This window comes from Burkholderia sp. BCC1999 (genome assembly GCF_905339975.1).
Taxonomy (GTDB): domain Bacteria; phylum Pseudomonadota; class Gammaproteobacteria; order Burkholderiales; family Burkholderiaceae; genus Burkholderia.
Genome location: NZ_CAJPHP010000007.1, coordinates 170,210 through 227,880, shown reverse-complemented (window position 1 = coordinate 227,880; position 57,671 = coordinate 170,210). Strand labels below are relative to the sequence as shown.

Annotated in this window: 44 protein-coding genes (2 of these 44 running past the window's edge); 26 read left to right on the top strand and 18 right to left on the bottom strand. The window is 67.1% G+C overall.

Features of this window, described 5'->3' with window-relative positions; all coding sequences use genetic code 11:
• Nucleotides 1–744, bottom strand: the 5' portion of a protein-coding gene (pdxY, locus tag U5809_RS12350) for a pyridoxal kinase PdxY (protein WP_282507086.1). 117 nt of this gene lie to the left of the window's left edge; only the first 744 of its 861 coding nucleotides appear in the window; it begins with the start codon at nucleotides 742–744; its stop codon lies beyond the left edge, outside the window.
• A gap of 174 nt (nucleotides 745–918) precedes the next feature.
• Here pdxY and U5809_RS12345 point away from each other — a divergent pair, with 174 nt between their 5' ends.
• Entirely contained in the window at nucleotides 919–1,989 is a 1,071-nt protein-coding gene (locus U5809_RS12345) for an alpha/beta hydrolase (RefSeq protein ID WP_322086715.1), read from the top strand.
• A 36-nt stretch (nucleotides 1,990–2,025) separates the two neighbouring features.
• On the opposite strand, the gene U5809_RS12340 is transcribed toward U5809_RS12345, so the two are convergent.
• Entirely contained in the window at nucleotides 2,026–3,024 is a 999-nt protein-coding gene (locus U5809_RS12340; RefSeq protein WP_322086714.1) for an LLM class flavin-dependent oxidoreductase, read from the bottom strand.
• Between the two features lie 639 nt (nucleotides 3,025–3,663).
• Between U5809_RS12340 and hpnI the strand changes: the two genes are divergently transcribed.
• From hpnI to U5809_RS12260, 16 genes are all read left to right on the top strand, one after another.
• Nucleotides 3,664–4,839, top strand: a complete 1,176-nt coding sequence (hpnI, locus tag U5809_RS12335) for a bacteriohopanetetrol glucosamine biosynthesis glycosyltransferase HpnI (protein ID WP_322086713.1) — start codon at nucleotides 3,664–3,666, stop codon at nucleotides 4,837–4,839.
• A 134-nt stretch (nucleotides 4,840–4,973) separates the two neighbouring features.
• On the top strand, nucleotides 4,974–6,416 hold the full coding sequence (hpnJ, locus tag U5809_RS12330; RefSeq protein ID WP_322086712.1) for a hopanoid biosynthesis associated radical SAM protein HpnJ: 1,443 nt from the start codon (nucleotides 4,974–4,976) through the stop codon (nucleotides 6,414–6,416).
• A 3-nt stretch (nucleotides 6,417–6,419) separates the two neighbouring features.
• Nucleotides 6,420–7,304: a hopanoid biosynthesis-associated protein HpnK gene (gene hpnK / locus U5809_RS12325; RefSeq protein ID WP_322086711.1), complete on the top strand. Its 885-nt coding sequence runs from the start codon at nucleotides 6,420–6,422 to the stop codon at nucleotides 7,302–7,304.
• Nucleotides 7,301–8,344, top strand: coding sequence for an HpnL family protein (locus U5809_RS12320; protein ID WP_322086710.1), 1,044 nt, complete (start codon nucleotides 7,301–7,303; stop codon nucleotides 8,342–8,344). The genes hpnK and U5809_RS12320 overlap by 4 nt, the downstream gene beginning before the upstream one ends.
• Nucleotides 8,345–8,431: 87 nt before the next feature.
• Nucleotides 8,432–8,989, top strand: a complete 558-nt coding sequence (locus U5809_RS12315) for a lipoprotein (RefSeq protein WP_034186545.1) — start codon at nucleotides 8,432–8,434, stop codon at nucleotides 8,987–8,989.
• A gap of 274 nt (nucleotides 8,990–9,263) precedes the next feature.
• The gene (locus tag U5809_RS12310; RefSeq protein ID WP_322086709.1) at nucleotides 9,264–9,953 is read left to right on the top strand and encodes a histidine ABC transporter permease HisQ; all 690 of its coding nucleotides are present in this window, start codon (nucleotides 9,264–9,266) and stop codon (nucleotides 9,951–9,953) included.
• Nucleotides 9,950–10,663, top strand: coding sequence for an ABC transporter permease (locus tag U5809_RS12305; RefSeq protein ID WP_322086708.1), 714 nt, complete (start codon nucleotides 9,950–9,952; stop codon nucleotides 10,661–10,663). Before U5809_RS12310 ends, U5809_RS12305 begins: the two co-directional genes overlap by 4 nt.
• A 20-nt stretch (nucleotides 10,664–10,683) precedes the next feature.
• Nucleotides 10,684–11,478 (top strand): ABC transporter ATP-binding protein, encoded by a 795-nt coding sequence (locus tag U5809_RS12300; RefSeq protein ID WP_322086707.1) that lies wholly within the window; start codon nucleotides 10,684–10,686, stop codon nucleotides 11,476–11,478.
• Nucleotides 11,479–11,500: 22 nt separating this feature from the next.
• The gene (locus U5809_RS12295) at nucleotides 11,501–12,544 is read left to right on the top strand and encodes a GlxA family transcriptional regulator (RefSeq protein WP_322086706.1); all 1,044 of its coding nucleotides are present in this window, start codon (nucleotides 11,501–11,503) and stop codon (nucleotides 12,542–12,544) included.
• Between the two features lie 1,040 nt (nucleotides 12,545–13,584).
• The gene (locus tag U5809_RS12290) at nucleotides 13,585–14,817 is read left to right on the top strand and encodes an aspartate aminotransferase family protein (protein WP_322086705.1); all 1,233 of its coding nucleotides are present in this window, start codon (nucleotides 13,585–13,587) and stop codon (nucleotides 14,815–14,817) included.
• 30 nt (nucleotides 14,818–14,847) lie between these two features.
• The gene (gene aruF / locus U5809_RS12285) at nucleotides 14,848–15,900 is read left to right on the top strand and encodes an arginine/ornithine succinyltransferase subunit alpha (protein WP_282507094.1); all 1,053 of its coding nucleotides are present in this window, start codon (nucleotides 14,848–14,850) and stop codon (nucleotides 15,898–15,900) included.
• The gene (gene astA, locus U5809_RS12280; RefSeq protein WP_322086704.1) at nucleotides 15,897–16,943 is read left to right on the top strand and encodes an arginine N-succinyltransferase; all 1,047 of its coding nucleotides are present in this window, start codon (nucleotides 15,897–15,899) and stop codon (nucleotides 16,941–16,943) included. Before aruF ends, astA begins: the two co-directional genes overlap by 4 nt.
• Nucleotides 16,944–16,950: 7 nt before the next feature.
• On the top strand, nucleotides 16,951–18,414 hold the full coding sequence (gene astD, locus U5809_RS12275; protein ID WP_322086703.1) for a succinylglutamate-semialdehyde dehydrogenase: 1,464 nt from the start codon (nucleotides 16,951–16,953) through the stop codon (nucleotides 18,412–18,414).
• Nucleotides 18,415–18,428: 14 nt separating this feature from the next.
• The gene (gene astB, locus U5809_RS12270) at nucleotides 18,429–19,769 is read left to right on the top strand and encodes an N-succinylarginine dihydrolase (protein WP_322086702.1); all 1,341 of its coding nucleotides are present in this window, start codon (nucleotides 18,429–18,431) and stop codon (nucleotides 19,767–19,769) included.
• 7 nt (nucleotides 19,770–19,776) lie between these two features.
• A complete protein-coding gene (astE, locus tag U5809_RS12265) occupies nucleotides 19,777–20,820 on the top strand; it encodes a succinylglutamate desuccinylase (RefSeq protein ID WP_322086784.1) in 1,044 nt (347 codons plus the stop codon).
• 277 nt (nucleotides 20,821–21,097) lie between these two features.
• Nucleotides 21,098–21,892, top strand: coding sequence for an ABC transporter substrate-binding protein (locus tag U5809_RS12260; RefSeq protein WP_111017476.1), 795 nt, complete (start codon nucleotides 21,098–21,100; stop codon nucleotides 21,890–21,892).
• Between the two features lie 92 nt (nucleotides 21,893–21,984).
• On the opposite strand, the gene U5809_RS12255 is transcribed toward U5809_RS12260, so the two are convergent.
• Both U5809_RS12255 and cdpA read right to left on the bottom strand, forming a co-directional pair.
• On the bottom strand, nucleotides 21,985–23,475 hold the full coding sequence (locus tag U5809_RS12255) for an HDOD domain-containing protein (RefSeq protein WP_322086701.1): 1,491 nt from the start codon (nucleotides 23,473–23,475) through the stop codon (nucleotides 21,985–21,987).
• 24 nt (nucleotides 23,476–23,499) lie between these two features.
• Nucleotides 23,500–25,242 carry a cyclic di-GMP phosphodiesterase CdpA gene (gene cdpA, locus U5809_RS12250; protein ID WP_322086783.1) on the bottom strand — a complete coding sequence of 581 codons (1,743 nt, stop codon included), beginning with the start codon at nucleotides 25,240–25,242 and terminating at the stop codon, nucleotides 23,500–23,502.
• Between the two features lie 278 nt (nucleotides 25,243–25,520).
• Here cdpA and U5809_RS12245 point away from each other — a divergent pair, with 278 nt between their 5' ends.
• Nucleotides 25,521–26,069 carry a peroxiredoxin gene (locus U5809_RS12245; protein WP_176046887.1) on the top strand — a complete coding sequence of 183 codons (549 nt, stop codon included), beginning with the start codon at nucleotides 25,521–25,523 and terminating at the stop codon, nucleotides 26,067–26,069.
• A gap of 87 nt (nucleotides 26,070–26,156) precedes the next feature.
• Here the strand turns inward: U5809_RS12245 and U5809_RS12240 are convergent, their stop codons facing one another.
• Nucleotides 26,157–26,786 (bottom strand): SDR family oxidoreductase, encoded by a 630-nt coding sequence (locus tag U5809_RS12240; RefSeq protein ID WP_322086700.1) that lies wholly within the window; start codon nucleotides 26,784–26,786, stop codon nucleotides 26,157–26,159.
• 308 nt (nucleotides 26,787–27,094) lie between these two features.
• Here U5809_RS12240 and U5809_RS12235 point away from each other — a divergent pair, with 308 nt between their 5' ends.
• On the top strand, nucleotides 27,095–28,543 hold the full coding sequence (locus U5809_RS12235) for an NYN domain-containing protein (RefSeq protein WP_322086699.1): 1,449 nt from the start codon (nucleotides 27,095–27,097) through the stop codon (nucleotides 28,541–28,543).
• Nucleotides 28,544–28,616: 73 nt separating this feature from the next.
• Here the strand turns inward: U5809_RS12235 and U5809_RS12230 are convergent, their stop codons facing one another.
• The 8 genes from U5809_RS12230 to U5809_RS12195 form a co-directional block, all read right to left on the bottom strand.
• Nucleotides 28,617–29,000 carry a VOC family protein gene (locus U5809_RS12230; protein ID WP_322086698.1) on the bottom strand — a complete coding sequence of 128 codons (384 nt, stop codon included), beginning with the start codon at nucleotides 28,998–29,000 and terminating at the stop codon, nucleotides 28,617–28,619.
• A 106-nt stretch (nucleotides 29,001–29,106) separates the two neighbouring features.
• Nucleotides 29,107–32,415 carry an efflux RND transporter permease subunit gene (locus U5809_RS12225; protein WP_282507102.1) on the bottom strand — a complete coding sequence of 1,103 codons (3,309 nt, stop codon included), beginning with the start codon at nucleotides 32,413–32,415 and terminating at the stop codon, nucleotides 29,107–29,109.
• An 83-nt stretch (nucleotides 32,416–32,498) separates the two neighbouring features.
• Nucleotides 32,499–35,612, bottom strand: a complete 3,114-nt coding sequence (locus U5809_RS12220) for an MdtB/MuxB family multidrug efflux RND transporter permease subunit (protein ID WP_322086697.1) — start codon at nucleotides 35,610–35,612, stop codon at nucleotides 32,499–32,501.
• 15 nt (nucleotides 35,613–35,627) lie between these two features.
• Nucleotides 35,628–36,998 (bottom strand): MdtA/MuxA family multidrug efflux RND transporter periplasmic adaptor subunit, encoded by a 1,371-nt coding sequence (locus U5809_RS12215; RefSeq protein ID WP_322086696.1) that lies wholly within the window; start codon nucleotides 36,996–36,998, stop codon nucleotides 35,628–35,630.
• A 253-nt stretch (nucleotides 36,999–37,251) separates the two neighbouring features.
• On the bottom strand, nucleotides 37,252–38,076 hold the full coding sequence (locus U5809_RS12210) for an IclR family transcriptional regulator (protein WP_282507105.1): 825 nt from the start codon (nucleotides 38,074–38,076) through the stop codon (nucleotides 37,252–37,254).
• A gap of 601 nt (nucleotides 38,077–38,677) precedes the next feature.
• Nucleotides 38,678–40,642: a PhoX family protein gene (locus U5809_RS12205; protein ID WP_322086695.1), complete on the bottom strand. Its 1,965-nt coding sequence runs from the start codon at nucleotides 40,640–40,642 to the stop codon at nucleotides 38,678–38,680.
• Nucleotides 40,643–40,800: 158 nt separating this feature from the next.
• Complete coding sequence (locus tag U5809_RS12200; RefSeq protein WP_322086694.1) at nucleotides 40,801–41,994, bottom strand: ammonium transporter; 1,194 nt, start codon at nucleotides 41,992–41,994, stop codon at nucleotides 40,801–40,803.
• A 264-nt stretch (nucleotides 41,995–42,258) separates the two neighbouring features.
• Nucleotides 42,259–42,594: a hypothetical protein gene (locus U5809_RS12195; RefSeq protein ID WP_322086693.1), complete on the bottom strand. Its 336-nt coding sequence runs from the start codon at nucleotides 42,592–42,594 to the stop codon at nucleotides 42,259–42,261.
• A 193-nt stretch (nucleotides 42,595–42,787) separates the two neighbouring features.
• Here U5809_RS12195 and U5809_RS12190 point away from each other — a divergent pair, with 193 nt between their 5' ends.
• The 4 genes from U5809_RS12190 (at nucleotide 42,788) to U5809_RS12175 (ending at nucleotide 45,254) form a co-directional block, all read left to right on the top strand.
• Entirely contained in the window at nucleotides 42,788–43,216 is a 429-nt protein-coding gene (locus U5809_RS12190; protein WP_322086692.1) for a hypothetical protein, read from the top strand.
• Between the two features lie 90 nt (nucleotides 43,217–43,306).
• Nucleotides 43,307–43,762 carry an Rrf2 family transcriptional regulator gene (locus tag U5809_RS12185; RefSeq protein ID WP_176046904.1) on the top strand — a complete coding sequence of 152 codons (456 nt, stop codon included), beginning with the start codon at nucleotides 43,307–43,309 and terminating at the stop codon, nucleotides 43,760–43,762.
• A gap of 133 nt (nucleotides 43,763–43,895) precedes the next feature.
• Nucleotides 43,896–44,537 (top strand): NAD(P)-dependent oxidoreductase, encoded by a 642-nt coding sequence (locus tag U5809_RS12180; protein ID WP_322086691.1) that lies wholly within the window; start codon nucleotides 43,896–43,898, stop codon nucleotides 44,535–44,537.
• Between the two features lie 246 nt (nucleotides 44,538–44,783).
• Complete coding sequence (locus U5809_RS12175; protein WP_006484401.1) at nucleotides 44,784–45,254, top strand: Lrp/AsnC family transcriptional regulator; 471 nt, start codon at nucleotides 44,784–44,786, stop codon at nucleotides 45,252–45,254.
• A 59-nt stretch (nucleotides 45,255–45,313) separates the two neighbouring features.
• On the opposite strand, the gene U5809_RS12170 is transcribed toward U5809_RS12175, so the two are convergent.
• Genes U5809_RS12170 through U5809_RS12160 form a run of 3 tightly spaced genes read right to left on the bottom strand, consistent with a single transcriptional unit; the run spans nucleotide 45,314 to nucleotide 48,813 of the window.
• Nucleotides 45,314–46,087 carry an ABC transporter ATP-binding protein gene (locus U5809_RS12170; protein ID WP_322086690.1) on the bottom strand — a complete coding sequence of 258 codons (774 nt, stop codon included), beginning with the start codon at nucleotides 46,085–46,087 and terminating at the stop codon, nucleotides 45,314–45,316.
• 4 nt (nucleotides 46,088–46,091) lie between these two features.
• Complete coding sequence (locus tag U5809_RS12165; RefSeq protein ID WP_415877941.1) at nucleotides 46,092–47,780, bottom strand: ABC transporter permease; 1,689 nt, start codon at nucleotides 47,778–47,780, stop codon at nucleotides 46,092–46,094.
• Nucleotides 47,770–48,813: a Fe(3+) ABC transporter substrate-binding protein gene (locus U5809_RS12160; RefSeq protein WP_322086689.1), complete on the bottom strand. Its 1,044-nt coding sequence runs from the start codon at nucleotides 48,811–48,813 to the stop codon at nucleotides 47,770–47,772. Before U5809_RS12160 ends, U5809_RS12165 begins: the two co-directional genes overlap by 11 nt.
• A gap of 206 nt (nucleotides 48,814–49,019) precedes the next feature.
• Here U5809_RS12160 and U5809_RS12155 point away from each other — a divergent pair, with 206 nt between their 5' ends.
• Nucleotides 49,020–49,181 (top strand): hypothetical protein, encoded by a 162-nt coding sequence (locus U5809_RS12155; RefSeq protein ID WP_009688068.1) that lies wholly within the window; start codon nucleotides 49,020–49,022, stop codon nucleotides 49,179–49,181.
• Between the two features lie 148 nt (nucleotides 49,182–49,329).
• Here U5809_RS12155 and U5809_RS12150 read toward each other — a convergent pair whose 3' ends face one another.
• A complete protein-coding gene (locus U5809_RS12150; protein ID WP_322086688.1) occupies nucleotides 49,330–50,697 on the bottom strand; it encodes an amino acid permease in 1,368 nt (455 codons plus the stop codon).
• Between the two features lie 291 nt (nucleotides 50,698–50,988).
• Nucleotides 50,989–53,280 (bottom strand): FUSC family protein, encoded by a 2,292-nt coding sequence (locus U5809_RS12145; RefSeq protein WP_322086687.1) that lies wholly within the window; start codon nucleotides 53,278–53,280, stop codon nucleotides 50,989–50,991.
• Between the two features lie 181 nt (nucleotides 53,281–53,461).
• Here U5809_RS12145 and recC point away from each other — a divergent pair, with 181 nt between their 5' ends.
• Both recC and recB read left to right on the top strand, forming a co-directional pair.
• Nucleotides 53,462–56,800 carry an exodeoxyribonuclease V subunit gamma gene (gene recC / locus U5809_RS12140; RefSeq protein WP_322086686.1) on the top strand — a complete coding sequence of 1,113 codons (3,339 nt, stop codon included), beginning with the start codon at nucleotides 53,462–53,464 and terminating at the stop codon, nucleotides 56,798–56,800.
• Nucleotides 56,797–57,671 carry the start of an exodeoxyribonuclease V subunit beta gene (gene recB / locus U5809_RS12135; RefSeq protein ID WP_322086685.1) on the top strand. The gene runs 2,830 nt beyond the window's last position, so 875 of the gene's 3,705 nt are visible here — the first part of the coding sequence; its start codon is at nucleotides 56,797–56,799; the stop codon falls past the right edge of the window. Before recC ends, recB begins: the two co-directional genes overlap by 4 nt.

Below are 57,671 nucleotides of genomic sequence, written 5' to 3'. Positions count from 1 at the left end.
CACGGCCGCGAGCGTGTGCTCGAACGCGGCGCGCACGGAGTCGCCGCGCAGCCGGCATGCGACGAAGATCGCACTGGTCAGGTCGCCGACGCCGACCGGATGGCGCGGAAATGCGTACAGCGGGCGCTGGCCGATCCACGCTTCGGTTTCGGTGACGGCGAGCATGTTGAAGCGGTCGGCCGGACTGTTGCGGTCGTGCAGGTGCTTGACGAGGATGATCTGCGGGCCGCGACGGATCAGCGCGCGGCACGCGTCGACGGCTTCGGCGACGGTCTCGATGCGCCGCCCGGCGAGCTTCTGCAGTTCGGTGTGGTTTGGCGACATGCCGTCGGCGAGCGCCGGCATTTCCTGCACGATGAATTCCTCGACGCCGGGCTCGGGCCGGATGCCACCCGTCTGGCCCATCGCGGGATCGCAGAAGTACCACGCGTCGGGATTCATCGCCTTCACCGAGCGGACGATCTCGACGGCCGCGCGTGCCTGCGGCGGCGAACCGAGGAAGCCGGACAGCACGGCGTCGCAGCGCTTGAGTGCGCCGATCGCGGCGATCCCGTCCACGAGCTGTTCCATCTTCGCGGCATCGATCGCGCTGCCGGCCCAATGGCCGTACTGCATGTGATTCGACAACTGGACGGTGTTGAGCGGCCAGACGTTGACGCCCAGGCGCTGCATCGGGAACACGGCCGCACTGTTGCCGGCATGGCCGTAGATGACGTGCGACTGAATGCTGAGGACGTTTTTCATGGGAATCGCCTGCACGCGTTTCAGGGTCACGTCACACGATACCCGAGTTCGTCGCACGCGCGGAAGTCGCGCCGCACCGGAGTGTTGCGCGCCGTCGTCAGCGCGACCGCGTAGAATCGCGGGGCGCGAGGCGGCCCGGCTTGCCCGCGTGCGTCTCCAATCACCGTGATCGCCATGCTTTCGATTTGCAAGAAGTTGTTGTCCGTTGCGCGCGCTGCCGTGCTCGGCGCGGCCGCCGCCGCCGTGTGCGCCATGCCTGCCGTGGCTGCGGCCGTCGCCGCGCCACCCGCCGGCAACGACGGGCCCGTGTACGGCCCGCGCCTGGAAGGGTTCACCTATCCGGCGCCCGTGCACCTGTACACGTTCGTGTCGCAGCGCGAAACGCTCGAGATGGCGTTTCTCGACGTGCAGCCCGCGCACCCCAACGGCCGTACCGTCGTGCTGCTGCACGGGAAGAACTTCTGTGCGGCCACCTGGGAGGACACGATCGGCGTGCTGAGCCGCGCGGGCTACCGCGTGATCGCGCCGGACCAGATCGGCTTCTGCAAATCGTCGAAGCCCGAGCGCTATCAATACACGTTCCAGCAACTCGCGCGCAACACCCACGCGCTGCTCGAATCGGTCGGCGTGAAGTCGGCGACGATCGTCGGCCATTCGACCGGCGGGATGCTCGCGATCCGCTATGCGCTGATGTATCCGAAGGCGACCGACCAGCTCGTGCTCGTGAACCCGATCGGCCTCGAGGACTGGAAGGCGCTCGGCGTGCCGCCGCTGTCGGTCGACTACTGGTATGCACGCGAGCAGAAGACGACGGCCGACGGCATTCGCCGCTACGAGCAGGCGACGTATTACGCGGGCAAGTGGTTGCCGTCGTACGAGCGCTGGGTGCAGATGCTGGCCGGCATGTATCGCGGCGCCGGGCGTGACGCGGTCGCGTGGAACTCCGCACTGATCTACGACATGATCCTCACGCAGCCGGTGGTCTACGAACTCGGCGCGATTCGCGTGCCGACGCTGCTGATGATCGGCGACAAGGACACGACGGCGATCGGCAAGGACGTTGCGCCGCCCGACGTGCACGCGAAGCTCGGCCGCTATCCGGAACTCGCGAAGCGCACGCAGGCGGCGATCCCCGGCGCACAGCTCGTCGAATTTCCGGCGCTCGGGCACGCGCCGCAGATCCAGGACCCGGACGCGTTCCACAAGGCGCTGCTCGACGGGCTGGACGCCGTGCACCCGCAGTAACGCGAGGCACGCTGCCGACGGCGCGCGGCCGTGCCGTCAGCGCGCCTCGCTCGCGAGCTCGTCGCGAATTTGCGCGGTCAGTTCGAACGAGCGCAGCCGCGCGGCGTGATCGTAGATCTGCGCGGTGACGATCAACTCGTCGGCGCCGGTTTGCGCGATGCGGTCGCGCAGCTTGTCGCGCACCGTGTCGCGCGAGCCGACCGCCGCGAACGACAGCGAATGCGCGACGGTCGCGAGCTCGAGCTCGTTCGCCTCGAGCACGTCGACGGGCGGCAGCAGCTTGCCCGGCGTGCCGCGCCGCAGGTTGATGAACTGCTGCTGCAGCGACGTGAACAGGCGCCGTGCCTCGTCGTCGGTATCGGCGACGAACACGTTGACGCCGACCATCGCGTGCGGCTTCGGCCACGCGGCCGACGGCCGGTACTGTGCGCGATAGATCTCGAGCGCGCGCATCAGGTAGTCCGGCGCGAAGTGCGACGCGAAGGCGAACGGCAGCCCGAGCATCGCGGCGAGCTGGGCACTGAACAAACTCGAACCCAGCAGCCACACCGGCACGTCGAGCCCGGCGCCGGGCACCGCGCGCACGCGCTGGCCGGGCACCGGCTCCGCGAAGTAGCGCTGCAGCTCGGCGACGTCGTCCGGAAACGAGTCGGCGCTGCCGATCAGGTCGCGGCGCAGCGCGCGCGACGTGGTCTGGTCGGTGCCGGGCGCACGGCCGAGGCCAAGGTCGATGCGCCCCGGATACAGCGATGCCAGCGTGCCGAATTGCTCGGCGATCACGAGCGGCGCGTGGTTCGGCAGCATGATGCCGCCCGAGCCCACGCGGATCGTCCGCGTCGCGCCCGCGACATGACCGATCACGACGGCGGTGGCCGCACTCGCGATACCCGGCATGTTGTGATGCTCGGCCAGCCAGTAGCGCTGGTAGCCCCAGCGTTCCGCGTGCTGCGCGAGATCGACGGTGTTACGGAACGCTTGCGAGGCGTCGGCGCCGGCCGGAATGGGGGCAAGATCGAGTACGGAAAACGGTGTCATCGGGTGGCCTTCGAATAGGGGAGCGCGGTGATGCGCTTACGCAACAAATGCCAAGGATTTTGCCAAAGGGTTCCGGAACGTGCTGGTGACGCCCCGATACCCATGCGCCTTACAGGGGTGCAGGGTCGAATACCTCGATTGTTGCAAAAATCAAACCAATCTCTGATTAATTACCAATCTTTACGGCGATTGGGCGTGAATCCGCATCGACATACAAATTTGCACGAAACGTTTGATTTTCAAGACTGCAATACGCCTGCAAAGTGCTTACGCTAATGTGAACGTGGCTGTGGCGATAAGGTTCGTCGACGACTCAGCTTTGCCGGAATTGCACCAGTCCGTTTCGCGTAGTGCCGAGCGCGGGGTGCCGCAGACTGATAAAATCCGGCGCCTGCCCATGTTGTGCCGATGGTAGCCATTCGAGTCTTCCCGCATCCCGTCCGGGCATTGCGCGGAGCGAAGCCACGCGAAGCCGGGCATGGCCGTACCCGAATAACGGGTCGTGCTTTCCCCCATTACAGACGCTGCTGGAACAAGGAGTCGGGTCGTGCCCGCGTTCGTCGTAGTCGGAATACCGCATCACGTTCAATCACGCTCAAGCGTTCTCCATGGCGTTCAGGTCGCCGGGAGGCGTTGCGCATGACGCCAACCGCAACGCTGCTCGACTGGCTCCTGATCGTGTTCACGCTGGCCGCGGCCGGCTATGCGCTCGTCGCCGCGTTCGCACCGCGGCCGCGTACGCCGCGCACCGCCGCGCGCGACGGTTTCGAGCCGGTCAGCGTGCTCAAGCCGCTGTGCGGCGCGGAGCCGCACCTGTACGAAAACCTCGCGACGTTCTGCGAGCAGCGCCATCCGCGCTACGAGGTGCTGTTCGGCGTCGCGTCGTCGGCCGATCCGGCGATCGCCGTCGTCGAGCGGCTGCGCGCCGACTATCCCGAGTGCGACATCACGCTGGTGATCGACACGCGCGTGCACGGCAAGAACCTGAAGGTCAGCAACCTGATCAATCTCGCCGCGCGCGCGAAATACGGCCGCATCGTGATCGCGGACAGCGATATCGCGGTGCAGCCCGACTATCTGGAGCGCGTGACGGCGCCGCTCGCCGACGTGTCGGTCGGTGTCGTCACGTGCCTGTATCATGCGCGCAGCGTCGGCGGGTTCTGGACGCGGATCGGCGCGCAATTCGTCGACGCATGGTTCGCGCCGTCGGTGCGGATCACGCACCTCGGCCGCTCGAGCCGCTTCGGCTTCGGTGCGACGCTTGCGCTGACGCGTGACACGCTCGACCGGATCGGCGGCTTTTACGCACTGAAGGACGAGCTGGCCGACGATTTCTGGCTGGCCGAATTGCCGCGCCGCCTCGGGCGGCGCACCGTGCTGTCTGAGGTCGAGGTCGCGACCGACGTGATCGAGCCGTCGTTCGGGCCGCTGTGGCACCGCGAGACGCGCTGGCTGCGCACGATCCGTTCGCTGAATCCGGCCGGTTTCGCGTTTCTGTTCATTACGTTTACGGTGCCGTGGCTCGCGATCGGCGCGGCGCTCGCGCTGCGTCTGGACGGCACCTTCGCCGGCACGCTGGCGGGCGGGGCGGCCGTGGTCGGCGCATTCGGGCGGCTGGTGCTGCACGCGCGCGGCGAAGATGGCTGGCGCGCGTTCTGGCGCGACCTGCCGCTCGTCGCGGTGCGCGACACGCTGCTGGCGCTCGAGTGGCTCGCGGCGGCGTTCGGCACGCATGTCGTGTGGCGCGGCGCAAGGATGACGGTCGTCGGCGGTGAACGCGCGACAGCCGCAGTGGAAGCAGTGGACGGCCGCTAGGGCCGTCGATCGAACCCGGCCCGAGGGCCGAGACGCGCTGCACGGCGAAGCCGCGCGGCGCGACATGACAGAGAGGCGGGCGCCGGCACGGCGGCCCGCGGTTTTTTGACTGAATCGTTGCAACGAATCGAACTATGCAGGCTACCGGAGCATTCATGAAAACGCTGTTCTTGCAGGCCCCTTCGTATGACGGCTTCGACGGCGGAGCCGGCTCGCGCTATCAGGCTAAGCGCGAAATCCGTTCCTTCTGGTATCCGACGTGGCTCGCGCAGCCGGCCGCGCTCGTGCCGGGCAGCCGCGTCCTCGATGCGCCGGCCGATGGCCTGTCGGTCGAGGAAACGCTGAAGATCGCCAACGACTACGACCTCGTGATCATCCACACGAGCACGCCGTCGTTCCCGACCGACGCGATGTTCGCGCAGGATCTGAAGAAGATGAAGCCGTCGATGCTGGTCGGCATGGTGGGCGCGAAGGTGATGGTCGATCCGCACAACTCGCTCACGGCGAGCGAGACAATCGACTTCGTGTGCCGCGAGGAATTCGACTACACCTGCAAGGAAATCGCCGAAGGCAAGCCGTTCCCCGAGATCAAGGGCTTGAGCTGGCGCGCGAAGGACGGCTCGATCGAGCACAACGAAGCGCGTCCGATCCTCGAGAACATGGACGAACTGCCGTTCGTCGCGCCCGTCTACAAGCGCGACCTGAAGATCGACAACTACTTCATCGGCTACCTGAACTACCCGTACGTGTCGATCTACACGGGCCGCGGCTGCAAGTCGCGCTGCACGTTCTGCCTGTGGCCGCAGACGGTCAGCGGCCATCGCTACCGCACGCGCTCGGTCGAGAACGTGCTCGCGGAAGCGAAGTGGATTCGCGACAACATGCCGGAAGTGAAGGAACTGATGTTCGACGACGACACCTTTACCGACGACCTGCCGCGCGCCGAAGCCATCGCCATCGGTCTGGGCAAGCTCGGCATCACGTGGTCGTGCAACGCGAAGGCCAACGTGCCGTACAAGTCGCTCAAGATCATGAAGGAAAACGGCCTGCGCCTGCTGCTGGTCGGTTTCGAATCCGGCGACGACCAGATCCTCGTGAACATCAAGAAGGGCGTGCGCACCGATTTCGCGCGCCGCTTCAGCGCGGACTGCAAGAAGCTCGGCATCAAGATCCACGGCACCTTCATTCTCGGCCTGCCGGGCGAGACGCAGGAGACCATCAAGAAGACGATCGAGTACGCGAAGGAAATCAATCCGCACACGATCCAGGTCTCGCTCGCCGCGCCGTATCCGGGCACGACGCTCTACAAGCAGGCCGTGGAAAACGGCTGGATGGAAGAGAACAAGACCATCAACCTGGTGAGCAAGGAAGGCGTGCAGCTCGCGGCGATCGGCTACGCGCACCTGTCGCGCGACGAGATCTATCACCATCTCGAGCAGTTCTACCGCCAGTTCTACTTCCGTCCGTCGAAGATCTGGGAAATCGTGCGCGAGATGCTGACGAGCTGGGACATGATGAAGCGCCGCCTGCGCGAAGGTGTCGAGTTCTTCCGCTTCCTGCGTGCACACGAGGCCTGATTCGTGGCGACGCAGCGGGCGGCGCGGGCGCTGATCTTCACCGCGGACGACTTCGGGCTGCACCCGCGCGTCAACGCGGCGGTCGAGCGCGCGCACCGCGACGGCGTGCTGAACGCCGCCAGCCTGATGGTCGGCGCGAGCGCCGCGCAGGATGCGATCGAACGCGCGCGGCGGTTGCCGTCGCTCGCGGTCGGTCTGCATCTGGTGCTCGCGGACGGGCCGGCCACGCTGCCCGCGCATGAGATTCCCGCGCTCGTCGGCCGCGACGGGCGGTTCGGCGATGCCATGGCGAAGGACGGCTGTCGCTTCTTCTTCCTGCCGCACGTTCGCGCGCAACTGCGCCGCGAGATCCGTGCGCAGTTCGACGCGTTCGCGGCGAGCGGCCTGCCGCTCGACCACGTGAACGCGCACAAGCATTTCCACCTGCATCCGACCGTGCTGTCGATGATCATCGAGATCGGCCGCGACTACGGGCTGCGCGCGGTGCGGCTGCCGTACGAGACGAGCGCGCCCGCGCTGCTCAAGCCGTGGATCGCGCTCGTGCGCGCGCGGCTCGACCGCGCGGGGCTCGCGCACAACGACTACGTGGTCGGGATCGAGCATACGGGCGCGATGGACGAGGCCGTGCTGCTCGACGCGCTGGCCAAGTTGCCGCCGGGCGTCGGCGAGATCTACTGCCATCCGGCCGAGGCCGGCGACGGCCCGATCACGCCGACGATGGCCGCGTACCGCCCGGTCGACGAACTCGATGCGCTGCTGTCGCCGCGCGTCGCGGCCGCGTTGAAGGCGGCGGGCGTCGCGACCGGCGGCTTTGCCGACGTGTTCGGCCAGCCTGCGGCGCGGCGGGGCGCTCAAGCACCGCGCGCACCGGGAGCGCTGCCGTCATGAGCAAGTGGGTCAAATGGCTCGGCTGGCCGATCGGCATCGGCATCCTGCTCGCGCTGGGGCTGCACGAAGGCGTCGGCGACGTGTCGCAGATGCTCGCGCGCGCCGGCTACGCGCTGCTGTGGCTTGTGCCGTTCCATGGGCTGCCGCTGCTGCTCGATGCGTATGCGTGGCACCTGCTGCTCGACAAGCGCTCGTCGCTGCCGTTCCTCTGGTGGATCGCGACCGTGCGCGAGGCCGTGAACCGGCTGCTGCCCGTGGTCGGAATCGGCGGTGAGATCGTCGGCATCCGGCTGGCGCGCTGGCAGGTGCCCGACGCGAGCCGCGTCACCGCGTCGGTGATCGTCGAGGTGCTCGTGACGATCGTCGTCCAGTATGCATTCGCGGCGCTCGGCCTCGTGCTGCTGCTCGCGACGACGGACAACATGGGCGGCGGCACGATCGGCCTCGCGCTGTTGCTGACGCTGCCGTTGCCGGTGCTCGGCGTCGTGCTGATGCGCCGCGGCGGCGTCTTCCATGCGATCGAGCGTTTCGCGGGGCGCCTGCTCGGCGATTCGCACCGGCTGTTGCAGGGCGTCGACGGCAAGCGGCTCGACGCCGACATCGACTCGCTGATGTCGCGCACGGGCCTGCTGTTCAGCGCGTTCTTCTGGCAGCTGGCCGGTTACGTGCTGGGCGCGCTCGAGATCTACTGGGCGCTCGCGCTGCTCGGCCATCCGGTGTCGATCGGCGGCGCGATCGCGATCGAGGCGATGACGCAGGCCGTGCGGCATGCGGCGTTCATGGTGCCGGGCGGGCTCGGCGTGCAGGAGGCGACCGTCGTGCTGCTCGCGCAGATGTTTGGTGTCGACCGCGAGACGGCGCTGTCGCTCGCGGTGGTCAAGCGCGGCCGCGAGGTGTTGTTCGGCTGCCTGGCGCTCGGCTCGTGGCAGCTTGCCGAGCTCGTGCGTACGCGTCGCCGCATCGGCGTGCCGCCGACCGTGCCGCGCGCGCCGCAACCGACGGGCCGCGTGTCCGAAGCCGAGACCGAAACGACGCATTGAACACGAGACGGGCCGCGCGCCCGTCTCGCGCTTTTGGCGTCGCACGGGTATCCTTGCCGCGTGTTTTCTTCACGCGCATTTCTTCCGATGATTTTCCGATTCCGGCTGCTTCCCGTGACGATGCTGGCTGCCGCGCTGGCGCTGACCGGCTGCGACGACAAGCAAGGCGACCTCGACGTGCAACGTATCAGGGACTTCTTCAACGCGATCAAGCCCGCGCCGCTGCTGTTGAAGGGGCTGAAGGTCGGCGAATCGACCGAGGCCGACGTGCGCGGCACGATGGGCAAGCCCGAGATCGTGCGCGAGTTCACCGACGGCTCGAAGCGCTACGAATATCCGCGCGGCCCGATGGGCAACCAGACCTGGTTCGTCGATCTCGATGCGAACGGGCGCTACGCGGGCGCGACGCAGGTGCTGACCGCCGAGAATTTCGCGAAGGTGCGCCCGGGGATGAACGAGGACGAGGTGCGGCGCCTGCTCGGCAAGCCCGGCGACATCGCGCAGTATCCGCTGAAGCCCGAGACGGTCTGGAGCTGGCGCTGGCTCGAGGACGGCGTCAACACCGACGCGTTCTTCAACGTCCATTTCGGCCCGGACGGCCTTGTCTATACGACTTCGCGCTCCGACATCCTGAAGGGACGGTAGGCGCGGCCGGCAGCCTTCGGCGCTATATCGAAAAAGCGACCGGAAAATTGCAAAAAGTCCGCTTCCCTGCGTGTCATCCGACTGTCAGGAAGCGGCTTTTTTCCTTTTGAAACAGCGGCGTAGGACACGGTCGCAAATGATGGGACAGGTTGCTGCGATGCAGCAATCGTACGCAAGGTGATTTGAGGCAATCAATTTCGCTTGCGACTATCCGCGTCAGCCCGGCGCGGGACAGGCAGACGCGTCGGCATTCATTCCAACTCTGGAGACGCGCGTGTTCCTTTACGGCTTTGGTCCTGTCCTCTGGGCCGGCACCGTGCAGACCATCGAGCTGTCGGTGCTGTCGCTCGCCACTGCGGTGGTGCTGGGGCTGATCGGCGCGGTGGCGAAGCTGTCGCCCAACCGGGTATTGCGAGCGATCGCGACCGGTTATACGACGCTGATCCGCTCGGTGCCCGATCTTGTGCTGATGCTGCTGCTGTTCTATAGCATCCAGATCTGGCTGAACCAGTTCACCGACCTCGTCGGCTGGGACCAGATCGACATCGACCCGTTCGTGGCCGGCGTGCTGACGCTCGGCTTCATTTACGGCGCGTACTTCACCGAGACCTTCCGCGGCGCGTTCCTGTCGGTGCCGCGCGGCCAGCTCGAGGCCGGCGCGGCTTACGGGATGAGCGGTGCGCGGGTGTTCGTGCGGATCATGTTTCCTCAGATGATGCGCTTCGCGCTGCCGGGCATCGGCAACAACTGGCAGGTGCTCGTGAAGGCCACCGCGCTGGTGTCGATCATCGGCCTCGCGGACGTCGTGAAGGCCGCGCAGGACGCCGGCAAGAGCACGTTCAACATGTTCTTCTTCATCCTCGTCGCGGCGCTGATTTACCTGGCGATCACGACCATTTCCAACCTCGTGCTGATCCAGCTCGAGAAGCGTTATTCCACGGGCGTGCGGCACGCAGAACTATGATCGAGATCCTCCAGGAATTCGGCAAGGCGTTCTTTTTCTGGGACGGCCAGCGCATCTCCGGCCTCGCGGTAACGTTGTGGCTGCTCGTGGCGTCGATCTCGCTCGGCTTCGTGTGCGCGGTGCCGCTTGCGGTCGCACGCGTGTCGAAGAAGAAGTGGGTGTCGATGCCGGTACGCTTCTACACGTACGTGTTCCGCGGCACGCCGCTCTACGTGCAGTTGCTGCTGATGTACACGGGCATGTACAGCCTCGAATTCGTGCGGTCGCACTCGTTGCTCGACGCGTTCTTCCGCAGCGGCTTCAACTGCGCGATTCTCGCGTTCGCGCTGAACACCTGCGCGTACACCACCGAGATTTTCGCCGGCGCGATCCGTGCGATTCCGCACGGCGAGGTCGAGGCGGCGCGCGCGTACGGGATGTCGCCGTTCACGATGTACCGCCGCGTGATCCTGCCGTCGGCGCTGCGCCGTGCGTTGCCGCTGTACAGCAACGAGGTGATCCTGATGCTGCACGCGACGACCGTGGCGTTCACGGCGACCGTGCCGGACATTCTCAAGGTCGCGCGTGACGCGAATTCCGCGACCTACATGGCGTTCCAGTCGTTCGGAATCGCCGCGCTGATCTATCTTGCGGTATCTTTCGCACTCGTCGCGGCGTTTCGCCGCGCGGAGCGCCACTGGCTCGCGTATCTCGCGGCCGCCCGTCATTGATTCACTTCGAGGAGAGCCAGTTGGCCGAGATCACTCAAACGAACGGTGCCACCAAGCTTGCGGCGCTCGACATCCACAAGTGCTATGGCGACAACGAGGTGCTCAAGGGCGTGTCGCTGAACGCGAAGGCCGGTGACGTCATCAGCATCATCGGTGCGAGCGGCTCGGGCAAGAGCACGTTCCTGCGCTGCATCAATTTTCTCGAGCGGCCGAATGCGGGGCAGATCGTCGTCGACGGCGAGGTCGTGCGTACGAAGGCCGACCGTGCCGGCGCGCTCGAAGTCGCCGATCACAAGCAGCTGCAGCGCATCCGCACCAAGCTCGCGATGGTGTTCCAGCACTTCAACCTCTGGGCGCACATGAACGTGCTCGAGAACGTGATGGAAGCACCCGTGCATGTGCTTGGCATTTCGAAGAAGGAAGCCGAGGAGCGTGCGCGCGAGTACCTGGAGAAGGTCGGCCTGCCGCCGCGCGTCGAGAAGCAGTATCCGTCGCACCTGTCGGGCGGCCAGCAGCAGCGGGTGGCGATTGCGCGAGCGCTTGCGATGCATCCGGACGTGATGCTGTTCGACGAGCCGACGTCGGCGCTCGACCCGGAACTCGTCGGGGAAGTGCTGAAGGTGATGCAGAAGCTCGCCGAGGAAGGCCGCACGATGATCGTCGTGACGCACGAGATGGGTTTCGCGCGCAACGTGTCGAATCATGTGATGTTCCTGCATCAGGGGCGGACCGAGGAAGAGGGCGATCCGAAGGAGGTGCTGGTGCGCCCGCAGAGCGAGCGGCTCAAGCAGTTCCTGTCGGGCAGTCTCAAGTAACGCGACAGGGCAGGTTTCAAACGTGGTACCGGTGTCTCGTCCCGCAGGCGCCACCCGCACGACGCAGGTGGCGATCGTTGCATTGCCGCCCGTGTCGATGTCGGGTGTGGGTCCGATCGTCGATGCGTTGAACCTCGCGAACGAGATCGACGGGCGGCTGTTGTATCGCTGGCAGGTGTGTTCGTGGGACGGGCGGCCCGTGCCGCTTGCCGGCGGTGCGCAGTGGCATGCCGATGCGGCGTTCAACGATGCGATCGCGTGTGACTGGCTGATCGTCGTGACGGAGCGGTTCCAGCAGTTTGCCGATTACCGGCTGTTTCTCGCGAGTCTCGCGCGGGTCGGGCAGCGGACGCCGGTCGTGACCGGCATTCACCACGGCGTGTGGTGGCTCGCGATGGCCGGGCAGCTTTCCGGGTATCGCGTGAGCGTGAACTGGGAGACGTATCAGCAGTTCGCCGAGCAGTTCGAGCGGTCGATCGTCACGCAGCAGATCTTCGAGATCGATCGTGATCGGGCGACGTGCGCCGGTGGGCAGGCTACCGTGGATTTCATGCTGGCCATGATTGGCCGGGAGCACGGGGCGGACCTCTCGGAGCGGATTGCCGATGCACTCGGGGTCGGGACGTTGCGCAGTGGCGAAGAGCGGCAGCGGATTCCTTTCGTGACCGCGCCGGGCGAGCGGCATCCCCGGTTGAACGATGCGTTGCAGCTCATGGAAGCCAATGTCGAGGATCCGTTGACGACGGATGAAATCGCCGAACTCGTTGGCGTTTCACGCCGGCAGCTCGAGCGGCTCTTTCGACAGTATCTCGGGGCGATGCCCTCCAAGTATTACCTCAATCTCCGATTGCTCAAGGCAAGGACGCAGTTGCAGCGGACCAGCAAGTCTGTCGTTCAGGTTAGCCTCGCCTGTGGGTTCTCTTCTGCTGCGCACTTTTCTAACGCGTACCGCGAAAGGTTTGGGGTCACGCCTCGGGAAGATCGAAGAGCGTGGCTCGAGAAGCAGACCGGTGGGGGGAGCGAGCCTCGCGGGGGCGCGTTGGTTGAGCGTGGGGGGAAGGATTGATTTTGGTTTTTGCGGTTCGCCGTTGTTTGGCGTGAAGCACCTGTGATCGTGTCGGTCTATTAGTGTCGCCCCTGCGCGGGGCGGCGGTTACTTTTCTTTGTCTTGCCAAAGAAAAGTAACCAAAAGAAAGGCGCTCGGAGAACGCATGACTTCCCGGTGCCATGGTCGTCAGAGTGGTTCGCATCTAAGTGTCCGCGCCAGTTGCGAGCGCGGAGTGGTTCGAGCAATGGTTCTGACATCACTCCCTACCCAACAGAGCGGTATACCGCCCGCTAGCTCCATCCTCGCTTCGCTCGGCTGCAAGGTGCTTCACGTCGCGGTTCATGCGCTCGCGTGCTTCTGTCGGCATTGCATCAACTGCCTCGGCTTTCTCTTTACTCACATCATTCGCACCCATCGGACTGCTTGCCATCGACGGTGCTTGATAACGTCTTGCGCCACATGTTTTCGTGCGTGCAAACCTGCTTGCTGCGTCCCCTTTTCCTTGCGAATGAAGGCACGCCTTGATTTGCTGAATCCGGGGGCTCGCCCGCGATTGCGGGACCTGATTGACCTCAAGCGTTACTGGAGCGGGTGTACCTGTCGGCCGAGCGAAGCGAGGGCGGAGCTCGCGGGCGGTATACCGCTCTGTTGGGTAGGGAGTGGTGTCAGAACCATTGCTCGAACCACTCCGTGTTCCTGACTGGCGCGGACACTTAGATGCGAACCACACTGACGACCACGGCACCGGGAAGTCATGCGTTTTCCGGGCGCCTTTCTTTTGGTTACTTTTCTTTGGCAAGACAAAGAAAAGTAACCGCCGCCCCGCGCAGGGGCGACACTAATAGACCGACACGATCACAGGTGCTTCGCACCAAACAACGGCGAACCACCCAAAAAGCCTCAAAATACCGACACCCAACGAAGCCCCCCGAACTGGCCCGCGAGGGCAAAAACCAAAACCTTCCGATAGAACCCGTCGCAAATCCGCAAGACGCTTGCGTCACCCTTACCTAAACTTGATCCTGTTGAACCCTCTTACGAAACCGAAAGGAACGACCATGACGACCTCGACCGTGAACCGCCAGACATTCGACGAAGTGATGGTGCCGGTATTTTCTCCCGCCCCGTTCGTGCCGGATCGCGCAGAGGGCTCCCGCGTGTGGGACACGGCCGGCCGCGAGTACATCGATTTCGCGTGCGGCATCGCAGTGACGTCCCTCGGCCACGGCCACCCGGAACTGCTGAAAGTCCTGGACGAACAAAGCCGCAAGCTCTGGCACATCGGCAACGGCTACACGAACGAGCCGGTGCTGCGCCTCGCAAAGCGCCTCGAATCGCTGACCTTCGCCGATCGCGCATTCTTCGCGAACTCGGGCGCGGAAGCGAACGAAGCCGCCCTGAAACTCGCACGCCGCGTTGCGTTCGACCGCCACGGCGCCGATAAAGCGGAAATCATCTCGTTCGTGCAGTCGTTCCACGGCCGCACGTTCTTCACGGTCAGCGTCGGCGGCCAGCCGAAATACTCGGAAGGCTTCGGCCCCGTGCCGGGCGGCATCAAGCACCTGCCGTACAACGACATCGAAGCCGCGAAGGCCGCGATCGGCCCGCAAACGTGCGCCGTGATCGTCGAGCCCGTGCAAGGCGAAGGCGGCGTGATCCCGGCCGATCCGGCCTTCCTGAAAGCACTGCGCGAAGCCTGTGACGCGAACGACGCACTGCTGATTTTCGACGAAGTGCAAACGGGCGTCGGCCGCACGGGCCAGTTCTACGCTTACATGGATACCGGCGTCACGCCGGACATCCTGACGACCGCAAAGGCACTCGGCAATGGCTTCCCGATCGGCGCGATGCTGACGACGAACGAACTCGCCGCGCACTTCAAGGTCGGCGTGCACGGCACGACGTACGGCGGCAACCCGCTCGCATCGGCGATCGCCGACAAGGTCGTCGAACTGATCGGCGACCCGGCACTGCTCGAAGGCGTGCGCGAACGCAGCGTGCGCCTGAAGGGCGCGCTCGAGCGCATCAACGCGCGCTTCGGCATCTTCAAGGACGTGCGCGGCAAGGGCCTGCTGGTCGGCGCCGAACTCACCGCGGCATTCGACGGCCGCGCGAAGGACTTCGTCACGGCCGCTGCCGAGAACGGCCTGATCATGCTGATCGCCGGCCCGAACGTGCTGCGCTTCGTCCCGTCGCTGGTGATCCCGTTCGACCTGCTCGACGAAGGCATGAAGCGCTTCGAGAAGGCAGTCGAACAGGTGCTCGCCGCCCAGGAAGCCACCGCGCGCTGATCGGCGCCCCCATCGCAGACAGGAACGACGATGCTATTTGTTCGCCCCGGCAAACTCACGGATCTCGATGCGCTCGCGCACATGGCGCGCACCGCGCAGCCGGTCCTGCACTCGCTGCCGCACGACCGAGCGGCGCTCGAAGCGCGCGTGGCGCTCTCCGAGGATTCGTTTCGCGCGGACGTCGACTTCGCCGGCGAGGAGTTCTACCTCTTCGTGCTCGAGGATTCGTCGACGGGCAAGCTGCTCGGCACGGCGAGCATCGTGGCCGCGGCCGGCTACTCGGAACCGTTCTACGCGTTCCGCAACGACGCACTGATCCACGCGTCGCGCGAGTTGCACGTGAACCGCAAGATCCACGCACTCACGATGTCGCACGAGCTGACCGGCAAGAGCCGGCTCGCGGGCTTCTACGTCGATCCGTCGCTGCGCGGCGACGCGGCCGCGCACCTGATCTCGCGCGCCCGGATGATGTACATCGCCGCGAACCGCCGCCGCTTCACGCCGGAAGTGTTCACGCTGCTGCTCGGCGTGAGTGACGGCAACGGCGCATCGCCGTTCTGGGAAGCGGTGGGGCGCAAGTTCTTCGGCCGCAACTTCACCGACGTCGACATCGCGTCGGGCGGCCGCAGCCGTACCTTCATCGCGGAAGTGATGCCGGCGTATCCGCTCTACGTGCCGCTGCTGCCGGAAGCCGCGCAGCGCGTGCTCGGCGAGCCGAACGAAACGGCCTTGCTCGCGTACGACATCCATCTCGAGGAAGGCTTCGAGCCCGACCGCTTCGTCGACATCTTCGACGCAGGCCCGGTGCTGACCGCGCAGGTCGACCGCACCGCGTGCGTGAAGCACGGCTCGGAGCGCGTCGTGCGCGAGGCCGCGCACCAGCAGGGCGATGTTGCATACATGGTGTCGACGGGCAGCGGCGAATCGTTCCGCTGCGTGCTGGCCGACCTGCCGGGCGATGCGGGCGATGCCCCGCTCGCCGGCGACGTGCGCGCGGCGCTCGATGTGAAGGATGGCGATGTCGTGCGCTGCGTGCCGCTGCACCGCCGCGACGATGAAGATTTGAAGGGAGACGCAGCATGATCGTCGTTCGGGTCGTACAAACGGGCGACGTCGACGCGCTCGTGTCGCTCGCGAAGGAAACCGGGCCGGGCCTGACCACGTTCAAGCCCGACCGCGACGCGCTCGCCGCGCGCATCGAACGCACGCGCCGCACGCTCGCGGGCGAGGCAGCGGCCGGCGAGGCCGGCTACTTCTTCGTGATGGAAGAATCGAAGACCGGCGACATCGCGGGCGTGTGCGGGATCGAAACGCAAGTCGGCCTCGAGCAGCCGTTCTACAACTATCGCGTGAGCACGGTCGTGCACGCGAGCCAGGAACTCGGCGTGTGGACGCGGATGTCCGCGCTGAACATCTCGCACGACCTGACCGGCTATGCGGAAGTGTGCTCGCTGTTCCTGAGCCCGCGCTATCGCACGGGTGGTGTGGGCGGGCTGCTGTCGCGCTCGCGCTTCATGTTCATCGCGCAGTTCCGCGAGCGCTTTCCGGAACGCATCTGCGCGGAACTGCGCGGCCACTTCGACGAGGACGGCACGTCGCCGTTCTGGCGCGCGGTCGGTTCGCACTTCTACCAGATCGATTTCAATGCGGCCGACTATCTCAGTTCGCACGGCCGCAAGTCGTTCCTCGCGGAACTGATGCCGCGCTACCCGGTGTACGTCGACCTGCTGCCGCAGGATGCGCAGGACGCGGTCGGCCTCACGCACCGCGACACGCTGCCGGCCCGCAAGATGCTCGAGGCGGAAGGGCTGCGTTACCAGAATCACGTCGATATCTTCGACGCAGGCCCGGTGCTCGAATGCCACGTGAATGACCTGCGCACGGTACGCGAGAGCGTCGTCGTGCCGGTCGCGATCGGCGAGCCCGATGCGGGCGAAGGCGCGCGGGGCGACCATGCGCCGAAATCGCTCGTGTCGAACACGTCGCTCACCGATTTCCGCGTCGGCGTCGCGCCGGGCGTGGTCGCAAACGGCTCGTTCGTGCTGTCGGCCGACGATGCCGCCGCGCTCGACGTGAAGGCCGGCGATCCGGTTCGCGTGCTGCCGCTCAAAGTCAAACAGGGATAAACGAATCATGACGGAACTCTTCATCGACGGCGCCTGGGTCGCAGGCTCGGGCCCCGTGTTCGCTTCGCGCAACCCGGGCACCGACGAGATCGCGTGGCAGGGCGAAAGCGCATCGGCCGCCGACGTCGACCGTGCGGTCGCGAGCGCGCGCCGCGCGTTCGCCGGCTGGTCGGCGCTCGACTTCGAATCGCGCTGCGCGATCGTCAAGCGTTTCGCCGCGTTGCTCAACGAACGCAAGGAAGCGATCGCGACCGCGATCGGCCGCGAGACGGGCAAGCCGCTGTGGGAAGCCCGCACCGAAGTCGCGTCGATGGCCGCGAAGGTCGGCATCTCGATCCAGGCCTACCAGGAACGCACCGGCGAGAAGCGCCAGGACATGGCCGACGGCGTCGCGGTGCTGCGCCACCGCCCGCACGGTGTCGTCGCGGTGTTCGGCCCGTACAACTTCCCCGGCCACTTGCCGAACGGCCATATCGTGCCCGCGCTGATCGCTGGCAATGCGGTGGTGTTCAAGCCGTCGGAACTCGCACCGGGCGTCGCGCGCGCGACGGTCGAAGTGTGGAAGGATGCGGGGCTGCCCGACGGCGTGCTGAACCTTGTGCAGGGCGAGAAGGACACCGGCATCGCGCTCGCGAACCATCGGCAGATCGACGGGTTGTTCTTCACCGGCAGCTCGGACACCGGAACGCTGCTGCACAAGCAGTTCGGCGGCCGTCCGGAAATCGTGCTCGCGCTCGAGATGGGCGGCAACAACCCGCTCGTGATCGGCGAAGTCGAAGATATCGACGCGGCCGTGCATCACACGATCCAGTCGGCGTTCCTGTCGGCCGGCCAGCGCTGCACATGCGCGCGCCGCATCTTCGTGCCGCAGGGCGCGTTCGGCGACCGCTTCCTCGCACGCTTCGCCGACGTCACGTCGAAGATCACGGCCGACGTGTTCGATGCCGATCCGCAGCCGTTCATGGGCGCGGTGATCTCGGCCCGTGCGGCCGCGAAGCTGGTCGACGCGCAGTCGCGCCTGGTCGAGCAGGGCGCGAAGCCGATCATCGCGATGACGCAGCGCGACCCGCGCCTCGGCTTCGTGAACGCCGCGATCGTCGACGTGACGAACGTCGCGAACCTGCCCGACGAAGAACATTTCGGCCCGCTCGCGCAGATCGTCCGCTACGCGACGTTCGACGACGCGATCGAGCGCGCGAACGACACGGCATTCGGCCTGTCCGCCGGCCTGCTGGCCGACGACGAGAAGGCATGGGAACACTTCCGTCGCACGATCCGCGCCGGGATCGTCAACTGGAACCGGCCGACCAACGGTGCATCGTCCGCTGCACCGTTCGGCGGCACCGGCCGCTCGGGCAACCATCGCCCGAGCGCGTACTACGCGGCTGACTATTGCGCGTATCCGATGGCGTCGGTGGAAAGCACGCAACTGACCTTGCCCGCGAGCCTGTCGCCGGGCCTGCATTTCTGATCGAGGGAACGACGATGAACGCACAAGAAGCCAATTTCGACGGGCTCGTCGGCCCGACCCACAACTACGCCGGGCTGTCGTTCGGCAACGTGGCGTCGCTCAACAACGAAAAATCGGCCGCGAACCCGAAGGCCGCCGCGAAACAGGGGCTGCGCAAGATGAAGCAGCTCGCGGATCTCGGTTTCGCACAGGGCGTGCTGCCGCCGCAGGAGCGGCCGTCGCTGCGCCTGTTGCGCGAGCTCGGCTTCTCGGGCAAGGACGCTGACGTGATCGCGAAGGCCGCGAAGCAGGCGCCCGAGCTGCTCGCCGCGGCGAGCTCGGCGTCGGCGATGTGGACCGCGAACGCGGCCACCGTCAGCCCGTCGGCCGACACGAGCGATGGTCGCGTGCACTTCACGCCGGCGAACCTGTGCAGCAAGCTGCATCGCGCGATCGAACACGAAGCGACGCGCCGCACGCTGTCGACGCTGTTCGCCGATCCCGCACATTTCGCGGTGCATGAGGCGCTGACGGGCACGCCGGCACTCGGCGACGAAGGCGCGGCGAACCACACGCGCTTTTGCGCCGAATACGGCAAGCCGGGTATCGAGTTCTTCGTGTACGGCCGCGCGGAATACCGCCGCGGGCCCGAGCCGAAGCGCTTCCCGGCGCGCCAGACGTTCGAGGCGAGCCGCGCGGTCGCGCATCGCCACGGTCTTGCAGAAGAAGCGACGGTCTACGCGCAGCAGGATCCGGACGTGATCGACGCGGGCGTGTTCCACAACGACGTGATCTCGGTCGGCAACCGCGACACGCTGTTCACGCACGAGCGCGCGTTCGTCAACAAGCAGGCGATTTACGACACGCTCACCGCTGCGCTCGACGCACGCGGCGCGCGCCTGAACGTGATCGAGGTGCCGGAAGCTGCCGTGAGCGTGAACGACGCGGTGACGTCGTATCTGTTCAACAGCCAGCTGCTGTCGCGCGCGGACGGTTCGCAGGTGCTCGTCGTGCCGCAAGAGTGCCGCGAGAACGGGAACGTCGCGGCTTATCTCGACGAACTCGCGGCCGGCAACGGCCCGATTCACGACGTGCTCGTGTTCGACCTGCGCGAAAGCATGAAGAACGGCGGCGGCCCCGCGTGCCTGCGCCTGCGTGTCGTGCTGAACGAAGCGGAACGCGCGGCCGTCACGTCGAACGTGTGGATCAACGACACGCTGTTCGCGTCGCTCGACGCGTGGATCGACAAGCACTACCGCGATCGCCTTGCACCGGCGGACCTCGCCGATCCGGCGCTGCTCGACGAATCGCGCTCGGCGCTCGACGAGCTCACGCAGATCCTGCGCGTCGGTTCGCTGTATGACTTCCAGCGCTGAGGCACGGATGCCGGCCAACGCGCTGCTCGACGACTTTCTCGCGTTCACGCTGGCCGGTAGCGCGCCGTCCGCCACGGACGGCACCTGTGCAGCCGGCGCCGTGCGCTGGCAATGGCGCGGCGACGGGCTGCTCGCGCTCGAACCGGCCGAGACCGCCGGTGCGGTGTGCCCGAGCGTGCTCGTATCGGCCGGCGTGCATGGCGACGAGACGGCGCCGATCGAGCTGCTGTCGATGCTCGTGCGCGATCTCGCGTCGGGTGCGCTGCCGCTCGCGTGCCGGCTGCTCGTCGTGCTCGGCAACGTGCCGGCGATGCGCGCGGGCGAGCGCTATCTCGACGACGACCTGAACCGCCTGTTCAGCGGCCGTCACACGCAGGTGCCCGCGAGCCGCGAAGCGCCGCGCGCCGTGCAGCTCGAAGCGGCCGCCGCCGCGTTCTTCGCGGCCGCACCGGCGGGCAGTGCGCGCTGGCATATCGACATGCACACGGCGATCCGCGCGTCGGTGTTCGAGCAGTTCGCACTGCTGCCGCACACGGGCACGCCGCCCACACGCACGATGTTCGAATGGCTCGGCGATGCGCGCATCGCGGCCGTGCTGCTGCATACCGCGAAGGGCAATACGTATTCGCACTTCACGGCCGAGCACTGCGGCGCGCTCGCGTGCACGCTGGAACTCGGCAAGGTGCGCCCGTTCGGCCAGAACGACCTGACGCGCTTCGCGCCGGCCGACCGCGCGGTGCGCAAGCTGGTGTCGGGGGCGTCGACCGATGTCGAGGCGCCAGGCGGCCATCCGCCGTTGCCGCGCGTGTTCACGGTGATCGACCAGATCACGAAGCGGAGCGACGCGCTCGAACTGTTCGTCGCGGCCGATGTCGCGAACTTCACCGCATTCGCACGTGGCACGGTGCTCGCACAGGACGGCGACTACCGCTACACCGTAACGCACGACGAGGAACGGATCGTGTTCCCGAACCCGACCGTGAAGCCGGGCCTGCGCGCGGGCCTGCTCGTCGTCGACACGACGCGCGAGACGGTCGCGGCACTCGTCTGACCGATCGCACGGTCGCGCCGACGCGCGGCCCGCCCTGCGTATTTGCGACATCGTCTTGCAAGTTCGATGGTAGGCCCGGCCGGTGTCGTATGCGCACCGCAGCATCGCGCCCCGGCGGCCGCTTTGCCATATCGGGCCGCGCGGATTGGTACAATCGCGGCCTTGCGGCTGTTGCGCCGCATCACGGCGCGGCAGCCGCATTGTCGTGGTCATCCGACCCTGCAATGATGCATGCGCCCGTAGTTCCGGAACATTCGAGTATCGAGGAGAGCACCTGATGAAGTTGGATTGGCGTAAAGTGGCCGCGCATGCGGTGGTGGCGGCATCGGCCGTGGCGGCAGGCAGCGCGTTTGCCGCGGATCTGAAGGAGATCCGGTTCGGCGTCGAAGCCTCGTACGCACCGTTCGAATACAAGACGCCCGACGGCAAGCTGACCGGCTTCGACATCGACATCGGCAACGCGGTGTGCGCGAAGCTGAAGACGAAGTGCGTGTGGGTCGAGAACGACTTCGACGGCCTGATCCCCGCGCTGCAGGCGCGCAAGTTCGACGCGATCAACTCGGACATGACGATCACGGACCAGCGCAAGCACGCGATCGCGTTCACCGACCCGATCTACACGATTCCGAACCAGCTGATCGCGAAGCAGGGCAGCGGCCTGCTGCCGACCCCGCAGTCGCTGAAGGGCAAGCGCGTCGGCGTGCTGCAAGGCACGATCCAGGAAGCCTACGCAAAGAAGAAGTGGGCGCCGGCCGGTGTTGAAGTCGTGCCGTACCAGACGCAGGATCTGGCGTATGCCGACCTGAAGTCGGGCCGTCTCGACGCGACGTTCCAGGATTCGGAAGCCGGCTCGAAGGGCTTCCTGACGAAGCCGCAAGGCCAGGGCTTCGCGTTCGCGGGCGGCACCGTCAGCGACACCGAGATCCTCGGCTCGGGCGTCGGCTTCGGCCTGCGCAAGAACGACGCGGCGCTGAAGACCGCGCTCGATCAGGCACTGAAGGATCTGAAGGCCGACGGCACGATCGACAACCTCGCGAAGAAGTACTTCAGCGTGCCCGTGACGCTCAAGTAAGCGTAGCGTTCGAACGCACGAAGCAAAAAAACCGGCCGCTGATGCGGCCGGTTTGCTTTTGCGGATCGGGAACGGCGCGGGCCGGCCGGCGTTCAGCCGTGCTGCGCGGGAAAGAACCGCCCCAGTTCGCGCGCAAGCTCGTTGAGGATGCTCATTTCCTGTTGCGAGATCTTGCGGGCCGGCTGCGCGCCCGCCCAGTCGCCGTACAGCAGCGCGACCGTCGTCGCATTGACGCGCACCGGCAGCAGCACGAACGCGCGCGTATCGTCGAACACGTCGAGATACCACGCGGGCAGGCGCTTGAGCATCTTCGGTTCCTGTGCCTGCTCGATGAAGATGCCGACCGAATTGGTGATCGCGAGATGGAACACGTCCGGCTCGAAGCGCTCGTCGAAGCGCAGCCGGTAGAGCGCCGCGTCGACGCCGGGACCGAAGCCCAGGCGCGCGGCGAACGTGCCGTCGTCGTGCCGGACGAACGTGACGGTGCGCGTGAACGCGAGGCTCGCCAGCAGGCTTTCCGACGCCAGTGCGAGCACCGGCGTCAGCACGTGCTCGGACGGCAGCGCCCGCAGGTCGGCGAGGCCGGCTTCGAGGCAGGCCTCGGGCTCGGCCTGCGCGCGCGCGATCGCATCGGCGTTCGCGCGCAGCTCGACGATCTCGCGCATCACGGTGTCGCTGGCTTCCTCGTGAGCGAGCCGGTCGGCGATCTCGACGAGCGCGTCGGGTTCCGTATCGAGCGCCAGCGCATAGTGCTGCGCGAGCGCCGTGATATGCGTATCGCGCTGCGGACCGTCGGGCATCGCGAGCGCACTCGCGACGTCGGTCGAGCAGCGGCTCACCGCGCGCAGCCAGTTCACGCGTTCGAGCATGTCCTCGTCGGCGGCGAGTTCGCGGCCGAACGCGTCGACGCGGTTCACGTGGTGGTGATCGTCGGCGATGCCGTCCCGGATCATGTCGGGCAGCCGCCAGCGCGTCGCTGCCTCGAGCCCGATCTCGTCGAAGCCGACGCCGAGCACCTCGAAGCAGGCGCCCGATTCGTCGCCGTGCATCTCGGCCGCGCGGCGGCGGATCTTGTCCCATTCGCTGTCGAGATAGCAGACCACGAGCAGCTTGCCGACCTGGCGCATCAGCGTGCAGACGACGGCTTCCTCGCCCGCGCGCAGGTCGGCGCGCTCGGTGAGCTTGCGCGCGACGCAGCCGGACAGCAGCGCACGGTTCAATTCGAGCTTCGCGTCGATGCGCCGCGGCGTGCTGTGGTGGAAATGGTCGACGAGCTTCAGCCCGACGACCAGATGGCCGACGGCGTCCATGCCGAGCACCATCAGCGCGCGGGTCACGGTCGTGATGTTGCCGCCGAATGCCATGTACATCGCGGAGTTCGCGAGCCGCAGCACTTTCTGCGTGAGCGCGAAGTCCGACAGCACGACGCGCACGAGCGCGGTGAAATCGAGGTCGTCGTTCTTCATCGCGGCCATCGTTGCGCGCAGCGATTCCGACAGCAGCGGGAAGTCGCCCCGTTCGTTCATCCGGGCCCACAGCTTGTCCAGCAAGGCCGTGCGAGGCATGTGTTCGGTGATTGACATACGGTGTCCGGTTCGCCGCGCGCGTCAGGCGGCGGCGTGCAGGTGCAGTTGCTGCGCCTCGAAGCGCCGCGCGAGCTCCTCGGACGGCAGCGCCTGGCAGACGAGCCAGCCCTGGATGTGATTGCAGCCCATCTCCGTCAGCAGTTCGCGCTGCGCCTCGGTCTCGACGCCTTCGGCGACGAGTTCGAGATCGAGTGTCTGCGCGAGGCCGACCACTGCCGACACGATCGCGCGGTCGTTGCGCGACGTCAGCAGGTTCTCGACGAAGCTGCGATCGATCTTCAGCTTCGCGAGCGGGAAGCGCTGCAGGTAGGCGAGGCTCGAATAGCCGGTGCCGAAATCGTCGATCGCGAAGCGGATGCCGAGATCGGTCAGCTCCTCGAGCAGCACTTTCGCATGGGCGGGATCGTGCATCAGCAGGCTTTCGGTGATTTCGAGCACGATGCGGCGCGGGTCGATGCCCGTCAGCGCGATTGCCTCGCGCACGCTCTGCGTGAAGCGCGGGTCGCGGAACTGCTGCGGCGACACGTTGACGGCCACGTACTGCAGCGCGAGCCCCTGGCGGTCCCAGGCGACGAGCTGCATGCACGCGGCCTTGAGCACCCAGTTGCCGAGGTAGTTGATCAGGCCGATCGATTCGGCGAGCGGAATGAAGGTCGCCGGCGGCACGAGGCCGTGTACCGGATGGCGCCAGCGGATCAGCGCCTCGACGCCGACCACCGCGCCCGACTGGCTGCGCGTGATCGGCTGGAAATGGAGCGAGAACTCGCCGTTGCGCACGCCGTCGTACAGGTCGGCTTCGAGCTTCAGGCGTTCGGCGTCGGCCGGATCGTCGACCGGCGCATGGAACGCGAGCGCGTTGCCGCCCGATGCCTTCGCCTGCGCGAGCGCGTGGTCGGCGCGGCGCAGCAGCGGGCTGTGATGTTGCGCGCGATGCGGCGCGGCCCGTTCGTCCGGATACAGCGCGATGCCGATGCTCGCGGACAAGTGCACGGTCTGCCCCTGGTACACGTAGGGCTCGCGCACCGCGGCCTGCAGCCGGCGCGCGAGCGCGTCGGCGGCATGGCTCGCCTGCGTGCGGTCGGATGCGCCGAGCACGACCGCGAACTTGTCGCTCGCGACGCGTGCGAGTCGCTCGTTCGGCGTGACGAGCGCCTTCAGCCGCTGCGCGGTCTCGCGCAGCAGCGTGTCGCCCGCGTCGTAGCCGAGCGCGCGGTTGATCCGCTGGTAGTCGTCGAGGTCGAGCAGCAGCAGCGCCGCGCAGGTGCCGTCCTCGTCGGCGGCCTGCTGCGCGCGCATCAGCGCCGGCACGAGCGCGGACAGGTTGTCGAGCCCCGTCATCGGGTCATGGTGCATTTCGTACGTCAGCTTCGCCTCGAGCGCGCGCCACGACGACACGTCGAATGCCGCGATCGCGAAACCGTCGACACCGTGGTGGCGGCTCTTGAACGCGCGGACCTCGACGTCCAGCGGATAGGTGAGCGACTTCACGATGCACATCGTCGCCTTCTCGACCTGGCCGGAGCGCGCCGCGCGCGCAAGCAGGCCTTCGAGCGCCGAGGTATCCTGTTCGGCGATCAGGTCGCGCAGCGTCAGCGTATGCAGGTAGTCGCGGTGGTAGCCGATGAAGCGCAGGCTCGCGTCCGACACGTACAGAAAGCGCAGCTCTCGGTCGACATGGGCGAGGAAGTCCACCGTGCCGACCGTCTGTTCCAGCCAGTTGCGCACGGAGTCGTCGCGGCGCGGCGCGCCGGCGCGCGCGGGCATCAGCGCGCCGCCCGACCAGGCGAAGCGGCGCAGCGTATGCAAGGCGCTGCGCCAGGAGCCCTTGCGTGACGTCTGTTTCCTGTTGGCTTCCATGTTTCTCGCTGACGTGAAGGGCTGGAACCGGTTGTCCGCAAGGAATAACGGCAGATTGTGCGGAATCTTTAACGGGCCGGCCGCGAATGGCGCGGCCGCTGGTCCGGATCGCAAACCGGATGTTCGGCAGTCGAACGCCGGCGTGGCCTACATTGAGGCTGACTTTATAAGAAATGAGGACGCAGATGAAGCGAAAACTGTTGCTGGGCGCCGTGGCGGCGCTGGTGGCCGGCCATGCGCTGATGGCGCAGGCGGAACTGAAGCCGGGCGCCGCGGCGCCGGACTTCACGACGCAGGCGTCGCTGGGCGGCAAGACTTACACGTACTCGCTCGCCGATGCGCTGAAGCAGGGGCCGGTCGTGCTGTATTTCTACCCGGCCGCGTTCACGAAGGGTTGCACGATCGAGGCGCACGCGTTCGCGGATGCGGTCGACCGTTACAAGGCTTACGGCGCGACGGTGATCGGCGTATCGGCCGACAATATCGACACGCTGACGAAGTTCTCGGTGAGCGAGTGCCGGAGCAAGTTCCCGGTCGCGGCCGATCCGGACGCGAAGATCATCCGTGAATACGACGCGAAACTGCCGGCGCTCGACCGCGCGAATCGCGTGTCGTACGTGATCTCGCCGGAAGGGAAGATTCTGTACGAATACACGAGCCTGTCGCCCGACAAGCACGTCGAGAACACGCTCGCCGCCGTGAAGGCGTGGGCCGACGCGCATCCGAAGCAGTAAGCGCACACCGGGGGCGACGACGCGGCCCGTCGTGCGGGCCGCGGGCACGGCAACACGCGCCGCCGGGCGGCGGCGCGCGACCGGTGGCTACGCGCGCAAGGCCTGCTCGATCGGCACGCTGCCGCCGACGAAGCCGACGATCTTGCGCGAGATGCCGAGCTTGATCGCCTCGATCGCGGCCCACGCGACGTCCTGGCGCGATACCGGCGGCGCAGGGTCGAGCCACGCGTCGGTCAGCGCGATCTTGCCGACGCCCGGATCGTCCGTCAGCGGGCCCGGGCGCAGGATCACGTAGTCGACGCCCGACGCGGTCACGCCGTCGTCGCCTTCGCGCTTCATCTGCGAATAGTGGCGCAGCGCATCCGGCGCCTGTTCGGGCCGGTAGGCCGACAGCGAACTGATCACCACGAGCTTCTGCGCGTTGTAGGCCAGCGTGTATTCGGCGGCGCGGGCCACCGCATCGCGGTCGACCTGTTCCTCTTCGGCCGCGCCGTCCGATTCGGCCGAGCCGGCCGCGTAGATCACGTGCGTGATGCCCTGGAATGCGTGCGAGAAATCGTTCGTCAGATCGGCCTCGATGACCCGTGCGCCCGCCAGCGCATAGCCGTGCCGGCGCACGAGCGCCGTGACCTCGAACTCCGGCTGCTTGAGCAGCAGATCCGCGCAGGCCTGGCCCGTTCGACCGGTCGCGCCAATCAGCAGTACCTTCGTCGTCATGAAACCGCTCCTTGCTCGATGCGTCATCCGTCCAGATAGGGACGGACGACCGATAACTCAAGTGTAATGTCGATTTGCCCCGGCGGCGGGTGCGTATTAAGGGGCGTACCGGCATCGGGCATATCGGCGCGGGCGTACCGGCATCGGGCCTTCCCGCGCAGGCCTGCGATCTGCGGCGCCTCGACTGGCGTTCGGGCGTTCATTCATGTACACGAATGCGGGAATGACGCGCCGACCGGCTATCATGTGCGCGATGCTTTTTTCGCCGCACCGTCATACAACGCGTCGGCCCACCGGTTGGAGTACACATGGCATTACCCCTGGACAACGTCAGCATGGCCGTGTTCTGCGACTTCGAGAACGTCGCGCTCGGCGTGCGCGACGCGAAGTACGAGAAATTCGACATCAAGCCCGTGCTGGAGCGCCTGCTGCTGAAGGGCAGCATCGTCGTGAAGAAGGCCTATTGCGACTGGGATCGCTACAAGGGCTTCAAGGCGTCGATGCACGAGGCGAGCTTCGAGCTGATCGAGATCCCGCACGTGCGCCAGTCGGGCAAGAATTCGGCCGACATCCGGCTCGTCGTCGACGCCCTCGACCTCTGCTATACGAAGTCGCACGTCGATACGTTCGTGATCATCAGCGGCGACTCGGATTTTTCGCCGCTCGTGTCGAAGCTGCGCGAGAACGCGAAGAAGGTGATCGGCGTCGGCGTGAAGAAATCGACGTCGGACCTGCTGGTCGCGAACTGCGACGAATTCATCTTCTACGACGACCTGGTGCGCGAGCAGCAGCGCGCGCTCGCGAAGCGCGAACAGCAGCAGCGTGCGGGCAATGGCGGCGCGAAGCGGCCGGACGAGCCGTCGTCGCGCAAGCACGACCTGGACGCGCGCAAGGCCGAGGCGATCGCGCTGGCGGTCGAGACGTTCGATGCGCTCGCGTCGGAGCGCGACGACGTCGGCAAGATCTGGGCGTCGGTGCTCAAGAGCGCGATCAAGCGCCGCAAACCGGATTTCAACGAGTCGTATTACGGGTTCCGCGCGTTCGGCAACCTGCTCGACGAAGCGCAGGCGCGCGGCCTGCTCGAAGTGGGGCGTGACGACAAGTCGGGCGCGTTCGTGTCGCGGGCCCGCCAGCCGGCGGCCGTCGAGCATGTCGCGCCGGCCGGTGACGGTGGCGCGCACCACGGCACGCGGGCGGCGGAGCCGGCGCGGGCCGGGCGCCATGCGCAACGTCGCGAGCAGCGGGCGGAAGCGGTCGTGCACGAAAGCGTGCAGGTCGACGCTGAAACGGTGGAGATGGCCGATGTTGCCGACGTCGAGCCGGTTGCGCCTGCCGAAACGATCGAAGTGGCCGAGGCGTCGCAGGCGACCGAGGCGCGCGGCGAAGCGAACGATGGCCGCAAGCGTGCGCGCAAGAGCGCTGCGAAGAAGACCGGCACGAAGAAGGGCGCCGCTGCGAAGAGCGCCGGCGGGGCGAAGCACGGCGCCGACAAGCATGCGCACGGCAAGCATGCCGACGACACGCATCGCGACGCGGAGCGGGGCGATGCGCCGCACGTGGACGTGACGCATGCCGGGACGGCGGCCGCCGAGCGCGGTGGCGAGATTGCTGCCGCGCAGCCGTCGCACGACACGGCGCCGGTCGAAGCACATGCCGAAGCCGCTGCCGAAGTGCCGGCCGCTGCCAAGAAGAAGCCGGCCCGCAAGGCCGCACCGCGCGCGCGTCGTCCGCGCAAGACGGCGGCGGCTGCCGAGTAACGGCAGCCGGCCGGATGCTGTCCGAAGCGCGGCATCCGCACCATACAGGCCGGCGCAATGCCGGCCTGCGGCACTAGCCCGTCAGTGCATACGGCCGCGTCATCACTTCGAGAAAGTGGCCGTCCGGATCGTCGAAGTACACGCCGCGCCCGCCGTTGTGGCGGTAGATATCATCGGGCTGCCGCTTCGCCGGATCGGCCCAGTGCGCGAGCCCGCGCTCGCGAATGCGCGCCAGCACGCGATCGAAGCCGGCTTCGTCGAGCAGGAACGCGTAATGCTGCGAGCTGATTTCCCCCGCCTGTTCGTAGAAATCGAGCGACACGCCGTTGTCGAGCGCGACGACCAGCATCGCGCCGAACGGCGTCGGCGGCGGCAATTCCAGGAGTTCGGTGAGGAAGCGGCTCGACGCGCGCTTGTCGCGGCACCAGACGATCGTGTGGTTCAGCTGGACGTTCATGGCGGATTCCCGGCGAAGGGCATCGCGGTGGGTATGGACTCACGATAGCCGATCGTCGCTGCGGTTCAAGCACGAAAAAACGGCCGCCGAGGGCGGCCGTTTCCCGTTACTCGCCGGCGACGGCCGGCCCGCCGGTATTGCCGCGGCGGTTGCGACGCTTTTCTCCCCACACGCGGAACCGGTCCATGTACAGGTAGACGACCGGCGTCGTATAGAGCGTCAGCACCTGCGACACGATCAGGCCGCCGGCGATCGCGATCCCGAGCGGCGCGCGCAGCTCGGCACCGTCGCCGCTGCCGAATGCGAGCGGCAACGCGCCCAGCAGCGCCGCCATGGTCGTCATCATGATCGGACGGAAGCGCAGCAGGCAGGCCTCGTGGATCGCGTCGAACGACGACTTCTGGTTGTTGCGCGTCTGGTCGATCGCGAAGTCGACCATCATGATCGCGTTCTTCTTCACGATACCGATCAGCAGGATCACGCCGATCAGCGCGATGATGCTGAACTCGGTCTTGAACAGCAGCAGCGCAAGCAGCGCGCCGACGCCGGCCGACGGCAGCGTCGACAGGATCGTGATCGGGTGGATGTAGCTCTCGTACAGGATCCCGAGCACGATATAGACGGCCAGCAGCGCGGCGAGGATCAGGATCGGCTGGTCGTTCATCGACTGCTGGAACGCCTGCGCGGTGCCCTGGAAGCTGCCGACGATCGTCGGCGGGACGCCGATCTGCGCCATCGTCTGGTAGATCACCTGCGTCGCTTGCGACAGCGATACGCCTGGCGGCAGGTTGAACGAGATCGTCGTCGCGACGAACAGCCCCTGGTGGTTGACCGACAGCGGCGTCGTGCTCGGCCCGAACGTCGCGATCGCCGACAGCGGGATCATCGTCGACTTCGACGTCGACACCGATGCACCCGACGACGCGCTCGACTTGCCGCTCGCCGCGATCGCGTTGAGCGCCTGGTTGCGCGCGGAATCGGACGCGATTGCCGCGGCGCTCTGCGTGCCCGTGCCGGCGCTCGATGTGCCGGCCGATGTCGCGACAAATGTGCCGGCGGCCGCGTTGGTGGTCTGCGAGCCGTTCGCGCTGCCGCCCGACGTGCTGATCCACACCTGGTTCAGCATCTCGGGGCTCTGCCAGTATTTCGGCGCGACTTCCATCACGACGTGGTACTGGTTCAGCGGGTTGTAGATCGTCGAGACCTGGCGCTGGCCGAACGCGTCGTACAGCGTGTTGTCGATCTGCGCGGGCTTGATGCCGAAGCGCGCGGCCGTCGCGCGGTCGATCGTCACCATCGCCTCGAGGCCGCCTTGCTGCTGGTCGGAGTTCACGTCGGTCAGCTCCGGGCGCTTCTGCAGCGCCTCGGTCAGGATCGGCCCCCACTTGTACAGGTCGGCGCTCGAATCGCCGAGCAGCGTGAACTGGTACTGCGCGTTGCTCTGCCGGCCGCCGACGCGGATGTCCTGCGCGGCCTGCAGGAACGTGCGCGCACCCGCGACGTCCGCCAGCGGCGGGCGCAGCTGCTGGATCACCTGGTCGGCCGACAGCTTGCGTTCGGTGCGGTCCTTCAGCGTGACGAACATGAAGCCCGAGTTGGTCTGCGTGCCGCCCGTGAAGCCCGCGACGCTCTTCACGTTCGGGTTGCTCTGCACGATCCGCATCATCTCGGAGAATTTCAGCTTCATCGCCTGGAACGACGTCGACTGGTCGGCCTGGATGCCGCCGATCATCAGCCCGGTGTCCTGCTGCGGGAAGAAGCCCTTCGGCACGACGATGTACAGGTAGACGTTCAGCCCGATCGTTGCGAACAGGGTCAGCAGGATCAGCAGCGGCCGGCGCAGCGCCCACGACAGCGAGCGCTCGTAGCCGCGCTGCATGCGCGAGAAGCCGCGCTCGAGAAAGCGCCCGAATCGGCCCTCGCTTCGCGGGTCGTGCGACTCGGGCAGCAGGCGCGCGCACATCATCGGCGTGACGGTGAGCGACACCGCGAGCGACACGGCGATCGCGAGCGACAGCGTCAGCGCGAACTCGCGGAACAGGCGCCCGACGATGCCGCCCATCAGCAGGATCGGCAGGAACACCGCGACGAGCGAGATGCTCATCGACAGCACCGTGAAGCCGACCTCGCGCGCGCCGTCGAACGCGGCCTGCATGCGCGACTTGCCGTTCTCGATGTGCCGCGAGATGTTCTCGAGCACGACGATCGCATCGTCGACGACGAAGCCGGTCGCGACGATCAGCGCCATCAGCGACAGGTTGTCGATCGAGAAGCCGAGCAGGTACATCGCGCCGAACGTGCCGATGATCGAGATCGGCACCGCGACGCTCGGGATCAGCGTCGCGCGCCAGTTGCGCAGGAACAGGAACACGACCATCACGACGAGGCTCACCGCGATCAGCAGCGTGTGCTCGGTGTCCTTCAGCGATGCGCGGATGGTGGTCGAGCGGTCGAGCACCGGCGTGACCGTGATGTCGGCCGGCAGCGACGCGGTGAGCTGCGGCAGCGCCGCGCGCACGCGGTCGATCGTGTCGATGATGTTCGCGCCGGGCGAGCGGTAGAGGATCACGAGCACCGCGCGCTTGCCGTTCGACAAACCGAGGTTGCGCAAGTCCTCGACCGAATCGACGACGTCGGACAGGTCGGACAGCCGTACGGCGGAGCCGTTGCGATAGGCGACGACGAGGTCGCGGTATTGCGACGCCTGGGAAGCCTGGTCGTTCGTATAGAGCTGGTAGCGCTGCGGACCGAATTCGATCGCGCCCTTCGGCGCGTTGGCGTTCGCGGACGCCAGCGCCGCACGCACGTCCTCGAGGCCGATCCCGTAGTGGAACAGCGCCTGCGGTTCGAGCTCGACGCGCACGGCCGGGTTCGCGGAACCGCTCACCGAGACCTGGCCGATCCCGTCGATCTGCGACAGCGACTGCTGCAGCACCGTCGACGCCGAGTCGTACAGCTTCGCGGCCGACGACGTTTCCGACGTCAGCGACACGATCATGATCGGCGAATCGGCCGGGTTGACCTTGCGGTAGGTCGGGTTGCTCTTCAGCGCGGCGGGCAGGTCGGCGCGCGCCGCGTTGATCGCGGCCTGCACGTCGCGCGCGGCGCCGTCGATGTCGCGGTTCAGGCCGAACTGCAGGATGATCCGCGCGTTGCCGACCGTGCTCGTCGACGTCATTTCGGACACGTCGGCGATCGAGCCGAGGTGCCGCTCCAGCGGGCTCGTCACGCTGGTCGCGACCGTTTCCGGGCTCGCGCCCGGCAGCGACGCCTGCACCGAGATCGTCGGGAAGTCGACCTGCGGCAGCGGTGACACCGGCAGCTTGATGAATGCGAACAGGCCCGCGAGCGCGACGCCGATCGCGAGCAGCGTCGTCGCGACGGGGCGGGTGATGAAGGGGCGCGACAGGTTCATGTCGGCACTCGCTGGGCCGCCCCAAGGGTGCTGACCGCCCCCTTGGCGGGCAGCGAACGAAGTGAGCGTGGGAGTCGTTTCATTTACGCATCCGTGCGCGTGCCGGCGTCAGGGCCGTGGCGTTCGAACCAGCCGCGCACGCGGCGCGCGAGCGAGTCGAAGCCGAGGTAGATCACAGGCGTCGTAAACAGCGTCAGCACCTGCGACACGATCAGGCCGCCGGCGATCGCGATCCCGAGCGGCTGGCGCAGCTCGGATCCCGCGCCGGAGCCGACGATCAGCGGCAGCGCGCCGAGCAGCGCGGCGAGCGTCGTCATCAGGATCGGCCGGAAGCGCAGCAGGCACGCCTGGTAGATCGCCTCGCGCGGCGGCTTGCCTTCGACGCGTTCGGCCTCGAGCGCGAAGTCGATCATCATGATCGCGTTCTTCTTCACGATACCGATCAGCAGCACGATGCCGATGATCCCGATGATGTCGAGATCGTGCCCGGTGATCATCAGCGCGAGCAGCGCGCCGACACCGGCCGACGGCAGCGTCGACAGGATCGTGATCGGGTGGATGTAGCTTTCGTACAGCACGCCGAGCACGATGTACATCGTGATCACCGCCGCGAGGATCAGGAACAGCTGGTTGGACAGCGAGGCCTGGAACGCGAGCGCCGCACCCTGGAAGCGCGTCTGGAACGACGCGGGCAGGTTGATGTCCTTCTCGGCGGCCTCGATCGCCTTGACGGCTTCGCCGAGCGACGCGCCCTGCGCGAGGTTGAACGAGATCGTCGTCGACGGGAACTGCGACAGGTGCGCGACCAGCAGCGGCGACGGCCGCTCGTGGAACGATGCGATCGACGACAGCGGCACCTGGCCGCCGCCCGCCGACGGCAGGTAGATGTCGTTCAGCGATTGCGCGTAGTGCTGCTCCTTCGGCTCCGACTCGAGAATCACGCGGTACTGGTTCGACTGCGTGAAGATCGTCGACACGATGCGCTGGCCGAACGCGTCGTACAGCGCGTTGTCGACGGTCGCCGGCGTGATGCCGAAGCGCGCGGCGCTCGCGCGGTCGATCTCGATGTACACCGACTGGCCGTTGCTCTGCAAGTCGGTCGCGACGTCGGCGAGCGACGGCTCCTGCTGCAGCCGCGCGACGAGCTTCGGTACCCAGGTCGCGAACTCGTCCGAGTTCGGGCTCGTCAGCATGAACTGGTACTGCGTCGGGCTGACGGTCGAATCGATCGTCAGATCCTGCACCGACTGCATGAACAGCGAGATGCCCGTGATGTTCGACACGCGGTGCTGCAGGTCGCGGATGATCTGCGCGGCGGTCTCGGAACGATCGTCGCGCGCCTTCAGGTTGATCAGCATGCGGCCGCTGTTCAGCGTGATGTTGCTGCCGTCGACGCCGATGAACGACGTGAGGCTGTCGACGTTCGGATCTTTGAGGATCTCGGCCGCGAGCGCCTGCTGGCGTTCGGCCATCGCGCCATACGAGATCGACTGCGGCGCCTGCGTGATCGCCTGGATCACGCCGGTGTCCTGCGCGGGGAAGAAGCCCTTCGGAACGTAGATATAGAGCAGGGCGGTCAGCCCGAGCGTCAGCAGCGCGACGACGAGCGTCGAGCGCTGGCGGTTCAGCACCCATTCGAGCGCGACCGCGTAGCGCGCGATCACCCAGTCGATCGCGCGGTGCACGCGCGCCTCGAAGCGGTGGCTTTCCGGCGGCGGCGAATGGCGCAGCAGCTTCGCGCACATCATCGGCACGAGCGTGAGCGACACGATCGCCGAGATCACGATCGTCACGGCGAGCGTGATCGCGAATTCGTGGAACAGGCGCCCGACCACGTCGCCCATGAACAGCAGCGGGATCAGCACCGCGATCAGCGACACCGTCAGCGAGATGATCGTGAAGCCGATCTGCTTCGAGCCCTTCAGCGCGGCCTCGAGCCCCGATTCGCCTTCCTCGACGTAGCGTGCGATGTTCTCGATCATCACGATCGCATCGTCGACGACGAAGCCGGTCGCGATGGTGAGCGCCATCAGCGACAGGTTGTTCAGCGAGAAGCCGGCCATGTACATCACCGCGAGCGTGCCGATCAGCGACAGCGGCACCGACAGGCTCGGGATGATCGTCGCGTAGACGTTCGCAAGGAACAGGTACATCACGAGCACGACGAGCCCGACCGCGAGCAGCAACTCGAACTGCACGTCGCGCACGGCCGCACGGATCATCGTCGTGCGGTCGGTGACGATCTCGACGTCGAGCGCGGCCGGCAGCGTTTCCTGCAGCTTCGGCAACTGCGCCTTGATTGCGTCGACCGTCTGGATCACGTTCGCGCCGGGCTGTCGCTGCACGTTCAGGATGATCGCGGGATCGGCATTCACCCACGCACCGAGCTTGGTGTTCTCCGAGCCGGAGACGACCGTCGCGACGTCGGTCAGCATCACCGGGCGGCCGTTCTTGTATGCGACGACCGCGCTGTTGTACTGGTCGGCGCTCGTCAGCTGGTCGTTCGCGTTGATCGTGTACGCGCGCGTCGGGCCGTCGAAGTTGCCCTTCGGCGTATTCACGTTCAGGTTCGAGATCGTCGTGCGCAGGTCGTCGAGGTTCATCCCGTACTGCGCAAGCGCGGTCGGGTTCGCCTGGATCCGCACGGCCGGCCGGTTGCCGCCCGACAGGCTGACGAGACCGACGCCCGCGATCTGCGAGATCTTCATCGCGAGCCGCGTGTCGGCGAGGTCCTGCACTTGCGTGAGCGGCAGCGTCTTCGACTTGACGGCGAGCGTGATCACCGGCGCATCGGCCGGGTTGACCTTCGCGTAGATCGGCGGGGCGGGGAGGTCGGACGGCAGCAGGTTGCCGGCCGCGTTGATCGCGGCCTGCACTTCCTGTTCGGCGATGTCGAGCGGCAGGTCGAGCGAGAACTGCAGCGTGATCACCGACGCGCCGGCCGAGCTTTGCGACGACATCTGGTTCAGCGACGGCATCTGCCCGAATTGTCGCTCGAGCGGTGCGGTGACCGACGAGGTCATCACCTCCGGGCTCGCACCCGGGTAGAAGGTCTGGACCTGGATCGTCGGGTAGTCGACTTCGGGCAGCGCGGCGAGCGGCAGGAAGCGCAGCGCGACGAGACCGGCCAGCATGATCGCCGCCATCAGGAGGGCGGTGCCGACCGGCCGGAGAATGAAGAGGCGGGATGGATTCATCGAGCGGCCCGCGCGTTATTGGGCCGCTGCTTGCGACGCACCGTGCTTGTGTCCGCCGCGATGGCCGGCGGTGCCCGATGCAGCCGAGGCGCCCGACGCCGCACCGGCGCCGCGCGCGCCCGACGCGCCTTTCGGCTTGTCGGCCGGAATCGAGATCTTCGCGCCTTCGCGCAGGCGGTCGGAGCCGTCGGTCACCACGCGCTCGCCGAGCGCGACGCCGCTGACGATGCTCGTGCGTTCGCCGTCGACCGGGCCGATCGTGACCTTGCGCACCGTCACCGTGTTGTCGGGTTTCACGACATAGACGAACTGGCCGATCGAGCCCGTCAGCACCGCGGACGTCGGCACGATCGTCGCGTTGCGCAGCACGTCGACGAGCAGCCGCGTGTTCACGAACTGATTCGGGAACAGCATGCCTTCCTTGTTATCGAAGTTCGCGCGCAGCTTGACCGTGCCGGTGCTCGTGTCGATCTGGTTGTCGAGCGTCGCGAGCGAGCCCGTCTCGAGCGGTACCGTGTTGTTGCGGTTGTACGCGGTGACCGACAGCTTCTGGCCCGCGTTCACCTGCTTGAGGATCTGCGGCAGGTTGTCTTCCGACGTCGTGAAGATCACGCTCATAGGCTGCAGCTGCGTGATCACGACGAGGCCGTTGGTGTCGCCGGCCGTCACGTAGTTGCCCGGGTCGACCTGGCGCAGGCCGACGCGGCCCGACACCGGCGCCGTGATGCGCGCATACGTGAGGTTCAGTTTCGCGGAATCGATCGCGGCCTGGTCGGTCTTCACCGCGCCTTCGTACTGCTTGACGAGCGACGCCTGCGTATCGACGGTTTGCGCCGCGATCGAATCCTGCGACAGCAGCGTCTGGTAGCGCTTCAGGTCGAGGCGCGCCGTCGCGAGCAGTGCCGAGTCGCGTGCGTGCGTGCCTTCGGCGTTCTCGAGCGATACCTGGTACGGGCGCGGGTCGATCTGCGCGAGCACGTCGCCTTTCTTGACGATCTGGCCTTCCTGGAACGACACCGACTGCAGGTAGCCCGACAGTTGCGTCTTGACCGTCACGTTCGCGAGCGGCGTCACGGTGCCGAGTGCGGACAGCACGATCGGCATCTCGCCCTGCGTCGCGGTCGCGACCTGCACGGGCTGCGGAACGTTCGCCATGGCAGCGGGGCCGCCGCGGCCGCGATGGCCGCCTGCGCTGCTGCCGGCGGTTGCGCTCGCGCCGTTCGCCGTGCCGCCCGCGGCCGGCGTGCGGTTCCACGGGTGCCACCACAGCAGGCCGCCGATGACGACGACCGCGACCGTGCCGATCATCAGCGTGCGGCGTGGACGCCGTGCGGCGGGCGACGCGGGTTCTTTCGAAGGGGGCGTGGGCTTTTGTTCGTTATCCATCGTGATCTGTCAGGAAGACGGCGCGGCGTGCCGGAAATCGGACTGCTGGGCTGCGCGTGGGCGAGCGGGTGACGGGAAGGGGGCCCGGCTCGGTCCGGGGCCCCGCCGACCCGCGCGGGAAAAGAGCGGTGCGCACCGCGAATGCGGCGCGACGATGGGCATGATCCTACGTCCCGTCCCCGTTACAGTCCAGTGGTCTATCTTTCAACGGGTTACGGTCGTTACAGAACGCGACGGGACGATGACGGAACGATTACACGCTGATGCGCCGGGCCGGTGCGCCGCCGATCTCGCGGGTGATTTTCGCGATGCATTCGTGCAGCGCGGGCACGACGTGTTCGTGCAGCCATTCGGGCGAGCACTGGTGCGCCGCGCCGCCGCAATTCACCGAGTAGCGCTGGCCCGACGGGCCGACGAAACCGGCTGCGACCGCATTCAGGCCCTCGCGCCATTCGCCGATCGCGATCGCGTGGCCGTCGCGCATGGCTTCGTCGAGCGCGGGGGTCAGGCGCGACGAGACGTGCGGCCAGTCGTCGCCCGCCGTGGTGCGCAGCGACTCGAGCAGCAGGCGCCGCTCGTCTTCCTCGAGTGCGGCGAGATACGCGCGGCCCACTGCCGTGCGTGCGATGTCCATGCGCGAGCCGATCTCGAGGCGCGTGACGAGCACCGCGGAGCGCGGGCGAATCACGTCGATCGCGACCATGTCGAGCCGGTCGCGCACCGCGAGGTGCACGGACAGCGACGTGCGCTCGGCCAGCTCGATCATGAACGGCCGCGAGCGCGCGCGGATGTCGAAGTTGCGCAGGAAACCGTGACTCAGTTCGAGCACCGACGCGGTGAGCACGAAGCGCTCGCTGTCGGGCAACTGGAACAGGAAACCGGCGCTGACGAGCGTCGCGGTGATGCGCGAGACGGTCGGCTTCGGGATGCCGGTCAATTCGGTCAGTTCGCGGTTGCTGACGGGCGCGTCGGCAGCCGCGATGCGGCGCAGCACGGCGAGGCCGCGGGCGAGGGCGGTGATCTCGTCGGGCGAGGATTCACGGTCCCGCGGCGCGGGAGGGGTTACAGTTGTCGACACGAGGGATTCTCTCTAATTCCGAAACTCGATTTCAATTTTGTTGGTATTGTAGGACTATTGTCAAAAGATGCATGTTCTGCGGGCAAACCGGTCATTGGATGAGATTTTACGGGTTCACCCTTGGTTTATTAGGAAAACGCTCAAATGAGCGTTGCCAGAAAGTGCATGAACCGGTGCAAATACCGCTTGACTTGTCGGGCGGAAACGGAAAGAATGTCTCACGTTTTCGAAACATCGTTTCAAGAGTTTAACCGGCAACGATGTTTCGCGCAGTCTCTCAGGTTCTAGCACGGCCCTCGGAATGGCTAGAACTTTTTTAGCGCCACGGTCTCCGTGGCGCTTTTTTTTGCCCGTCATTTGACTGTCCGCCCGGACGCGTCAGGCCCGTATTATCCCCCGATCGCTGGAAACGCCCGGCCGAGCCCGTTCGGCGCGCGCTTGCGCTCGCCGTTCACGCGATTCGCGCGCGCAAAAAAAAGCGCGACGCCCGCACTGGGCATCGCGCACAAAACGGCGTGGAGCGCCGACGAATGAACGGTGATGAAGAAGGGGCGCCCGGCCAGGAGCGCCTGGTCACGGGCATTGCCCTCGCGCGGCCCGGTCAGGCCTTCGCGAGCTTGATGCCGGTCTGCTCGGCCGTCAGGTAGCCGACGCTGGCACCGAAGCGGTCCTTGAAGTTCGCGCGCACGAGCGGATCGAGCGTCGGCTTGACCTTGTCGTGCAGCGGCGATTCCCAGTCGCCCGCGTGCTGGAAGTTGCTCATGATGTACGTCCAGCCATTGATCTCGTCGACCGCGTGCAGGCCCGTCGATTCCGCGCCGGCCGGGCACGACAGCACGCGCACCAGCGACTTCGTGTCGACGTTGTACGCCCACAGGAAGTTGTTCACGTGCATGCCCGAGTCTTCGCCGATGAACAGCGTGCGCAGCTTTTCGGAGAACTTCAGGTTGTCCGGGTTGGCGATCTTGTCCGGGTTCGCGAGGTTGCCGAGGCCGTCGGCCGCGGCGAGATCCTCGCCGACGAGCGCGGCCGGCGCGCCCATGTCGACCGGCACCCATTCGCTGTCGATCGCGCCGCCCGTCGTGTCGCGCTGGCTGCCCTTCAGGTTCAGCGCGTAGACGGCGCCCGCGGCGATCTTCTTGTCGACCGCGACATCGCGCGACACGGCGTTGCCCTTGACCATCGACGTTTCGATCCGCGACATCGCCGTGTAGACGATCTTGTCCTTCGCGTTCACCGTCGTGCCTTCGAGCTTCGTGAAGCCCATGCTGCCGCCGAGCAGTGCCGCGTAGCGGTGCGTCTCGAGGAACGCGGCCGCCTTCTCCATCCCCGGCTTCACGCGCATCCAGTTGAACTTGCCGCCGAAGTGGATCTTCGCGTAGCTCGCGTCGTTCGGGTCGGTGGTCACCAGGTCCATGATGTCCGACGCCTTCAGCGTGTTCGCGAGCGCTTCGATCTCGCTGCTCGTCGCGTGGCCGATCTTGATCCACGTGAGCGTCGCGGTGCCGGCGCCGGCCGACGACGTCTGCGTCCACTTCGCGACGTACAGCGTGCCGGCCGACAGGTCGGCCGCCTTGTCGGCGACGAACATGAACAGGCCGCCGTTGGTGGCGTCGTCACCCATCATCACGGTGCGCTGGTCCGGCATCACCTGGATCAGCTCGTGCGAGATGCGGCCGAGGCAATAGTGCTTCTTCACGGTGCCCGTGCCGTCCGGATTCACCGTGATCTCGGGCAGGTGGCCGTAATGGTAGGGGTTCGCCTTCGTCTCGTCGCCGAACGTGTTCTTGCTGAACGCCTTGAACTGCGCGTCGGTCGCAACCTTGGTCGCGTCCGGTTCGTATTCCTCGCTCGACAGGTGCGTGCCCCACGGCGACAGGCTTGCGCCGCAGGTGATCCACAGGCCGTGTGCCTTCGACGTGTCGACGTTGTGGTACTTCACGACCTTCAGCGCGCCGGTGGCCGGATCCTGGTCGAGCGAGAGCACCGCGATCGGCGACGGCAGCTGGCCGTACTGCGATGCGCTCGCCTGGTCGCGCGTCGTGTATTCGAACTGGACGACCGCGAACACCGTGTTGCCCTTCACGCCGGGCACGTTCGCGTTCTTCAGCGTCAGCAGCGAGCTGCCGTCCGGGCAATCGGAATAGAACTGGCGCTCCTTGCCGGCGACCGAGCGATCGATGATCGGCTGGTTGTTGATGTCGTAGTAGCCGCCCGCGAGCGTCGTGCCGCCCTTGCCGTCCGGCACCATGTCGCCCGTCACGAAGAACGGCCGGTACGCGAGCTTGAAGTTGCGCGACGAGCCGTCCGAGAACGACACCGACAGCGTCGAGCCGACCGTCGTCGTGGCCATCGCGGCCGCGTTGTCGAGCGTGGGTGCAGCCATCGCCGAGAATGCCGCCGACGTATAGGCAGCGGTGACCGGGGCCGGCGTCGATGCGGGATTATCTTCGCCGCCGCAACCCGTCAGCAGGGCCGGCAGCGCGAGACCGGAAAGGGGAAGCATCGGCGCGCCGGCAAGGATCTTCAGGGCCTGACGACGGGCAGCATTGGGCAACGCGGGCATGTGGAGTCCAGTTTCAGTTGTTGGAAGAATGGCCTTCGCGAAGCAGGCGATCGGCAAGCTTGGCGAAGGCTTATTGAAAACTGGACGGAAGTGTAAGGGCGCTGGATGAAAGTTTTTTGAATTGAAAGCGTAATGATGCGTCGGTGTTCGTCAACGGATCAATCGCGCTCGGGCGTTGCCGAGATGCGATGGATCGACAGGTCGGCGCCGTCGAACTCGGCTTCGCGGTCGAGGCGCAGCCCGACGGTCGCCTTGAGCGCGCCGTAGACGAGCGTGCCGCCCGCGCTTGCGATCACGATGCCGCCGAGCGTGCCGACGAGCTGCGACATGAACGACACGCCGCCGAGACCGCCGAGCGCGGGCAGGCCGAACACGCCGGCCGCGAGGCCGCCGAGCGCACCGCACATGCCGTGCAGCGGCCACACGCCGAGCACGTCGTCGATGCGCCACTTGTTCTGCACGCAGGTGAACATCGCGACGAACAGTGCGCCGGCGGCCGCGCCCGTGACGAGTGCGCCGATCGGATGCATCACGTCGGAGCCCGCGCATACCGCGACGAGGCCGGCGAGCGGCCCGTTGTACGTGAAACCCGGGTCGTTGCGGCCGGCCATCCACGCGGCGAGCGTGCCGCCGACCATCGCCATCAGCGAGTTCACGGCGACGAGGCCGCTGATCTTGTCGAGCGTCTGCGCGCTCATCACGTTGAAGCCGAACCAGCCGACCGCGAGCACCCATGCACCGAGCGCGAGGAACGGGATGTTCGACGGCGGGTGCGCGGCGATGCGGCCGTCCTTCGCATAACGGCCGTGACGCGCGCCGAGCAGCACCACGGCCGGCAGCGCGACCCAGCCGCCGAATGCATGCACGACGACCGAGCCGGCGAAATCGTGGAACGGCGCGCCGAACGCGTGCGTGAGCCAGGCCTGCACGCCGAAGCGCTCGTTCCACGCGATTCCTTCGAAGAACGGATAGATGAAACCGACGATGATCAGCGTCGCGACGAGCTGCGGGTTGAACTTCGCGCGCTCGGCGATGCCGCCGGACACGATCGCGGGAATCGCCGCCGCGAAGGTCAGCAGGAAGAAGAAGCGCACGAGCGCGTAGCCGCTGTGCTGCGACAGCGTGCCGATGTCGTCGAAGAACTCGACCCCGTATGCGATCGTGTAGCCGATGAAGAAATACGCGAGCGTCGACACCGAGAAGTCGACCAGGATCTTCACGAGCGCGTTGACCTGATTCTTCTTGCGGACCGTGCCGAGTTCGAGAAATGCGAAGCCCGCGTGCATCGCGAGCACCATGACGGCGCCGATCAACAGGAACAGTGTGTCGACGCCGGATTTCAGACCATCCATGCCGTGGCTTCCTTGCGCAAAAAACGGGCAAGGAATGCAAGTATCGAGCCAACTTGGTGAACGGACGCGTGGAGTTGGTGCTCCCGCACCGTGCGATGCGGCATTCCGGTGAATCGTGCACGGGATGAGGGCGCGGCCGATGGCGATCGACCAACGTACGGGGTGCACGCACGTGGTGCGGTGCGTGCTGAACTGGTGCGTGCTGCGAGTGGGGTGATGCGGCGTGGTGCGCAGTGGTGCGCCGCGACGCACCGATCTGGCGCGTCAGTGGCGGGCGAACAGCGAGGGCGGCCGGCGCAGCCGCAGCGCGCACGCCGACCAGTAGGCGGCGACGGTCGACAGTCCGAGCGCGGCGAACGCGAGCGCCGCGAAGCCCGTGAGCGACTGGCCGTCGCCATCGGGGCCGAGGATGCCTTCCACGACGATCAGCGCGGCCGTCCAGAAACCGATCACGGCCTGCGTGAGCAGGCGCGCGCAGGCGACGCGGCGCGGGCGTCCGGATTCGGGCAGGGGGCGCGCCGACGGCGCGCGCAGGCACAGGAACAGGGTGGCGGCGAGCAGCGCGGCCAGGGCGATGAGCCAGTCGACAAGGAAAGCCATAAGCAAAAGGGGACACGTACGAAACGGATTGAAGCGTGCCCACTTTAGTGATGTAGCGCCTGCGATTGAATCAGACGAATCCGAAATTGAAAGGCATTTTTAATGGCCGGTCGTTATTTGGCCTGTTCCACAGGCGGTATCATCGACACCGGTCCAACCCTAAGGCCGTGCGACGCGCGGCCGGAAATTGCTGATGAACATGAAGACATCGCGGGCGCGTCGCGTGCCCGGGTCCGTGCTGGCGGCGGTGGCCGCCGGTGCGCTGCTGTTGCTCGCGGGCTGCGAGAAGTCCGGCACGCCGGTCGCCCAACCCGATACGGCCGCGAGCGCGGCGGCCGATGCCGCGAACAATGCGGCCAAGGCGCTCGACCAGGTGGCGAGCACCGTCAACCAGCAGATCAACGCCGCGAAGGCCAGCATCGCGTCCGCGGCGTCGGCCGTGCCGCCGCTGTCCGCGAACGGTCTCGCGTCGGCGGCGCAGGCGCAGATCGACGCGGCTGCCTCCGCGGTCGTCGCGCATGCGGCTTCCGAAGCGGGCGCGAAGATCGCGGAAGCCGGCAAGAAGCTCCAGCAGTGGAGCCAGCAGAACGCATCGGGCGCCAAGCCCGCGAGCGGTGAATGACGCGGGCTTGCATGATCTGCAAAATGTAATTATGATGGTTACACATGTCGCCGGTTGCGGGTCTGGCCGGCGTCGCCGAGTGAGTGAGGAATGAATACCAGCAGCCGGTTCGCGTTTGCCGTCCACGTGCTCGCCTTGCTGTCGATGCAGGAAGGCGTGCCGCTGTCGTCCGACATCATCGCGGGCAGCGTGAATACGAATCCGGCGCTGATACGCCGGTTGCTGTCGATGCTGGCAGCCGCGGGGCTGACCACGTCGCAGCTCGGTGCTGGCGGCGGCGCGCTGCTGGCGCGCGAGCCCGGCGAGATCACGCTGCTCGACGTGTATCGTGCGGTCGACGATGCGCAACTGTTTGCGTTGCATCGCGAGGCACCGAATCCCGCGTGTCTCGTCGGGCGGCACATCCAGGGCGTGCTGACCGGCTATATCGGCGATGCGCAGCGCGCGATGGAAGCGTCGCTCGCCACGCGCACGCTGGTCGACGTGACGGCCGACATGCTGGATCTCGAGCGACGCACGCAACAGGCGGTGCGCGCCGGCGGATAGCCGGCAGCAGGCAGGGCAGGAAGCCGGACGGCGCGCAGGCGCGGTGTCCGGTGCAACGGGGGCTTCGCCCCGTTTTTTTTCGATCTTATGTGTAATTAACTGTGTTACATATTTTTCTTACTGGAGAATCGCCATGACGCAACGTTCCTTGAATATCGCGCTGTTCGGCGCTACCGGCATGATCGGTTCGCGCATTGCGGCGGAAGCCGTGCGACGCGGCCATCGCGTGACCGCGCTGTCGCGCCATCCGGGCGCATCGGGCGACGGCATCACCGCGCAAGCGGCCGACCTGTTCGACGCGGCCAGCATCGCTGCCGCGCTGCCGGGTCATGACGCGGTCGCGAGCGCGTACGGTCCGAAGCAGGACGATGCGGCGAAGGTCGTCGCGGCCGCGAAGGCGCTGGTCGTCGGCGCGCGTCAGGCGGGCCTGAAGCGTCTCGTGGTGGTGGGCGGCGCCGGTTCGCTCGAAATCGCGCCGGGCAAGCAACTGGTCGACAGCGAAGGCTTTCCCGAAGCGTACAAGGGGCAGGCGCTCGCGCACCGCGATGCGCTCGGCTACCTGAAGACGGTCGCCGATCTCGACTGGACGTTCTTCGCGCCGGCCGCGATGATCGCCCCGGGCGAGCGCACGGGCACGTTCCGCACGGGCGTCGGCAAGCTGATCGTGGATGCGCAGGGCAACAGCAAGATCTCGGCGGAAGACTACGCAGTCGCGTTCGTCGACGCGCTCGAGCAGGACAGCTTCGTGCACGAGATCGCGACGGTCGCGTATTGAGCGGCGCGATGGCCGGCGGTGCATGCGCCCCGGCCCGGACGCGGCCGGCACGCTGCGGCGCGCAGCGACTTCAGGCGATTCCACCTTGACGGGCGGAGTCGCCTGTTTCGTTGGGCGACGCGGGATAGCCGGCGGAACTGTTCAGGATCGGTATTTATACCGGTCGACGCGGTGCAGCCGTTTTCATATTGTTCCCCGTTGTGCAGGATGAATAGAATAAATTTCTATCTACGAGGGACTGGAGAAATGGACGCCATCGATCGCAAGCTGCTGGAACTGCTGCAGGCGGATGCCACACTGCCGATCGCGGAACTGGCGCAGCGCGTGAACCTGTCGCAGACGCCATGCTGGAAGCGCGTACAGCGGCTCAAGGAAACCGGCGCGATTCGCGCACAGGTTGCACTGTGCGATCCGCGCAAGCTTGGCGTCGGCACGACCGTGTTCGTCGCGATCCGCACGAACCAGCACACCGAGGAATGGGCGCAGCGTTTCACGCAGGCCGTGCGCGACATGCCGGAAGTGGTCGAGGTCTACCGGATGAGCGGCGAGACCGATTACCTGCTGCGCGTCGTGGTGGCCGGCATCGACGACTACGATCGTGTCTACAAGCAGCTGATTCGCACGGTGCCGCTGTTCGACGTCAGTTCGTCATTTGCGATGGAGCAGATCAAGTATTCGACCGCGCTGCCCGTACGCGATCTAGCGGAGCCGGCTTAGCGCGGCGATGAAGCCGCACGGATGCCGACGGCGCGGCGTGACGAGGCCGCGGCGCCGCTTCAGCGGCCGCGTGCCAGTGCGCGCGCGCGTTCGTCGGCCAGCGCGTCGCGGCGCACGAAATCCGCGACGAATGCGCTTGCCGGATGATGGTGCAGCGCGTACGGGGTGTCCCATTGCGCGAGCTGGCCGTCCTTCATCACGCCGATCCGGTCGGCGATCGCGAACGCTTCGGCCTGGTTGTGCGTGACGAGGATGGCGGTGTGGCCCGTGCGTTTCAGGATGTCGCGCAACTCGAACGCGAGCCGCTCGCGCGTATCGACGTCGAGATTCGAGAACGGCTCGTCGAGCAGCAGCAACTCCGGTGACGGCGCGAGCGCACGGGCGAGCGCGACGCGTTGCTGCTGGCCACCCGACAACTCGTGCGGGTAGGCGCCGCTGGAATCGGCGAGGCCGACGAGATCGAGCATTTCGGCAACACGCATGCGCCGTTCGGTCTTCGGCATGCGCCGCAAACCGAACGCGACGTTGTCGGCCGCGCTGAGGTGCGGGAACAGCGCGTAGTCCTGAAACATCATGCCGATGCGCCGCCGCTCCGGCGGCACGTCGAGCGATGGCGCCGCGACGGGCGCGCCGTCCAGCATGATGCGTCCCATGCGCACGGGTTCGAACCCGGCGATCGCACGCAGTACGGTCGTCTTGCCGCAGCCCGATGCGCCGAGCAGGCAGCCGATGTCGCCGCGCGGCAGCGCGAGGCTCAGCCCGTCGACCACCGTGCGGCGGCCGTGCGGCGTGTCGTAGGCGACGCAGAGGTCATCGAGTTCGAGCAGGTTCACGGGTTCAGGCTCCGATCTTGTGGCGGGTGCGCGCGAGCAGGATCACGGGCACGAGCCCGGCCAGCACGATCGCGAGCGCGGCGACCGCGCCTTCTTCGTAGGTACCGCGTGCGGCTTCCGCATACAGCCAGGTCGCAAGGGTGTCGAAATTCAACGGGCGCAGCAGCAGCGTGGCCGGCAATTCCTTCATCGCGTCGACGAACACCAGCAGCGCGCTCGTCGTGAGCGCGGGCCGCAGCAGCGGCAGGTGGACGCGGCGCAGCGTGCCGCCGGCTGTCTCGCCGAGCGAGCGCGCCGCGTGTTCGAGCGATGGCGGAATGCGCGCGAGACCGGCCTCGATGCTGCCGGCCGGGATCGCGAGAAAGCGCACGGTGTACGCGATCACGAGCGCGGTGACCGAGCCCATCAGCAGCAGCCCGTCGCGTCCGAGCGCCGCGCCGAACAGCCGGTCGGCCGCCGCGATCGGGATCAGCAGGCCGATCGCGAGCACGGTGCCCGGCACCGCATAGCCGAGGCTCGCGATTCGCGCACACAGGCGGGCAGGGCCCGCGCGGGCGCTGTCGCGTTGCGCGCGTGCGGCCCACGCGACGACGAGCCCGCACGCGAGCGTCGCGGCGGTGGCGGCGGTGGCGATCGTCAGCGTGTTCGCGAGCCCCGTCATCAACTGGTCGGACACACCGCCGACGAGATGCAGCCGCTTGCCGGTCTCGACCGCGAGGTACGCAGCGGGCGCGCCGAAACCGAGCAGCACGGGCAGCCAGCCGAACACGGCGGCGCCGAGCGCGGCCGCGCCGGTGAGACGACGCGGCGAGATCGGCCGCATGCGCCGGCCATGCGCGTAGCGCTGGCGGCGGCGCCCGTAGCGTTCGAGCACGATCATGCCGACGACGATCGCGAGCATCGCAAGCGCGATCTGCGCGGCGCCGGCGAGGTCGGAGCGCGTGATCCAGGTCGTATAGACGGAGACGGTCAGCGTTTGCACGCCGAGGAATTCCGACGCGCCGATGTCGTTCAGCGTTTCGAGCAGCGCGAGGCTCACGCCGACCGCGATCGCGGGCCGTGCGAGCGGCACGACGACGCGCCAGAACGTCGCGATGCGTCCCGCGCCGAGCGTGCGCGCGGCTTCGAGCAGGCTCGCGGATTGCGTGACGAACATCGCGCGCGTGCTCAGGTACACGTACGGATACAGCACGAAGCCGAGCACGAAGATCGCACCGGGCAGCGAGCGCAGGTCGGGCAGGCGGAACTGGCGCGGGCTGTCGAAGCCGAGCAGCCAGCGGATCGCGCCCTGGACGGGGCCGATCGGGTGCAGCAGGTCGAGATACGCGAACGCGACGATATAGGTGGGCACGGCGAGCGGCAGCAGAAGTGCCCATGTGAGCACGCGGCGGCCGGGAAAATCGTAGGCGGTGACGAGCCACGCGCACCCGGTGCCGACGATCGACACGATCGCGCCGACGCCCGCGAGCAACAGCAGCGTATTGACGAGTGCCTGCGGCAGCACGAATTCGGCGAGATGCCGCCAGTGCGCGAGATCGGCGTCGAACGCGGCGGCGACGAGCACCGCGAGCGGCGCCGCGACCGCCGCGGCGATCGCCAGCGCCGCGAGCAGCCACAGGCTGCCCGCGCGCGGCCGCAGGCGCGGCCGGGATGGCCGGCGGTACGCGCCGGCCGACGAAGCGTCAGTTGTCAAAGCCGACCTTGTCGACGAGCTGGCTGGCCTGCTTGCGATGCTTCGCGATGTCGGTCAGCGGCAGCGGATCGACCTTCAGCGCACCGAAGCTCGCGATCACCGGATCGAGCTTCACGTTTGCGCGCACCGGGTATTCGTAGTTCGCCTGCGCATACAGCGCCTGCGCGTCCGGCGACACGAGGTATTCGAGCAGTTTCACCGCGTTGGCCTTGTGCGGCGCGTGCTTCGCGACCGTCGCGCCGCTGATGTTCACGTGCGTGCCGCCGCTCTTCGCGTTCGCGAACGTCGGCCGCACGACCTTGATGGCATCGCCCCACTTGCGCGCATCGCTGCCCGGCTCCGCATTCTTCATGTGGCCGACGTAGTACGCGTTCGCGAGTCCGACGTCGCAGATGCCGCCGAGGATGTCGCGTGCGACATCGCGGTCGCCGCCCGTCGCCTTGCGCGCGAGGTTCGCCTTCACGCCGCGCAGCCACTTCTCGGTCGCGGCTTCGCCGTCGTGCGCGATCATTGCCGCGACGAGCGCCGTGTTGTACGGATGCTGGCCCGAGCGGATGCAGACCTTGCCCTTCCATTTCGGATCGGCGAGATCCTCGTAGCGGAATGCGTCGACCTTCAGGTCCTTTTCAACGTACAACACGCGGTCGCGCAGCGACAGTGCATACCAGTCGCCGTTCGCGCCGCGCAGGTTCGCGGGAATCGCATCGTCGAGCGCCTTCGAGCGCACCGGCTGCGTGATGCCGCCGTCGACGAGATCGAGCAGGTTGCCGACGTCGACCGTCATCAGCACGTCGGCCGGCGACTGCGTGCCTTCCGCCTTCACGCGCTCGAGCAGTCCGTCCTTCACGAACACCGTGTTGACCTTGACGCCGCTCTGCTTCGTGAAGGCATCGATGAGCGGCTGGATCAGCTTGGGCTCGCGAGTGGTGTACAGGCTCACTTCCTCGGCCGCCTGGGCAAGCGGCGCGAAAGCGGCCGCAGCCAGGGCGAGGGCGCCGGCGAGCGGCAGCAGGCGGGTGCGCGGATTCGACATGGGGACTCCGGTGGAACTGGTGGACGAAGAAAATATTACAAAATGAAAGACTCAGGATTCTAGATCGAAATGGGAACGATTACCAACTGAAAGCTTGCGGAAAGCGACGGGGGCGGGCGGAACGGCGATCGGAAACGGGGCGTCGCAGCTCGGGCGCAAGCGCGTAGAATGCCCGCTTCGATGAATTTGACGGAGACGCACCGACCATGAACGATCAGCGCAAGAAGAACCCTGTCCGCAACGTGAGCATCCTGATCGTCGTGGCCGTGCTGCTCGTGATCGGGACGATCCTGTACAACGCGATTTCGCAGAAGCGTGCGTACGACGAGGCCCATCCGGCCGAGGCCGCGAGCGCGGCATCGCACTGACGTGCCGGTGCGCGGCCCGGCCGGGCCGCGTGCGCGGGGGCATGCGAAGGGGAGTAACCCGCGGCTTCCGGCGCGACTGACGTCGCGCGGAGCCGGGGCAGCAGCGGGCGCCGAAGGAGGCGCGCCGCGTATTCAGGTCAGCCGTGCGTCAACGTGACGCAGGGGCGAATTTCGGGCGGATCCGTGCGTAGAACACGGCCGCGAGCAGCGCGAGCCAGGCCGCGCCGACATACAGCGCGACGCGCGTATCCTCGAACCAGCCGAGCATCACGATCACGAAACCCATGAACGCGATCGTCAGCGCCGGTGCGACGGGCCACAGCGGCACCTTGAACTTCAGCGCGGCGACTTCGGCGCTCGACAGGCGGCGACGCATCGCGACCTGCGACAGCAGGATCATCAGCCAGACCCACACGGTCGCGAACGTCGCGATCGCGGCGACCATCAGGAACACGTCCTTCGGCATCAGGTAGTTCAGCACCACGCCGACGAGCAGCGCGCCTGCCATCACGAGCACCGTGACCCACGGCACGCCGTGCCGCGACGTCGTCATCAGCACGCGCGGCGCCTGGCCCTGTCGCGCCATCCCGAACATCATTCGGCCCGCGCCGAAGATATCGCTGTTGATCGCCGAGATCGCCGCGCTGATCACGACCAGGTTGAGGATCGTCGCAGCCGACTTCACGCCGAGCGCCGAGAAGATCTGCACGAACGGGCTGCCGTCGCCGCCGACGCCCGTCCACGGGCTGATCGACATCAGCACGACCATCGTCAGCACGTAGAACAGCAGGATGCGCGCGGGTACCGCGTTGATCGCACGCGGAATCACGCGTTCCGGGTCCTTCGCTTCGCCGGCGCTCATCCCGATCACCTCGATCCCGCCGTACGCGAAGATCACGACCGACAGCGACGCGATCAGCCCGCCCATGCCGTTCGGCAAGAAGCCGCCATGGTTCCACAGGTTCGCGAACGTGGGCACGTCGGCCGAATGGCCGAAGTGCATGCCGGTCAGCAGGATCGCGACGCCGCCGCCGATCATCGCGACGATCGCGCCGACCTTGATGATCGACAGCCAGAATTCGAGCTCGCCGAACACCTTGACGTGGCACAGGTTCAGCCCGCAGATGATCGCGACGACGCCGAGCACCCAGATCCATTGCGGGACGTCCGGAAACCAGAAGCCCATGTAGATGCCGAACGCGGTGATGTCGGCGATCGCGACGATCACCATTTCGAGCGTGTAGGTCCAGCCGGTGACGAATCCCGCGAACGGGCCGAGGTTCTCGGTCGCGTAATGGCCGAACGAGCCGGCGACGGGTTCGCGCACGGCCATCTCGCCGAGCGCGCGCATCACCATGTAGACGGCCGCGCCGCCCAGGATGTACGCCAGGATCACGGCCGGGCCCGCGAGCTGGATCGCGGACGCTGAACCGTAGAACAGGCCGGTGCCGATCGCCGAGCCGAGCGCGAGAAAGCGGATGTGCCGCGCGCTCAGGTGGCGCTGCAAGTTTTTCATCGGGTCTCCGATATCGTTATGCGACGGACCGGGCGAGCGGGACCGGTCCGATTGGCTCAAGTTGTCTATACAACTTGAATGTGAGCGAATGATAACAAGCCGGGCCGGGTGACCGGAATCGGGTATTCCCTGACTGGCGCGATGAGCGGAATCGGGCTTGGGGCGAGCGCGCGACGTGCGGGCGGGCCACGTGAGGCGGACGCGACATGCTTGGGGAGGTCGTTGAATCGTGGAGTGCCAGCGGCCGACCCGCGGTGTGCGCGGGCCGGCTAGCCGGCCGGTCATTCGGGGTCAGGCGGGCAGTCGGATCACGCTCGCATCCTTGCGGATCAGCAGCGACGACGCGAGCATCTGCTTGCACTGGTGCGCGAGCACTTTCAGGTCGTGCGTGAGCTCGGCGCCGACCGCATCGGATTTTTCCGCGGACACGACCATCGCGTCGAGATCGCGCGTGATCTGCTTCGATGCATCGATCTGGTCGGCAGGTGGCGGCTCGCCGGCTTCGGCCTTCTCGAGATTGTCGAGCACGGCGGCGAGGCCGCGCTGCAGCGCGTCATCGTGCAGGATGCCGCCGTCGGCCGCGCATGCGCTGCGGATCAGCGGCGCGGCGGCCGTTATCTGCGCGCCGAGCACGTGCGTCTGCACGAGCAGGTCGTTCAGCTCGGGTACGAAGCGCTGGTGCGCCTTCGGTTCGATCATCATGCGCTGGAACGCCTGCCCGAGGTTCGCGAATGCGATGTGCACATCCTTGCGTGCAAGGCGGTAGCGATAGTCGTCGTCGAGGCTCGCGGCGGGCGACTCGACCACTGCCGCCACGCCCGGGACGACGGCCGCGCCGTCGGCGGCCGGGACCGGCGGCGGCGACATGCCGCGCCCGGCGCGCCACACGGCCTCGAAATACTTGCGGGTGGACGTCAGCATGTCGGTGACGAGCTTGCCCATCAGCCGGTATTCCCAGTACGGGAACAGCCGGCTCGCGGCGATCGCGATCATGCAGCCGACCACCGTGTCGATCGCACGTTCGCCGATGATCCGCATGCTGCCCGGCGCGAGCAGGTGGAACATCAGCAGCACATAGGACGACGTGAAGACGACGCTCGCCGCGTAGTTGAACAGCAGCAGGCTGTAGCTCATCACCATCGACCCGAACATGATCGCGATCAGCAGGTGCGGCTCCTTCACCGTGTAGATCAGCGCGATGCTCGCCGCGCAGCCGATCAGCGTGCCGATGATCCGTTGCGCGTTGCGCTGCTTGGTGAGCGAGTAGCCGGGCTTCAGGATGATGATGGTCGTCATCACGATCCAGTACGCGTTCGTGAGCGGCAGCAGCCGGCCGATCCAGAAGCCGACCGCCACCGCGATCGTCACGCGCAGCGCGTGGCGGAAGCTCGGCGAGCGCATGTTCAGGTTCGAGAAGATCAGGAGCGGCGACATCCGGCGACGCTGCAGGAAGCGCGTGAGCGCCTTGTCGATCTTCAGTTCGGTTTGCTGCGGATCGGCGTGACCCGACAGGTTGCGGCGCATCCGGTCGATCAGGCGCGTCGCACTCCAGATGCGCCGGAACGTCGCGAGCACGGCCGCATACGCTTCCGCGTTGGTGGCCGCGAAGTTCTTCTTGCGCATCAGCTCGATCTCGTACTCGATCGCGCGCAGCTCGGCTTTCACGCTGATCCGCGAATGCGGCGCGCGGTTCTCGAGCACCGCGAGGCCGATCTCCTCGAGATCGGCGGCCGCCTTGCGGATCAGGTCGCGGTAGAAAATGATCAGGTCCGAGCCGCCGAACGTATTGCGCACCAGCGGATAATCGGTGTGCGCGCCGACGAACAGCTCGTGCAGGTCGACGCTGTTGATGAACAGGTTGTACATCGTCGTGCGGCCGGGATCGAGCTTGCCGCGCCGCAGCTTCGGCAGGTTGCGCAGCACGATGTCGCGCGCGGTTTCCTGCGTTTCGACCGCGGTAATCTGCCGGGCGACCAGATTGCGGTAGCACTCGTCGAGGTCGGCATCGAGATCGTAGAATTGCGCGCGGGCGAGCAGGTAGTCGGCGCAGGCGAACAGGCTTTCGGCCAGCGCCTGCTGCTCGATCCGGCGTGCCTGCCATTGCGACACGAGCGTGGCCCAGTACGTGTACCAGAGGCCGCCCGCGAGAATCCAGCCGGCGTTGATGAACGCCTGCAGCGGCGTGAACTTCTCCTCGAGCGTCATCACCATCATGAACAGCGTCGCGAAGCTGATCTGCGGCCAGCGGTTGCCGTAGACGACGATCAGCGACAGCACGAACGTGAGCGGTACGATCGTGAGCCACAGCGCGAAGATGTTCGGTGTCGCGAGGCCGGTGGCGAGCGCGGCCAGGAAGCCGATCACGCTGCACGCGAGCATTTCGTTGTGCTTGTACTTGAGCGGACCCGGCATGTCGACGACACAGGCGCCGAGCGCGCCCGTCGAGATCGTGAAGCCGAGTTCGCGGTTGTGGAACACGATCAGGCACAGCACGGCCGGCAGCGAGACGCCGACCGCGATCCGCAGGCCGCCGAAAAAGTACTGGCTGTAGAAAAACTTTCTGATTTCGACCGAATAGCGCATCGATGGACTGAATGGCAGACGAAGACGCCCGGGGCGGCGTATTGACTGGCGACGAGTCTATCGTATTTCGCGGTCCGCAAAACCTGGCTTTCCGGCCGAGGTTCGCGGCGGCGGTCCATTTGCTATCCTTGGGGACCCTGTTCGCCCGGCTCGGCCGGTGCGAGGTTCCGACGCCCGCTTCATGCTCCATCTCTTCTATTCGAACCGTCACGAAACGCTGGCCGACGCGCTGCTCGAGGATCTGGCCGCGTTCCCGGCCCGCAACGGCCCGTGGGCGCCGCAACAGGTCATCGTGCCGAGTGCGGCGCTGCGCCGTCGCCTCGAGCTCGACATCGCCGCGCGCAACGGCGTGTGCGCGAACGTCGAGTTCACGTATCTCGCGCAATGGCTGTGGGCGCAGATCGGCCGCGTGATGGACGTGCCCAAGCGTTCGCCGTTCGCGCCCGACCGCCTCGTGTGGCGCTGCTACCGGCTGTTCGCGCAGGCGGCCGGCGGCGCGCCGTGGCTCGCGTCGCCACGGCTGGCCGCGTATCTGTCCGCGTCCGACGATGCGATGCGCTACGAGCTCGCGCACCGCGTCGCGGCCGTGCTCGATCATTACCTGACCTATCGTCCCGAATGGCTGGCCGCGTGGCAGGCGGGCGAATCCGTGCTCGCGGGCGACGGCGCGCCACGCGGGATCAGCGACGCCGCGCTTGACGACGAGCACTGGCAGGCCGCGCTGTGGCGCGCGCTGCTCGCCGAGCTGAGCGACAGCGGCACGCCGCCCGCGCACCGCTTCCTCGTCGAAGCGCGCCATCTCGATCCCGAAGCGGTCGCACGTGCCGACTGGCCGGAATCGGTCAGCGTGTTCGCGCTGCCGACGATGCCGCCGCTGCACGTCGCGCTGCTGCGCGAGCTGTCGCGCTGGATCGACGTGCGCGTCTATGCGCTGAACCCGTGCCGCGAATTCTGGTTCGACATCGTCACGGCCGCGCATGCCGAGGCGCTTGACGCGGCCGGGCGGCTCGACTACCAGGAAGTCGGCCATCCGCTGCTCGCCGAGTGGGGCAGGCAGACGCAGGCGCAGTTACATATGCTGCACGAACTGACCGAAAGCGCCGCGTCAGGCGATGCGTCGCGCTTCGTCGCGAATCCCGAATCCACGTGGCTCGCGCGCGTGCAGAACGCGATCCTCGAACTGCAGCCGGAGGCCGAAACCGGCGACACGCCGGCCGAGCGCGGCATCGAGGTGCACGTGTGCCACAGCCTCGCGCGCCAGCTCGAAGTGCTGCATGACCGCCTGCTTGCGTGGTTCGACGCCGACGCGAGCCTGCAGCCGTCCGACGTGCTGGTCGCGGTGGCCGACCTCGCGGCGGCCGGGCCGCTGATCGATGCCGTGTTCGGCACGGCCGGCGCCGGCGGCGCGCGCGTGCCGTACCGGATTACCGGCCTGCCGCCGTCGCAGGCGAACCCGGTCGCCCGCGTGCTGCTCGACTGGCTCGCATTGCCGGAACGGCAGGTCGGCGCGCCGGAGCTGGTCGAATGGCTGCGCGTCGATGCAGTGGCCGCGCGCTACGACATCGACGCGGCTGCGCTCGAGACGGTGCAGACCTGGCTCGCGGCCGCCGGCGCACGGCGCGGGTTGTCGCCGCTCGCCAGCGATGACGCGGCCGTGCCCGCGCCGCGCCACACGTTCTCCGACGCGCTCGCGCGGCTCTTTCTCGGTTATGCGATGCCGGAGGGTGCGGCGCCGATCGGTGCGTGGCTGCCGATCGAGGCGGCCACGGGCAGCGAGGCCGAACTGCTCGGCCGGCTTGCGCGCTTCACCGACGATCTCGACGGCTTCGCGCGGCGCCTGGCTGAATCGCACACGCCGAGCGGCTGGAGCGAACTGTTCGCCGACACGCTCGCACGCTTCTTCGATTCGGGCGCAGCGTATGCGGACGCACTGGCCGGCGTGCGCGATGCGCTCGACGCGATGCTGGCCGCGATGACGGAGGGCGCGCCCGACGAAGCATTGCCGGCTGCCGTCGTCCGCGCGGGGCTGGCCGCGGCGCTCGACGATCCGGCGCGCGGCGGGGTGCCGTGGGGCGGGGTCACGTTCTCGTCGCTGACGAGCTTGCGCGGGCTGCCGTATCGCGTCGTCTGCCTGCTCGGGATGGACGACGGCGTGCTGCCGAGCCTCGCACGCGCGGACGAATTCGACCTGATGGCCGTGTTGCCGAAGCTCGGCGACCGGCAGCGCCGCGACGACGAGCGCAACCTGTTTCTCGACCTGCTGCTCGCCGCACGCGACCGGCTGCTGATTGCCTACACGGGCCGCAGCATTCGCGACAACGCACCGTTGCCGCCCGCGGCGCTCGTCGACGAGTTGCTCGATCATCTGGCGATCGTCACGGCCGGGCCCGACGCTGCACCGGATGAAGTCGATGCCGCGCGGCGCGCGTTCATCGTCGAGCATCCGCTGCAACCGTTCGCGGCCGCGTATTTCCAGCCCGGCAGCACGCTCGTGTCCTATGACGCCGAGCGTGCGACGCTCGCGTCGCTGCTCGCCGCGGAAGTGTCGCGCGACGGCCCGCGCGAGTTGCCGTTCTTCGCGCAGCCGCTGCCGGCCGAACCGGTCGAGCCCGTCGCGTTCAGCGAATTCGAACGCTTCTGGCGTCATCCGGCGCGTGCGTTGCTGCGCGGCCGGCTCGGCATCGTGCTTGCCGACGCGCAAGCCGAACTGCTCGATACCGAACCGTTCTCGCTCGACTTCGCCGGCAGCGATGCACTCGCCGAGCGCGTGTTGCCGCTGTTGATCGAATCGGACGAGGGCGGCGTGCACGATCACGCGCTGCGCATTGCCGACGCGAGCCCCGAACTGCCGGGCGGTGCGACGGGCGCGGTATGGCGCGACCAGGCGCTCGGCTCGATGACGCAACTGGCGTCGAGCGTGCGCCGAGCGCTGGCCGACGGCATCGAGCGGCGGCCGTTCTCGCTCACGGTCGTGCCGGCGTGGCCCGATACCGAGCAGGCGTTGTTCGGCACCGACGACGCGATGCTGTCGACCGACGCGGTGAGCGCGCCGCTCGAACTGCATGGCACGCTGAACCGGTTGACGCCGGCCGGCCAGATCATCTACCGCTACGCACGGCCGAGTGCGCGCGACTATCTGTCCGCGTGGCTCGCGCATCTCGTCTACTGCGTGGTCGAGCCCGACGGCCCGCGCCGTACGATGTGGTTCGGCAGCGGCGGCGCGTTCGAGCTGACGCCCGTCGCGGCGCCGCTGGAGCGGCTCGCGCCGCTTGCCGCGCTGTTTCGCGCGGGGCGGCGCATGCCGCTGCGGTTCTTTCCGCGCAGCGCGTGGGCGAGGGTATCCGACGGCGAAGCCAAGGCCGCAAGCGTGTGGATCAACGAACGTGTCGTGAGCGAAGCCGACGATCCGGCCATCGCGATCGCGTGGCGCGGCGCGCACCCGTCGCTCGACGAGCCGTTCGGCACACTCGCGAAGCTCGTGTTCGAGCCGCTCATCGAGCATCTGAAGGAGGTCGCATGAGCGCCGTGTCGCAGCCGCAGCAGGCGCTCGAACTCGACGTGTTCGCGTGCCCGCTCGACGGCGTCAACCAGATCGAGGCATCGGCCGGCACCGGCAAGACCTGGAACATCTGCGCGCTGTATGTGCGCCTGTTGCTCGAGAAGGATCTCGGTGCGGACGAGATTCTCGTCGTGACCTTCACGAAGGCGGCGACGGCTGAACTGCACGAGCGGATTCGCAGCCGGCTCGCGCAGCTTGCGCATGCACTCGACACGGGCGACGACGGCGGCGATCCGTTCATCGCACGCCTGCTCGAGACCACGCTCGGCGAAGACGGCGCGCTCGACCCGGAGACGGCCGCGAAGCGGATCCGGCGCGCGCTGCGTGCGTTCGACCAGGCCGCGATCCACACGATCCACGCGTTCTGCCAGCGCGCACTGCAGGAGGCGCCGTTCGCGGCGGCGATGCCGTTCGCGTTCGATATGGAGGCCGACGACGCGTCGCTGCGCTTCGAACTCGCGGCGGATTTCTGGCGCACGCGCGTCGAACCGGCGGCCGCACGCTGGCCGGGATTTGCGACCTGGCTCGTCGAATCGGGCGCCGGTCCGGCGGCGCTCGATGCGCAGCTCGCGCGCCGGCTGAAGAAGCCGCTCGCCGCGCTGCGCTGGGACGGCGTGACGGAACCGGACGAGTCGGCCGAAGCCGCCGCGGCCGAATGTTTCGCCGAGGCGTCGCGGATGTGGGCGGCCGAGCGCGATGCAATCGATGTGTTGCTGCGCACGGCGCAGCCGGTGCTCAATCAGCGCTCGCACAAGCCCGATGCGGTCGCAGATGCGCTGGCCGCATGGACCGCGCATTTCGCGCAGGGCGACGCGACGGCCGCGCTGCCGAA

Bases quoted from the DNA above. Each gene is read 5' to 3' on its own strand.
- U5809_RS12205 (WP_322086695.1), bottom strand. From the start codon at position 40,642: ATGCCCGCGTTGCCCAATGCTGCCCGTCGTCAGGCCCTGAAGATCCTT.
- U5809_RS12345 (WP_322086715.1), top strand. From the start codon at position 919: ATGCTTTCGATTTGCAAGAAGTTGTTGTCCGTTGCGCGCGCTGCCGTG.
- U5809_RS12150 (WP_322086688.1), bottom strand. From the start codon at position 50,697: ATGAAAAACTTGCAGCGCCACCTGAGCGCGCGGCACATCCGCTTTCTC.
- cdpA (WP_322086783.1), bottom strand. From the start codon at position 25,242: ATGCCCGCGCGCGCCGGCGCGCCGCGCCGCGACGACTCCGTGCGCAAC.
- U5809_RS12315 (WP_034186545.1), top strand. From the start codon at position 8,432: ATGATTTTCCGATTCCGGCTGCTTCCCGTGACGATGCTGGCTGCCGCG.
- astB (WP_322086702.1), top strand. From the start codon at position 18,429: ATGAACGCACAAGAAGCCAATTTCGACGGGCTCGTCGGCCCGACCCAC.
- U5809_RS12145 (WP_322086687.1), bottom strand. From the start codon at position 53,280: ATGCGCTATTCGGTCGAAATCAGAAAGTTTTTCTACAGCCAGTACTTT.
- U5809_RS12195 (WP_322086693.1), bottom strand. From the start codon at position 42,594: ATGGCTTTCCTTGTCGACTGGCTCATCGCCCTGGCCGCGCTGCTCGCC.
- U5809_RS12255 (WP_322086701.1), bottom strand. From the start codon at position 23,475: ATGTCAATCACCGAACACATGCCTCGCACGGCCTTGCTGGACAAGCTG.
- U5809_RS12160 (WP_322086689.1), bottom strand. From the start codon at position 48,813: ATGTCGAATCCGCGCACCCGCCTGCTGCCGCTCGCCGGCGCCCTCGCC.
- astD (WP_322086703.1), top strand. From the start codon at position 16,951: ATGACGGAACTCTTCATCGACGGCGCCTGGGTCGCAGGCTCGGGCCCC.
- U5809_RS12225 (WP_282507102.1), bottom strand. From the start codon at position 32,415: ATGAACCTGTCGCGCCCCTTCATCACCCGCCCCGTCGCGACGACGCTG.
- hpnJ (WP_322086712.1), top strand. From the start codon at position 4,974: ATGCAGGCTACCGGAGCATTCATGAAAACGCTGTTCTTGCAGGCCCCT.
- U5809_RS12260 (WP_111017476.1), top strand. From the start codon at position 21,098: ATGAAGTTGGATTGGCGTAAAGTGGCCGCGCATGCGGTGGTGGCGGCA.
- U5809_RS12215 (WP_322086696.1), bottom strand. From the start codon at position 36,998: ATGGATAACGAACAAAAGCCCACGCCCCCTTCGAAAGAACCCGCGTCG.
- aruF (WP_282507094.1), top strand. From the start codon at position 14,848: ATGCTATTTGTTCGCCCCGGCAAACTCACGGATCTCGATGCGCTCGCG.
- U5809_RS12245 (WP_176046887.1), top strand. From the start codon at position 25,521: ATGAAGCGAAAACTGTTGCTGGGCGCCGTGGCGGCGCTGGTGGCCGGC.
- U5809_RS12190 (WP_322086692.1), top strand. From the start codon at position 42,788: ATGAACATGAAGACATCGCGGGCGCGTCGCGTGCCCGGGTCCGTGCTG.
- U5809_RS12340 (WP_322086714.1), bottom strand. From the start codon at position 3,024: ATGACACCGTTTTCCGTACTCGATCTTGCCCCCATTCCGGCCGGCGCC.
- astE (WP_322086784.1), top strand. From the start codon at position 19,777: ATGCCGGCCAACGCGCTGCTCGACGACTTTCTCGCGTTCACGCTGGCC.
- hpnI (WP_322086713.1), top strand. From the start codon at position 3,664: ATGACGCCAACCGCAACGCTGCTCGACTGGCTCCTGATCGTGTTCACG.
- U5809_RS12180 (WP_322086691.1), top strand. From the start codon at position 43,896: ATGACGCAACGTTCCTTGAATATCGCGCTGTTCGGCGCTACCGGCATG.
- recC (WP_322086686.1), top strand. From the start codon at position 53,462: ATGCTCCATCTCTTCTATTCGAACCGTCACGAAACGCTGGCCGACGCG.
- astA (WP_322086704.1), top strand. From the start codon at position 15,897: ATGATCGTCGTTCGGGTCGTACAAACGGGCGACGTCGACGCGCTCGTG.
- U5809_RS12175 (WP_006484401.1), top strand. From the start codon at position 44,784: ATGGACGCCATCGATCGCAAGCTGCTGGAACTGCTGCAGGCGGATGCC.
- U5809_RS12220 (WP_322086697.1), bottom strand. From the start codon at position 35,612: ATGAATCCATCCCGCCTCTTCATTCTCCGGCCGGTCGGCACCGCCCTC.
- U5809_RS12185 (WP_176046904.1), top strand. From the start codon at position 43,307: ATGAATACCAGCAGCCGGTTCGCGTTTGCCGTCCACGTGCTCGCCTTG.
- U5809_RS12290 (WP_322086705.1), top strand. From the start codon at position 13,585: ATGACGACCTCGACCGTGAACCGCCAGACATTCGACGAAGTGATGGTG.
- U5809_RS12240 (WP_322086700.1), bottom strand. From the start codon at position 26,786: ATGACGACGAAGGTACTGCTGATTGGCGCGACCGGTCGAACGGGCCAG.
- U5809_RS12155 (WP_009688068.1), top strand. From the start codon at position 49,020: ATGAACGATCAGCGCAAGAAGAACCCTGTCCGCAACGTGAGCATCCTG.
- U5809_RS12235 (WP_322086699.1), top strand. From the start codon at position 27,095: ATGGCATTACCCCTGGACAACGTCAGCATGGCCGTGTTCTGCGACTTC.
- U5809_RS12305 (WP_322086708.1), top strand. From the start codon at position 9,950: ATGATCGAGATCCTCCAGGAATTCGGCAAGGCGTTCTTTTTCTGGGAC.
- U5809_RS12200 (WP_322086694.1), bottom strand. From the start codon at position 41,994: ATGGATGGTCTGAAATCCGGCGTCGACACACTGTTCCTGTTGATCGGC.
- U5809_RS12230 (WP_322086698.1), bottom strand. From the start codon at position 29,000: ATGAACGTCCAGCTGAACCACACGATCGTCTGGTGCCGCGACAAGCGC.
- U5809_RS12320 (WP_322086710.1), top strand. From the start codon at position 7,301: ATGAGCAAGTGGGTCAAATGGCTCGGCTGGCCGATCGGCATCGGCATC.